This is a genomic window from Frankia sp. AgB1.9 (assembly GCF_016786355.1).
Classification (GTDB): Bacteria; Actinomycetota; Actinomycetes; order Frankiales; family Frankiaceae; genus Pseudofrankia.
The window spans coordinates 1-57,671 of the sequence record NZ_JADWYX010000049.1; the positions used below are offsets into that span (position 1 = coordinate 1).

At 72.8% G+C, this 57,671-nt stretch carries 44 protein-coding genes and 1 pseudogene (1 of these 45 running past the window's edge); 16 read left to right on the forward strand and 29 right to left on the reverse strand.

Annotated features, from left to right (window positions below; translation table 11 throughout):
* Window positions 1–56: 56 nt before the first annotated feature.
* From I6A60_RS20490 to I6A60_RS20505, 4 genes are all read right to left on the reverse strand, one after another.
* The gene (locus I6A60_RS20490) at window positions 57–821 is read right to left on the reverse strand and encodes a succinate dehydrogenase/fumarate reductase iron-sulfur subunit (protein WP_203024376.1); all 765 of its coding nucleotides are present in this window, start codon (window positions 819–821) and stop codon (window positions 57–59) included.
* Between the two features lies 1 nt (window position 822).
* Window positions 823–2,739, reverse strand: a complete 1,917-nt coding sequence (locus I6A60_RS20495) for a fumarate reductase/succinate dehydrogenase flavoprotein subunit (RefSeq protein WP_203055668.1) — start codon at window positions 2,737–2,739, stop codon at window positions 823–825.
* Window positions 2,740–2,842: 103 nt separating this feature from the next.
* Entirely contained in the window at window positions 2,843–3,742 is a 900-nt protein-coding gene (locus tag I6A60_RS20500; protein ID WP_203024377.1) for a hypothetical protein, read from the reverse strand.
* Window positions 3,743–4,473: 731 nt separating this feature from the next.
* On the reverse strand, window positions 4,474–5,523 hold the full coding sequence (locus I6A60_RS20505; protein WP_203024382.1) for an aldo/keto reductase: 1,050 nt from the start codon (window positions 5,521–5,523) through the stop codon (window positions 4,474–4,476).
* Between the two features lie 25 nt (window positions 5,524–5,548).
* On the opposite strand from I6A60_RS20505, the gene I6A60_RS20510 reads away from it, so the two are divergent.
* The 3 genes from I6A60_RS20510 (at window position 5,549) to I6A60_RS41865 (ending at window position 8,021) form a co-directional block, all read left to right on the forward strand.
* The gene (locus I6A60_RS20510; protein ID WP_203024378.1) at window positions 5,549–6,691 is read left to right on the forward strand and encodes an amidohydrolase family protein; all 1,143 of its coding nucleotides are present in this window, start codon (window positions 5,549–5,551) and stop codon (window positions 6,689–6,691) included.
* 425 nt (window positions 6,692–7,116) lie between these two features.
* Entirely contained in the window at window positions 7,117–7,233 is a 117-nt protein-coding gene (locus I6A60_RS41860; protein WP_238435852.1) for a type IV toxin-antitoxin system AbiEi family antitoxin domain-containing protein, read from the forward strand.
* A 383-nt stretch (window positions 7,234–7,616) separates the two neighbouring features.
* Window positions 7,617–8,021, forward strand: coding sequence for a DUF559 domain-containing protein (locus tag I6A60_RS41865; RefSeq protein ID WP_307873777.1), 405 nt, complete (start codon window positions 7,617–7,619; stop codon window positions 8,019–8,021).
* 179 nt (window positions 8,022–8,200) lie between these two features.
* Here I6A60_RS41865 and I6A60_RS20520 read toward each other — a convergent pair whose 3' ends face one another.
* A complete protein-coding gene (locus I6A60_RS20520) occupies window positions 8,201–9,982 on the reverse strand; it encodes an adenine deaminase (protein ID WP_203024379.1) in 1,782 nt (593 codons plus the stop codon).
* Window positions 9,983–10,365: 383 nt separating this feature from the next.
* Here I6A60_RS20520 and I6A60_RS20525 point away from each other — a divergent pair, with 383 nt between their 5' ends.
* Together I6A60_RS20525 and I6A60_RS20530 are read left to right on the forward strand one after the other, a co-directional pair.
* Complete coding sequence (locus tag I6A60_RS20525) at window positions 10,366–11,091, forward strand: NAD(P)H-dependent oxidoreductase (protein ID WP_307873778.1); 726 nt, start codon at window positions 10,366–10,368, stop codon at window positions 11,089–11,091.
* Between the two features lie 207 nt (window positions 11,092–11,298).
* Window positions 11,299–12,561, forward strand: coding sequence for an ABC transporter substrate-binding protein (locus I6A60_RS20530; protein WP_203024380.1), 1,263 nt, complete (start codon window positions 11,299–11,301; stop codon window positions 12,559–12,561).
* A gap of 83 nt (window positions 12,562–12,644) precedes the next feature.
* Here the strand turns inward: I6A60_RS20530 and I6A60_RS20535 are convergent, their stop codons facing one another.
* Window positions 12,645–13,856: a CAP domain-containing protein gene (locus I6A60_RS20535; RefSeq protein ID WP_203024381.1), complete on the reverse strand. Its 1,212-nt coding sequence runs from the start codon at window positions 13,854–13,856 to the stop codon at window positions 12,645–12,647.
* 142 nt (window positions 13,857–13,998) lie between these two features.
* On the opposite strand from I6A60_RS20535, the gene I6A60_RS20540 reads away from it, so the two are divergent.
* Window positions 13,999–18,012 carry an ATP-binding cassette domain-containing protein gene (locus I6A60_RS20540; protein ID WP_203055669.1) on the forward strand — a complete coding sequence of 1,338 codons (4,014 nt, stop codon included), beginning with the start codon at window positions 13,999–14,001 and terminating at the stop codon, window positions 18,010–18,012.
* Window positions 18,013–18,117: 105 nt separating this feature from the next.
* Here the strand turns inward: I6A60_RS20540 and I6A60_RS20545 are convergent, their stop codons facing one another.
* Window positions 18,118–19,197: a lipocalin family protein gene (locus I6A60_RS20545; RefSeq protein ID WP_307873779.1), complete on the reverse strand. Its 1,080-nt coding sequence runs from the start codon at window positions 19,195–19,197 to the stop codon at window positions 18,118–18,120.
* Window positions 19,198–19,835: 638 nt separating this feature from the next.
* On the opposite strand from I6A60_RS20545, the gene mtnB reads away from it, so the two are divergent.
* Entirely contained in the window at window positions 19,836–20,483 is a 648-nt protein-coding gene (gene mtnB, locus I6A60_RS20550; RefSeq protein ID WP_203021689.1) for a methylthioribulose 1-phosphate dehydratase, read from the forward strand.
* A 33-nt stretch (window positions 20,484–20,516) separates the two neighbouring features.
* On the opposite strand, the gene mtnA is transcribed toward mtnB, so the two are convergent.
* Entirely contained in the window at window positions 20,517–21,731 is a 1,215-nt protein-coding gene (gene mtnA / locus I6A60_RS20555; protein WP_238435853.1) for an S-methyl-5-thioribose-1-phosphate isomerase, read from the reverse strand.
* A gap of 178 nt (window positions 21,732–21,909) precedes the next feature.
* Between mtnA and I6A60_RS20560 the strand changes: the two genes are divergently transcribed.
* The 5 genes from I6A60_RS20560 to I6A60_RS20580 all read left to right on the forward strand — a co-directional run bounded on the left by I6A60_RS20560 (window position 21,910) and on the right by I6A60_RS20580 (window position 31,281).
* Window positions 21,910–22,521 (forward strand): acireductone dioxygenase, encoded by a 612-nt coding sequence (locus I6A60_RS20560; protein ID WP_203021688.1) that lies wholly within the window; start codon window positions 21,910–21,912, stop codon window positions 22,519–22,521.
* Window positions 22,518–23,327 (forward strand): acireductone synthase, encoded by an 810-nt coding sequence (mtnC, locus tag I6A60_RS20565; protein ID WP_203021687.1) that lies wholly within the window; start codon window positions 22,518–22,520, stop codon window positions 23,325–23,327. Before I6A60_RS20560 ends, mtnC begins: the two co-directional genes overlap by 4 nt.
* 383 nt (window positions 23,328–23,710) lie before the next feature.
* Window positions 23,711–25,210: an NAD(P)/FAD-dependent oxidoreductase gene (locus I6A60_RS20570; protein ID WP_238435854.1), complete on the forward strand. Its 1,500-nt coding sequence runs from the start codon at window positions 23,711–23,713 to the stop codon at window positions 25,208–25,210.
* An 816-nt stretch (window positions 25,211–26,026) separates the two neighbouring features.
* On the forward strand, window positions 26,027–30,358 hold the full coding sequence (gene hrpA, locus I6A60_RS20575) for an ATP-dependent RNA helicase HrpA (protein ID WP_255545278.1): 4,332 nt from the start codon (window positions 26,027–26,029) through the stop codon (window positions 30,356–30,358).
* Between the two features lie 101 nt (window positions 30,359–30,459).
* Window positions 30,460–31,281 (forward strand): alpha/beta fold hydrolase, encoded by an 822-nt coding sequence (locus tag I6A60_RS20580; protein ID WP_203021685.1) that lies wholly within the window; start codon window positions 30,460–30,462, stop codon window positions 31,279–31,281.
* Between the two features lie 168 nt (window positions 31,282–31,449).
* Here I6A60_RS20580 and I6A60_RS20585 read toward each other — a convergent pair whose 3' ends face one another.
* The 3 genes from I6A60_RS20585 to I6A60_RS20595 form a co-directional block, all read right to left on the reverse strand.
* A complete protein-coding gene (locus I6A60_RS20585) occupies window positions 31,450–33,072 on the reverse strand; it encodes a succinic semialdehyde dehydrogenase (protein ID WP_203019501.1) in 1,623 nt (540 codons plus the stop codon).
* Between the two features lie 193 nt (window positions 33,073–33,265).
* Entirely contained in the window at window positions 33,266–33,988 is a 723-nt protein-coding gene (locus I6A60_RS20590; RefSeq protein ID WP_203019499.1) for an SGNH/GDSL hydrolase family protein, read from the reverse strand.
* Window positions 33,985–34,305, reverse strand: a complete 321-nt coding sequence (locus I6A60_RS20595; RefSeq protein WP_238435855.1) for a hypothetical protein — start codon at window positions 34,303–34,305, stop codon at window positions 33,985–33,987. Before I6A60_RS20595 ends, I6A60_RS20590 begins: the two co-directional genes overlap by 4 nt.
* 128 nt (window positions 34,306–34,433) lie before the next feature.
* On the opposite strand from I6A60_RS20595, the gene I6A60_RS20600 reads away from it, so the two are divergent.
* Window positions 34,434–35,690, forward strand: coding sequence for an FAD-dependent oxidoreductase (locus I6A60_RS20600; RefSeq protein WP_203055670.1), 1,257 nt, complete (start codon window positions 34,434–34,436; stop codon window positions 35,688–35,690).
* A gap of 42 nt (window positions 35,691–35,732) precedes the next feature.
* Here the strand turns inward: I6A60_RS20600 and ligD are convergent, their stop codons facing one another.
* Window positions 35,733–37,412, reverse strand: coding sequence for a non-homologous end-joining DNA ligase (gene ligD / locus I6A60_RS20605; RefSeq protein WP_203019245.1), 1,680 nt, complete (start codon window positions 37,410–37,412; stop codon window positions 35,733–35,735).
* A gap of 131 nt (window positions 37,413–37,543) precedes the next feature.
* Between ligD and I6A60_RS20610 the strand changes: the two genes are divergently transcribed.
* The gene (locus I6A60_RS20610; RefSeq protein ID WP_307873780.1) at window positions 37,544–38,827 is read left to right on the forward strand and encodes a hypothetical protein; all 1,284 of its coding nucleotides are present in this window, start codon (window positions 37,544–37,546) and stop codon (window positions 38,825–38,827) included.
* A gap of 36 nt (window positions 38,828–38,863) precedes the next feature.
* Here I6A60_RS20610 and I6A60_RS20615 read toward each other — a convergent pair whose 3' ends face one another.
* From I6A60_RS20615 to I6A60_RS20695, 17 genes and pseudogenes are all read right to left on the reverse strand, one after another.
* The gene (locus I6A60_RS20615; protein ID WP_203019247.1) at window positions 38,864–39,697 is read right to left on the reverse strand and encodes a DUF429 domain-containing protein; all 834 of its coding nucleotides are present in this window, start codon (window positions 39,695–39,697) and stop codon (window positions 38,864–38,866) included.
* A gap of 168 nt (window positions 39,698–39,865) precedes the next feature.
* On the reverse strand, window positions 39,866–40,909 hold the full coding sequence (locus I6A60_RS20620) for a methyltransferase (RefSeq protein ID WP_203019249.1): 1,044 nt from the start codon (window positions 40,907–40,909) through the stop codon (window positions 39,866–39,868).
* Window positions 40,910–40,968: 59 nt separating this feature from the next.
* Window positions 40,969–42,117 (reverse strand): glycosyltransferase, encoded by a 1,149-nt coding sequence (locus I6A60_RS20625; protein ID WP_203019258.1) that lies wholly within the window; start codon window positions 42,115–42,117, stop codon window positions 40,969–40,971.
* A gap of 72 nt (window positions 42,118–42,189) precedes the next feature.
* Entirely contained in the window at window positions 42,190–42,522 is a 333-nt protein-coding gene (locus I6A60_RS20630) for an antibiotic biosynthesis monooxygenase (RefSeq protein WP_203019260.1), read from the reverse strand.
* A complete protein-coding gene (locus tag I6A60_RS20635) occupies window positions 42,519–42,962 on the reverse strand; it encodes an antibiotic biosynthesis monooxygenase family protein (protein ID WP_307873781.1) in 444 nt (147 codons plus the stop codon). The genes I6A60_RS20630 and I6A60_RS20635 overlap by 4 nt, the downstream gene beginning before the upstream one ends.
* Before the next feature lie 2 nt (window positions 42,963–42,964).
* On the reverse strand, window positions 42,965–43,702 hold the full coding sequence (locus tag I6A60_RS20640) for an SDR family NAD(P)-dependent oxidoreductase (RefSeq protein WP_203019262.1): 738 nt from the start codon (window positions 43,700–43,702) through the stop codon (window positions 42,965–42,967).
* A gap of 50 nt (window positions 43,703–43,752) precedes the next feature.
* Window positions 43,753–45,063 carry a beta-ketoacyl synthase N-terminal-like domain-containing protein gene (locus I6A60_RS20645; protein ID WP_374113443.1) on the reverse strand — a complete coding sequence of 437 codons (1,311 nt, stop codon included), beginning with the start codon at window positions 45,061–45,063 and terminating at the stop codon, window positions 43,753–43,755.
* Between the two features lie 37 nt (window positions 45,064–45,100).
* Window positions 45,101–46,408: a beta-ketoacyl synthase gene (locus tag I6A60_RS20650; protein ID WP_203019264.1), complete on the reverse strand. Its 1,308-nt coding sequence runs from the start codon at window positions 46,406–46,408 to the stop codon at window positions 45,101–45,103.
* A complete protein-coding gene (locus I6A60_RS20655) occupies window positions 46,405–46,848 on the reverse strand; it encodes a cupin domain-containing protein (RefSeq protein ID WP_203019266.1) in 444 nt (147 codons plus the stop codon). The genes I6A60_RS20650 and I6A60_RS20655 overlap by 4 nt, the downstream gene beginning before the upstream one ends.
* Window positions 46,845–47,324, reverse strand: a complete 480-nt coding sequence (locus I6A60_RS20660) for an SRPBCC family protein (protein ID WP_203019268.1) — start codon at window positions 47,322–47,324, stop codon at window positions 46,845–46,847. Before I6A60_RS20660 ends, I6A60_RS20655 begins: the two co-directional genes overlap by 4 nt.
* 179 nt (window positions 47,325–47,503) lie before the next feature.
* Window positions 47,504–47,749, reverse strand: coding sequence for an acyl carrier protein (locus I6A60_RS20665; protein WP_203019270.1), 246 nt, complete (start codon window positions 47,747–47,749; stop codon window positions 47,504–47,506).
* A 440-nt stretch (window positions 47,750–48,189) separates the two neighbouring features.
* On the reverse strand, window positions 48,190–48,525 hold the full coding sequence (locus I6A60_RS20670) for a TcmI family type II polyketide cyclase (protein WP_203019280.1): 336 nt from the start codon (window positions 48,523–48,525) through the stop codon (window positions 48,190–48,192).
* 389 nt (window positions 48,526–48,914) lie between these two features.
* Window positions 48,915–50,108, reverse strand: coding sequence for a LuxR C-terminal-related transcriptional regulator (locus tag I6A60_RS20675; RefSeq protein WP_307873782.1), 1,194 nt, complete (start codon window positions 50,106–50,108; stop codon window positions 48,915–48,917).
* Between the two features lie 303 nt (window positions 50,109–50,411).
* Window positions 50,412–51,002 (reverse strand): annotated as a pseudogene (locus I6A60_RS20680) (ATP/GTP-binding protein); the annotation flags it as partial.
* A complete protein-coding gene (locus tag I6A60_RS20685; protein WP_203019285.1) occupies window positions 50,983–51,354 on the reverse strand; it encodes a DUF742 domain-containing protein in 372 nt (123 codons plus the stop codon). The gene I6A60_RS20685 and the pseudogene I6A60_RS20680, both read right to left, overlap by 20 nt.
* Window positions 51,355–51,406: 52 nt before the next feature.
* Window positions 51,407–51,826, reverse strand: coding sequence for a roadblock/LC7 domain-containing protein (locus I6A60_RS20690; RefSeq protein ID WP_013425869.1), 420 nt, complete (start codon window positions 51,824–51,826; stop codon window positions 51,407–51,409).
* On the reverse strand, window positions 51,826–54,705 hold the full coding sequence (locus I6A60_RS20695; RefSeq protein WP_203019287.1) for a nitrate- and nitrite sensing domain-containing protein: 2,880 nt from the start codon (window positions 54,703–54,705) through the stop codon (window positions 51,826–51,828). Before I6A60_RS20695 ends, I6A60_RS20690 begins: the two co-directional genes overlap by 1 nt.
* A 906-nt stretch (window positions 54,706–55,611) precedes the next feature.
* On the opposite strand from I6A60_RS20695, the gene I6A60_RS20700 reads away from it, so the two are divergent.
* The gene (locus I6A60_RS20700) at window positions 55,612–57,240 is read left to right on the forward strand and encodes a FadD3 family acyl-CoA ligase (RefSeq protein ID WP_203019289.1); all 1,629 of its coding nucleotides are present in this window, start codon (window positions 55,612–55,614) and stop codon (window positions 57,238–57,240) included.
* A gap of 122 nt (window positions 57,241–57,362) precedes the next feature.
* On the forward strand, window positions 57,363–57,671 hold the start of the coding sequence (locus I6A60_RS20705) for a class I SAM-dependent methyltransferase (protein WP_203042561.1). The gene runs 1,260 nt beyond the window's last position; 309 of the gene's 1,569 nt are visible here — the first part of the coding sequence; its start codon is at window positions 57,363–57,365; the stop codon falls past the right edge of the window.

A 57,671-nucleotide genomic window follows, 5' to 3' on the forward strand; every position in this document is an offset into this window, starting at 1 on the left:
GAAGCCGAGCCCACCCGGGCTCGGCTTCCGCTCGGCCGGCCGCTGGAGATCCGTCGTCAGGCGCCGTCGCCCGAGCCGCGGCGCAGCCGGCGGCCGATCGCGGCGATCGGGTCGTAGGACGCGTCCACGACCCGCTCCTTGAGCGGGATGATGCCGTTGTCGGTGATCTTGATGTGTTCCGGGCAGACCTCGGTGCAGCACTTGGTGATGTTGCAGTAGCCGATGCCGGCCTCAGCCCGCAGCAGGTCGCGGCGGTCGTTGGTGTCCAGCGGGTGCATCTCCAGCTCGGCGTACCGGATCATCAGCCGCGGGCCGGCGAAGACCTGCTTGTTGTCCTCGTGGTCGCGGATGACGTGGCAGACGTTCTGGCACATGAAGCACTCGATGCACTTGCGGAACTCCTGGACGCGGTCCACGTCCGTCTGCGCCATCCGGTGGTGCCCGTCGTCGCCGGTCGGCTTGCCAGGGGCGAAGGTGGGCACCTCCTCGGCCTTCTCGTAGTTGAACGTCACGTCGGTGACCAGGTCGCGCACCACCGGGAAGGCGCGCAGCGGGGTGATCGTCACCGTCTCGCCGGGCTCGAAGGTGTTCAGCCGGGTCATGCACATCAGCCGGGGCCTGCCGTTCACCTCGGCCGAGCAGGACCCGCACTTGCCGGCCTTGCAGTTCCACCGGACGGCCAGGTCGTTCGCCTGGGACGCCTGCAGCCGGTGCACCGCGTCGAGGACGACCATGCCCTCCTCGACGTCGACGGTGAAGTCCTGCAGCCCACCGCCGTCGGCGTCACCGCGCCACACCCGCATCGCGAGCTCGTAGCCCATCTCAGCCGTTCCCTTCGTTGCTCGCCCCGGCAGCCGTCGGCGTCTCGGGTGGGGTGGTACCGGCCGCGGCCGGTGCCGGAACGGCGGCCGGTGCCGCGGGTGGGTCGAACAGCTCCGCGAGGTCCGCCGGCATCTGCGGCAGCGGCTGGGCGGTGAGCTCCAACTGGCCCGCGCGCAGCCGCAGCACGTGGTTGACCTTCGCGAACTCCGGGTCGGTGCCCGGGTAGTCGTCGCGGGTGTGCCCGCCCCGGCTCTCCTTGCGGGCCAGGGCCGCGGTCGCGACGCACTCGGCGACCAGCAGCATCGAGTTCAGGTCCAGGGCCAGGTGCCAGCCCGGGTTGTACTGCCGGTGGCCCTCGACGGCGACCTTCTCGGCCCGGGTGCGCAGCTCGCCGATCTTCTTGAGCGCCTCGGTGAGCTCGTGCTCGGTCCGGATGATCCCGACCAGCGACTGCATCACCGCCTGCAGGTCGGACTGCAGGGTGTACGGGTTCTCGGCGCCGTCGGTGCCGAGCCGCTCGAACGGCGCGAGCGCCGCGGCCGAGGTCTCGGCGAGCTGCGCCTCGTCGGCGGCCGGGCGTGCGTCCGGCGCGAGCGCCGCCGCGTACCCGGCCGCGGCGGCGCCGGCGCGCCGGCCGAACACCACCAGGTCCGACAGTGAGTTCCCGCCGAGGCGGTTCGAGCCGTGCAGCCCCGCGGCGCACTCGCCGGCGGCGAACAGGCCGGGCAGCGTCGTCGCCTGACTCTCCGGGTCGACCTTGATTCCGCCCATCACGTAGTGGCAGGTCGGGCCGACCTCCATCGCCTCCTTCGTGATGTCGACGTCCGCCAGCTCCTTGAACTGGTGGTACATCGACGGAAGCCGCCGGCGGATCGTCTCCGGGTCGCGGCGCGACGCGATGTCGAGGAAGACGCCGCCGTGCGGGGTCCCCCGCCCGGCCTTCACCTCGGAGTTGATCGCTCGGGCGACCTCGTCACGGGGGAGCAGCTCCGGAGGCCTGCGGGCCGTCTTCTTGTCCGTGTACCAGCGGTCGGCCTCCTCCTCGGTGTCGGCTGTGTCCGCGGCGAACACCTCGGGGATGTAGTCGAACATGAAGCGCCGGCCCTCGGTGTTACGCAGCACTCCACCGTCGCCGCGCACGCCCTCGGTGACGAGAATGCCCTTCACCGACGGCGGCCAGACCATGCCGGTCGGGTGGAACTGCACGAACTCCATGTCCATCAGCGCGGCCCCGGCCCGCAGCGCGAGCGACTGGCCGTCGCCGGTGTACTCCCAGGAGTTCGAGGTCACCTGCCAGGATTTCCCGATGCCGCCGGTGGCGAGCACGACCGACGGCGCGTCGAACCGGACGAACGTGCCGGTCTCGCGCCAGTAGGCGAACACGCCGGCGATCCGCTCGCCGCCGCTCTCCGGGTCCGGCGCGGTCAGCAGCCGCTGCACGGTGCATTCCATGAAGACGTCGAGCTTCTTCGCGACGACCCGGTTCTGCAGGGTGCGGATCAGTTCCAGGCCGGTGCGGTCGCCGACGTGTGCGAGGCGCGCGTACCGGTGGCCGCCGAAGTCGCGCTGCAGAATCTTGCCGTCCGGGGTGCGGTCGAAGACGGCGCCCCATTCCTCCAGCTCCCAGACCCGGTCCGGGGCCTCCTGCGCGTGGATCTGCGCCATGCGCCACTGGTTGAGCATCTTGCCGCCGCGCATGGTGTCGCGGAAATGCACCCGCCAGTTGTCCTCGGGCCACACGTTGGCCATCGCGGCGGCCATGCCGCCCTCGGCCATCACCGTGTGCGCCTTGCCAAGCAGGCTCTTACAGACGATCGCGACGCGGGCGCCCTGCTCGTGCGCCTCGATCGCGGCCCGCAGCCCGGCTCCGCCGGCGCCGACCACCACGACGTCGTAGGTGTGTGTCTCGGCTGTCACAGCAGTTTCCTTCTTTCCTTTCCGACCGTGTGAGCAAAGGACCGCTCAGGGGACCTGGCCATGGCCACGCGAAAGGACGACCTCCCGCGCGGCGCCGGTCGCCTCAGGAGATCCAGTGCGGGTCGGTGATGGTCCCGGAGGCGACCAGCCAGACGTAGAAGTCGGCCACCATGATCCAGAGCAGGCTCGCCCAGGCGAACCACATGTGATTGCGGTTGAGCACCGACAGCCGGGCCCAGACCCGCCGGCGCAACGGCGCTTTGGACAGCAGCTTCAGCCCGCCGCCGCACAGGTGCCGGCAGGAATGGCACGACAGCGTGTAGCACCAGATCAGCGCCGAGTTCACCACCAGGACCCCGGTGCCGACGCCGACGCCGAACTTCCCGCCCGGAAAGATGAACGCGAGCACCGCGTCATACGTGAGCAGCCCGGCGAAGATGAGCGCGAAGTAGAAGAAGTAGCGGTGCGCGTTCTGCAGCAGCAACGGGAACTTCTTCTCACCCGAGTAGCCGCGGCGGGCGTCCGGGACGGCACACGCCGGCGGGGCCCACCAGAACGACCGGTAGTACGCCTTCCGGTAGTAGTAGCAGGTCAGCCGGAACCCGAGCGGGAACACCAGGATGAGCAGCGCCGGCGAAACCGGGTTGATGTTGCCGAAGATGTGCGGCGTCGCGTCGTCGGCGCAGTTCGCCGTGAGGCACGGCGAGTAGAACGGCGACAGGTACGGCTTGGCGAAGTAGTTGCCGTTGCGCAGCGCGGCCCAGATGCCGTACACGGTGAACCCGGTCAGCACGACGACGGTGAACACCGGGGCGATCCACCAGTTGTCCTGGCGCAGCGTCCGCGCCTCGACGGCGGCGCGTGGCCTGGGCACCGGTCTGGGACGCGTGGGCGTGGCCGCGCCGCCGGGTGCCGCCGCCCCGTTGGGCGAGGCCGCGCTGGTCGGTGGTGCGGTGGACGGGGCCGGGTCCGCGACCGGCGCGGGTCTGGTCCGAACGGGCATGTTTGTTGTCTCCTCGGCTGTGCCATCCAGGGCCAACCGCAGGCCTGCCGTCCAAGGCCAACGGCGGGCCTGCCAGCTCTGGTCAACTGCGGGGCCTGCCATCCCTGGCCGACGGCGGGCCTGTCATCCCTGACCAACCGCGGGCCTGATGTCCACGGCCAACTGCGGGCCTGGCGCCGCGGTGGGCTGCCCGCCGCCGGCCCGCTGCCGCGGAGCCGCTCGGGAGCCCCGCGGGAAACGCGGATGCCACGCGGGCTCACCCGGGGGCGGCATCGCGTGGCCCGTGGCGCGCGGCTGCGCGGACCCTCTGGCCCCGAAGTGGGGTGCGCCCCTCTATATGACTGCTCAGGCGCAGAGGGTCCGTGTGCTGCACATCACGGCCCACGGCGCAGTCTGGCCGATCTCCGATCGGTTGACCAGAGTCTTCGAGGAACGTGTTCTCGTTTCGCAGTCCCCGGCGCCAAGCCGGCGCCGCGGCAGCGCTGGGTCAGCGCTGGGTCGAAGCCGCAGCGGCGCCGGCTTGGCGCCGGCTTGGCGCGGAGGCGGCGGCGGCTTGATCGCTGTTTCGGCCCTGGTATGGCTGTAAACCGGTCCCGATCACGACCACCAGAGGGCCAAAACGACGATCACCTGAGGTCCGCCGGCCAGCGGGCAGCGGACGACGTCGGCCAGGCGGCCGGCAACGCCGCGGACGTCGGACCAGGTGAAACGCGGGCCCGCCGCTCCAGCCCTCAGGTCGCCTGCCGGCGCTCGGCCTTCCGCCGGCGCCGGGCCGGGTTGGTCAGCGCGGGCGAGATCCAGCCGGCGTCGGCCGAGTTGATGTTCGTGCCCGGCGGGACGAGCTCGTCGATCCGGTCGAGGGTCGCGTCGTCGAGGGTCACGTCGGCCGCGGTCAGCTGGCTTTCGAGGTGCTCCATCGTGCGCGGGCCGATGATCGCGGAGGTCACCGCCGGGTGGCGGATGACGAACGCGATCGCCAGCTCGATCAGGCTGATCCCGGCCTCAGCCGCCACCTCGGCCAGCTCGATGGCCAGTTCGGCCTTGCGGCGGTTGGTCGCAATCGTCATATCAAACCGCTGCGGAATCCGCTCGGCCCGGCTGCTCGTGACGTCCAGCCCGCTGTCACGGGTGTAGCGGCCGGAAAGGTAGCCGCCAGCCAGTGGGCTCCAGGGCAGCACCCCCATGCCGTACTTCTGCGCGACCGGCAGCAGATCGGCCTCGATGCCGCGGACCAGAATCGAGTAGGGCGGCTGCTCGGTGACGAAGCGCTCCCGGCCGCGCTTCTCGGCCACCCACTGCGCCTCGACCACCTCGTGCGCCGGGAACGTGGAGCTGCCGAAATAACGGATCTTGCCGGCCCGCACCAGGTCGGTGAGCGCTCCGAGCGTCTCGTCGATCTCGGTCGTCGGGTCGGGCCGGTGCACCTGATAGAGGTCGATGTAGTCGGTGTCGAGGCGGCGCAGGCTGTTCTCGCACTCCTGGATGAGCCAGCGCCGGGACAGGCCGCCCCGGTTCGGGCCCTCGCCCATCGGCATGTACGCCTTCGTCGCGAGCACGACGTCGTCGCGGCGGCCGGCGAGCGCCTTACCGACGATCGTCTCCGACTCGCCGGCCGAGTAGACGTCGGCGGTGTCGATGAAGTTGACCCCCGCGTCCAGGGCCCGGTGAATGATCTTTATTGACTCGTCGTGGTCGGGGTTGCCCCAGGCGCCGAACATCATCGCGCCCAGGCACAGTGGGGTAACCCGCACGCCAGTGCGGCCGAGTACTCGATAGTTCATCGTCACGTGGGTTAAGCATTGTCGCGTGGCGAACACATGGCAATCAGGGGGCCGCCGGCCGGAAGTCCTCCATGTCGTCGGCCGGGTCCTGGTCGGGCCGACGGAGGTCCGCGACGAGCTGTGGGTCGTCGGTGACCGGATCACGTTCGCCGCCCCAACCGGCCCGGCCGACGTCCGCACCATCCGGGGCTGGGTGCTGCCCGGCCTCGTCGACGCCCACTGCCACGTCGGCCTCGGCAAGCAGGGCGCCGTCGACCAGGAGACCACCCTCGCCCAGGCGGTGGCCGACCGGGACGTCGGCGCCCTGCTGCTGCGCGATGCCGGCTCGCCAGCGGACACCCGCTGGATCGACGACCGCGACGACCTGCCCCGACTCGTCCGCGCCGGCCGACACATCGCCCGCAGCCGCCGCTACATCCGTAACTACGCCGAAGAGGTCGAGCCGGACGGCCTGGCCGCCGAGGTGGTCCGGCAGGCCGGGCGGGGCGACGGTTGGGTGAAGCTCGTCGGCGACTGGATCGACCGCTCCCTCGGCGACCTCGCGCCCTGCTGGCCGTCCGAAGCCGTCGCCGAGGCGATCGCGGCCGCGCACGCCGCCGGCGCCCGGGTGACCGCGCACTGCTTCGCCGAGGACTCGCTGCCCGACCTCGCCGCCGCGGGCATCGACTGCGTCGAACACGCGACCGGCCTGTCCGACGACACCATCGCCGTCTTCGCGGCCCGCGGCATCGCGATCGTCCCGACGCTGGTCAACATCGCCACGTTCCCCGAGATCGCCGCCCCAGCAGAGGACCGGTTTCCCTTGTACTACAAGCACATGCTCGCGTTGCACGCCCGTCGGTACGCGACCATCGGCGCCGCCTATGACGCGGGCATCCCCATCTACGTCGGCACCGACGCGGGCGGTTCGCTGCCGCACGGCCTCGTCGGGGCCGAGGTCGCCGAGCTGGTCAAGGCCGGCCTGCCCCCGCTCGCCGCCCTCGCGGCCGCGACGTGGTCGGCCCGAGCCTGGCTCGGCTTCCCCGGTCTGGATGAGGGTGCCCCCGCCGACCTCGTCGTCTACCCCGAGGACCCGCGAGCCGCCCCCGCGGTCCTCGCCGCCCCCGACCTCATCGTCCTGCGCGGCCAGCCGCTCACGGGAAAGGGCCTGGACCATCCCGGCGTCTGACGCCTTCGGCGTCTGTCGATCAGGTGCGTCGGCGATTCGGCCTGGCAGCGGGCCGTAGTTCAACGATCCGGAGTGTGCTCTGCCCGGTGCTCGGCCCGGCGGTCTCGTCACGAAGGCGGACGGCGGGCTCCCGGCCTCCCTGCGCTCCCTCCGCTGACCGTCGCCACGGGCAGACTCGCGCTGCCCGTCTCGCAGCCCTCGCAGCCCTCCCAGATCGACGGCCCCTCCGGGTGATCGCGGTTTGTGCCCTCCCATGGTCGTAATCGAGGCCGCCCTACAACCACGGGAGGGCCTAAACCCCGATCAAGAGAGCTCGGAGCCGTCCACAGGGCGAGCGGAGACCGCTGCCACGGGGGCTGATCGGGTGCAGAGTGCGGGGCATGAGGGTGGAGGGGAGAGCGCTTCCGGATGGGGGGTACGCGGGGATGGCCGAAACGCTTCGGATCGCCGGGCGCCAGCACGGCATGGTCACCTATTCGCAGGCACTGGGATCGGGGCTGAGCCGGGGGCAGGTCCGCCAGCTCGTCCGGACCGGTGCCTAGGTTCGTCCGTTCCCGGACGCCTACCTCGTCGCGGGCGCTGACGCCTTCCTCGGGCGAGTCCACGCGGCGGTGAGTCGACGGCCGGGGGCGGTGGTGTGTGGCCTGACGGCCGCCCGGCTGCACGGTCTACGCGCGCTCCCTGCGCCGCAGCCGGCTGAGCCGGTAAGTCTTTCCGTCGACGGGTCGACCAGCCGGTCGGCCACCCCGGGAATCGTCCTGTGCTCCGGGGACCTGCCGGACGCGCAGGTCAGGCGGCGCGACGGCCTCGCGGTCACCTGCGTGACGCGGACGCTCGCCGATCTCGTCCTCCACTGGGACGGCCGGCGGCTGTCGCTCTGTTGGACGCGGCGGCGCATGACCGCCGGTTCCGTGATCTTGCCGAGGTGGGTGCACTGCTGCTCGGCCGGCACGGCGCCCCGGTCCGGGTCCGATGGCTGGCCGACGTCGATGCCCGAGCCGAGTCTCCGCTGGAGAGCCGGTTACGACTCGCTCTGGCCGACCGTGGGCTGAGGCCGGCCGAGGTGCAGTTCGCCGTCGTAGACGAGGTCGGGCGGCCCGTCGCTCGCGCCGACCTTGCCTACCCTGAGCAGCGTCTGCTGGTCGAGGCGGACGGCGCCGTTTTCCACCGTGACCACGCTGGCGACCCGCAGCCGCTGTACCGCGATCGCGAGCGACAGAACGCCTTGGCCCGCCTGGGCTGGACGGTCCTGCGCTTTACATGGTCCGACGTCCTCACCCGGCCTGACGACGTGGCCGACGTCGTCTGCCGTGCGCTCTCCCGGCCATGATCGCCTTCTTGGACCGCTCCCGGCGGGCTGCGCCTCCGGGTGATCGCCGTTTTGGCCCTCCGGTGGTTGCAATCGAGGCCGCCCTGCAACCACGGGAGGGCGCAAACCCCGATCAAGCTCGTTCGGGCGCCGGGCGCCGGGCGCGGGGCGCCGGGCGCCGGGCGAGGCGAGGTCGGTGGTCAGGCGAGGATGGGGGAGGGGATGAGCTGGCCGGTGGTGCCGTCGATGAGGCCGAGGTCGGTGACGTGGGGGCCGGGAAGGCAGGCCAGGGCCGCGACCATGACGTGGAACAGTGGCTGGGTGAGCAGGTGCAGGTCGAGGCCGATCTCGTGGGCCGCCTCGGTCAGCGTTCGTTGGGCGGTGGCGACGTCGGGGGCGGCCAGCGGGGAGAGGATGCCGGCGATCGGCAGCGCGATCGACGCGGTGACCTTGCCGCCGGACGCGACGGCGACACCCCCACCGGTCGAGATCACCATGTTGGCGGCGGCGGCCATGTCGACCGGGTCGCGGCCGAAGACGACCAGGTTGTGGGTGTCGTGCGAGACCGACGTGGCGATCGCTCCGGTCCACTCGCCCCAGCCCGAGATCAGCGCCGCCTGTGGTCGGGCGGAGATCCGGCCGTGGCGGTGGGCCGTCAGCTGGAGCATGTGCCCCGGCGGTGGGACGACGACGCCGTCGCGGACCTCCGCTTCGACCTCGCCCCACTGGGTGAAGATCGGGCCGGCGAGCACCCGCAGCCGGGCGGTGCCGTTCTCGGTGCCGCCCGGCAGGTCGCCGACGCGCAGGACCATGTCGGCCGGCGTGACGGGGCCGATCTTCATGGTGTCCAGCGGCGGCTCGCTGGGCCCCTCTACGACGTCGACGAGCATCAGCCCGCCGGAGGCGACATGGCGCCCGGCGGTGAAGACGTCGTCGACCGTCACCGTCGCCAGGTCGGAGAGCACGATCAGGTCGGCCTGGCGGCCGGCGGCGACCAGGCCGAGGTCGGTGCGCTGCAGGCGGTAGGCCGCGTGGTAGGTCGCGATCCGCAGCGCCCGCACCGGGTCGAGGCCGAAGCCGATCAGGCGGCGCAACAGGTGGTCGACGCCGCCGTCGGTGAGCAGGGTCAGCGCGAACAGGTCGTCGGTCGCCGCGCACAGGTGGGTCGGCAGCTCCGGCAGGGCGTTCAGCTCGGCGACCAGGCCGGGCAGCAGGTGCTCGAACGCGCCGCGCAGCTCGACGGTCATCCCGCTGCGCAGCTTCTCCATCGCGTCCGGCTCGGCCACGATCTCGTGGTCCGAGGTGATCCCGGCCGACAGGTACGCCTGCAGCTCGGGGCCGCTCAGGCCGGCGGCGTGGCCGCTGACGATCTTTCCGCTGGCCAGCCCGGCGGCGACGACGTCGACCATCCGGCCGTCGCTGGTCAGCACGCCGAGCATGTCCATCACCTCGGCGAGCCCGCCGACCTCGGGCCAGGCGAGCATCTCGGCGACGTCCGGGCCGAGCAGGTCCGCGCCGGACAGCTCCAGGCCCGGCATGGGCGGCACGCAGGACGGCGCCTGCACGATGAACCGGACCGGCAGGCCCCGGCTCGCCTCGACGGCGTAACGAACTCCGGCGAGGCCGGCGACGTTCGCCAGCTCGTGCGGGTCGCCGAAGATCGTCGTCGTGCCTCGCGGGCAGACGGCCGAGGCGTAGGCGCCGGGCGTCAGCATCGAGCTCTCGAAGTGGACGTGCATGTCAACCAGGCCAGGGGCGACGAACCGGCCGGTCGCGTCGAACACGTCCAGCGCGTCCGTCCGGCTGCCGGTGGGGTGTACCGACGCGATCAGCGGCCCGACCAGCCCGACGTCGGCCGGGCGCACCTCGCAGGTGCCGACGTCCACGACGCTGCCCCCGGTGATCAGCAGATCGAACGGGCCGGCGCCCCGGGCGGCGTCGACGGCGCGCTGGCGGATGGCCGGATCGACAGCATCGTTCATGCCGAGCAACGTAAGACCGCCCTGTTACGGCCACAAGACGACCGGTTGGCCGTTCGTTACGCTCATTGCCGGCCAGAACCCGTTGCGACCGCGAACGGGCGCCGACCGAAAGAGGTTGCGCGCCTGGCCGCGTTGCGGCTTAGAACACGTGGTCCGTCTGCGTCCGACCGGGGTGCCGAACCTGTGTCGACGAGCGCTCCTTAGCGGAGCGCAGGGTCGCCGGACCAACACCAAGCGCGAACCGAGCGAGAACGGGGCATGCGACGGCCACCGGAACACCATCGGACAGACATGCCCATGACCCGCGCATTCTCCGTGCTCAGCGCGGCCATACGCTCAATCTGTCAATATCTGCCAACAGCCGGTCGTGAGGGAGCGTGCGGGTGGACGGCTTCGGGACCATTCCGGCCTCGGTACGCGACAGCGCTCCGTTGGCGGTCCGTCGCCCCAAGGGCGCGCCGACCGAGCTTGGCAGTGACCGCGGGATGGGGCCGGGGCTGGAGCGCCGCAATCCGGGCGTCGGGCCGGGCCAGTCCGGGCGGCGTCGGCCACTGATTGTCGGCCTCGGCGGCTCGCCGCGGGCAGACGCGCCGACGATGCGCGCGCTGGGCGCGGCGATCAAGATGGTGGCGCAGGCTGGTGCCGAGACGGTCATCCTGAGCCTCGCCGAACTGGAGCTGCCGCCCTACCAGCCGGACAGCGGCGAGCGCTCCGCGGGAGCCCGCCGCCTCGTCGGCGAGATCGGCCGCGCCGACGGCCTGCTCATCGCCGCCCCGGACTACCTCGGCGGCACGTCGAGCCTGGTCACGAACGCGCTCGACTACCTGTGGGACCTGCGGGACGCCCCGAGGCCGTGCCTGGAGGCGCGGCCGGTCGGGCTGCTGGCCTGCGACGAGGGCCCGGGCGCCGGCGGTGCGCTGCCCGCGCTGCGTGCCCGCGTGCACGCCCTCGGCGGCTGGCCCACCCCGCTCGGGATCAGTCTGAGCAAGCACGAGAGCGCGGCGATCGACCCGTACGGCGCGATCGCGAACCCGTCCGTCGCCGACCGGTTCGAGACGCTGACCGACCAGGTCATGGGCTTCGCCTACGCGTGGTCGCACCTGATCTGACGCGAGGCCGGTTCGGACCGACCCAGCCTGCCGCCGACGGCGACCAGGCCACTACGGCGCGGCGCGCGGAGCATGAGCGCGCGGACGATGTCGACCACCCACACCCCGGTGGCGGATCCGGCCCGGCTACGGTGTCGTTGCTCGGCCCAGCGGGCCAAGGACTCCGGCGGCCCAACGGGTTCCGCGGGAACGACGAGGAGGTCCCAGGTGGGACGACGGCACACGCTGCGCCTGGCCGCGGCGGCGCTCGGCGCCGCGCTGGCTCTGGCCGCGTGCAGCGAGTCCGGGAGCGGCGACGGCACCGGGAGCGGCGCGACCGCTGTCGCCGCGGGCGCATCGGTCAAGCTCATGGTCATCGCGCCGACCGGCACGGCCGGCTCGAACTACCCGGACATCGTCGGCGCGACCAAGGCCGCGGTGCGTGGCCTGAACACCCGCGGCGGGATCAAGGGCCACCCGGTCGAGCTCGTCTACTGCAACGAGAAGAACGACGCGGAGACGGCCAAGTCCTGCGCGAACCAGGCGGTCAGCGACCACGTCCTCGCCGTCGTCAACGAGGTCAGCGCCAGCGGCGGCATCATGCCGATCCTGGAGGCCGCGCACATCCCGTCGATCGGCTCGGCCGGCATCTCGATCGACGGCTCGGAGCTGTCCTCCTCGGTCAGCTTCATGCTCAGCCCACTGACCTACTACCCGGCGGTCTGCCCCGCGCTGCTGAAGGCGGCCGGCGCGACGAAGCTCGGCGCGGTCGGCTACAGCCTGCCGCAGGTCGACCGGCTGATGAAGATGGCCGAGCTCGGCGCCAAGCAGGCCGGCTCCCCGCTCGTCATCGAGCCGCGGGTCCCGATCGACACCAGTGACTTCACCCCGACGGCGACCCAGGTCAAGCGGGCCGGCGTCGACGGGACCGTGCTGGTCGTCGTCGACCAGGGCGCCTACGCGGAGGTCAAGGCGGGCGGCTCGACCGGCCAGAAGTACTGCCACGCGATGGGCGTCCTGTCCCGCGACTGGCTGACCCAGGAGGGCACCGCGGCCAACTCGCTGGTCTTCGCCAGCGCCTTCCCCGAGCTGAGCCAGGCCACCCAGTACCCGGAGATCGCCCGGGCGGTCAAGGAGCTCGACGCCGAGGTCACGGCCGGCGACCCGGACGCGGCGCTGCGGACCAGCTCGACGAACACGATCGGCGCCTGGCTGTCGGTGCAGATCGTCGAGAAGGTCGCCGACGCCATCCCCGGCGACTCGCTGACATCGACCGCGCTGCTCGACCAGCTGAACAAGACCTCGAACCTGGACCTCGGGGGCATCACCCCGGCCCTGGACTTCACCAAGCCGTCCCCGATCCCTGGCGCGCAGCGGCTGTTCAACACGACGATGCGCGGTGTCCGCTGGGACGCGGCGACCAAGACCTACGTCCCGCTCGGCACCCAGAGCTATGACGCGCTGAAGATCCTGCAGCAGGCCGGAGCCTGATCGGCCGGCTCTCCGAACCGCGGCGGCGGTGCATCCGCCGCCGCGGCTCGCGGCCTCACACTGGCGGCCTCACACTGGCGGCCTCACCAGGTGCGCGGCGTGCCGAACACCTGAGTCCAGTAGCAGCCGTAGACGTCGGCGCTCGGGGAGTAGCCGACGCCGATCTGGGTGATCTCGGGCAGCAGGATGTTGCGCCGGTGGCCGGGGCTGTTCATCCAGCCGGTGACCACCTCGGCCGGGGTGCGCTGGCCGGCGGCGATGTTCTCGGCGACGGTTCCGAACCGGTAGCCGAGCGCGGTGACCCGGTCGGCGACCTGCAGCCCGTCCGGGTTGCGGTGATCGAAGAACTGGCGGGCGGCCATGTCCGCGCTGTGCGCGGCGGCGGCCCTGGCCAGCAGCGGGTCCGGGGCCAGCGGCGGCAGCCCGTTCAGCTGGCGCTGCTGGTTGGTCAGCATGACCACCTCGGCGAGCGGGTCACGGCCGAGCGGCTGCGCCCACTGACCCGGCTCGGGCGACGGGCCGTAGACCCCGAACACCCTGGCGCGCCCCTGCCCCGACCAGGGCGAATGGTCGGACGGCGACGAGGGAACCGGCGGTGGCGGCGTCAGGAGCGGTGGCGGCACCGGGACGGCGGTGGGAATCGAGCCGGGGACGGACGGGTCGGGCCCAGGGCCTGACCACGGTGCTCTCACGGGTGCCGACGCGGCGGCGTCGTTCGGACGCCGACCAGCCGGGACCGGGGGGACGGCCGGTGCGGCGGGCGCGGAGCTGGGGCTCTCCTCCACGTCGACGCCGAAGTCGCGGGCGAGCCCGGCCAGGCCGTCCGCGTAGCCCTGGCCGATCGTCCGGACGCGCCAGCCGCCCGCGCGCCGGTAGATCTCGCCGACCAGCAGCGCCGTCTCCGGGCCGAGCCGCGGCGCGACGAGCCGGACCGCGGCGGCGCCCGCGCCGTCGTACACCGTCGCCGTCGGCACCGGCAGCCGGCCGAACGGGGTGCTCCCGTCAGCGGGGCTCGCGACCAGCATCACCCGCTCGGCACCGGCTCGCAGCCGGCCGGGTTCGACCGTCACCTCGTCCGCGCCGATCTGGACAGCGCGGCCGGGACCGGCGGGCCGGGCCGAGGTGAGCCGGACGCCGCGGGTCGACGGCTGGTTGTAGAAGACGAAGTCGGCGTCTCCGCCGACCCGGCCATCGGCCCCGATGACCAGCGCTGACAGGTCGAACGGCCCGGGCAGCCGCACCTGGACCATGCCGTGCGGTAACGGCCCGTTCGCTCCCGCGACCAGCTCGAGCATCCGTAACTCCCCTCCCTCGTTCAACGAACGACGCCGGCCCCGGTTCCGGGTGAGCGCTGTGCGACCATGCCCCTTGGTCAGAATGCCGCGTTTCCCCGGAAGCCGGGGGTTTCGGCTCGACGGGTGCAAGGGGTAGGCCACGGTGAACGACGTGATCGGCTACGCCCTGCTAGGTCTGGGCACGGCTGGCCTGTACGCGCTGATGTCGGCCGGCATCGTGATCGTCCAGCGCGGAGCCGGCGTGTTGAACCTGGCGCACGGCGCGTTGCTGGCCTGGGCCGCCTACTCCTTCCACGGGGCGGCGCAGGTCTGGGGGCTGCCCACCTGGTTCGCCGCGGTGCTCGCCGTCGGCTCGACCGCGCTGATCGGCCTGCTGTTCCACCTCCTGGTGATGCGCCCGATGCGCGACGGCTCGGCCCTGACCAGGGTCATGGCCACGCTCGGGCTGCTGATCATCCTCCAGGCGCTGCTCATCCTGATCTACAGCACGGCCGTGCGCTCCTCGCCGACCGTGCTGCCGACCGGCAACGTGACGCTGTTCGGGATGCCGGTCGACTGGGGCGTCTTCGTCCGGCTCGGCGTCGTCGGCGCCGTGCTGGCCGGGCTGTGGGCGCTGTTCCGGCACACGACGATCGGCCTGGCGGCGACAGCGGTCACCGAGAACCCGCGGGCGGCGGCGACGTTCGGCTGGTCGCCCGACCTGGTGGCCGCCGGCGCGTGGACGCTCGGGGCCGCGCTGGCCGGCCTCGCCGGGGTGCTGCTCGCGCCGCTCCAGCAGCCGCTGAGCGCGCCCAACCTGATGCTGCTGATCGTGCCGGCGCTGGCGATCGGCCTGGTCGCCGGGTTCCGCTCCTTCCCCGCGGTGTTCGTCGCCTCGGTGGTGCTCGCCATTGTCGAGGTCGAGACCCAGGTCCAGCTGGTCAGCAACCACCCGGCCTGGCGCGGGGTCGACCGGGCCATCCCACTGCTGGTCATCGTCTTCTACCTGGCCATCCGCGGCCGGCACATCCCCGACCGCGGCCACGTCAACGAGAAGCTGCCCGCGCTCGGCAGCGGCCGGATCCACTGGCCGGCGCTCATCGTGGCCATGACCGTGGCCATCTGCCTGATCTGGTACGCGCTGCCGGTCGACTGGGTGAACGCGCTGGACGTCAACGCCCAGTGGGCGATGCTCATCCTGTCGGTGGTGGTGCTGGTCGGCCTGACCGGTCAGCTCTCGCTGGCGCAGCTCGCGTTCTCCGGGGTGGCCGCGCTGATCGCGGGGCGGCTGGTGGCCGTGCGGGGCTGGCCGCTGGAGGCGGCGCTCGCGCTCGGTGTGCTCGGAACGGCCGCGCTCGGCGTGCTGTTTGCGCTGCCTGCGCTGCGCACCCGCGGCCTGCAGCTCGCCGTCGTCACCCTCGGTCTGGGCGCAGCGGCCGACTCCATCCTTTTCCAACGCGGCTACCACACCCCGCCGCCACCGGGATCGGCCGCTGCCGCGTTCGGCGTGCTCGGCGATCCGGAGGGCACCATCGTCGGGCACCAGACGCTGTTCGGCGTCCAGCTCGACACGGTCGCCGCGCCGCGGGCCTTCGCGACGCTGTCGTTGCTGTCCTTCGGTGTCCTCGCGGTGGCGGTCGCGAACCTGCGCCGCGGCCGGGTCGGGCGGCGGCTGATCGCCGTCCGGACCAACGAGCGGGCGGCGGCCGCGCTCGGGATCAGCGTCGTCGGCGCGAAGCTGTACGCGTTCGCGCTCTCGGCCGCGATCGCGGGCTACGGCGGCGTCCTGTTCGCCTTCTACACCTACGGCGCCCGCGGCAACATCGACTACGGCGGCGGGCTGTTCTCGCCGTTCACCTCGATCCTGCTGATCGCCTTCGCGGTGCTCGGGGGCGTCGGCTGGGTCAGCGGCGCGTTCGCCGGCGCGACCTGGGCGACCGGCGCCCTCGGCACCCGGCTGGGCGCCTGGATCGGCGACCTGCTGACCGGCGTGGCCGCGTTCGCCCGGACCGTGATCGCCCTGCTCGGAACCGTCGTCGGATTCAGCCTCGGCGCCCGCCTGGGCTCGTCGGCGGGTCGGCCGGCGGCCGGGCCGGCCTCCGGTGGCACGGTCCCGGCGCCGGGTGTCGAGGCGATGTCAGCTGACGGCGGCGCGGCGCAGACGGGCGACGCGGCGGGGGCCCAGGACGACGTGCCGGTGGCGGCGGCGCGGCGGCCGGCGTGGCGTCGGCCAGGGCCGTGGGTGGGCGCGGCGGTGCTCACAGCGGTGGCCGTCGCGGCCAGCGGCCGGGTACTCGACTGGCTGACTCAGCTCGACCGCTACGTCCCGCTGCTCGGTGGGATCGTGCTCGTCACGATCCTGGCGACGTCCGGTGGCGGCATGGCCCCGGGCAACGCGGCCGCGGCCCGTGGCATCGCGACCCAGCTGACGCCCCCGTCGCGGCGCGGCCGGTACGCGTCCCGCGAGCGGCGCCGCGCCGACCAGCTGCTCGCCGCGGGCGTCCCGGATCTGGCGGCCGGCGACCTGGACACGCCCGGTGGGGCGATCCCGCCGGGCGAGCCGGGAGCGGCCAGGCGGCTGGCCGCGCTCGGCCGCGGGGCCGGCGTGATCCGGCCGGCGACGCTGTCCGTCTGGGGGCTGACCGTCCGGTTCGGTGCCGTGACCGTCGTCGACGACGTGAACCTCCGGGTGACACCCGGCCAGATCGTCGGCCTGATCGGCCCGAACGGCGCGGGCAAGACCACCGTGGTCGACGCGATCACCGGCTACACCCCGGCCAGGTCGCGCCAGCTGACCCTCGGGGAACACCGACTCGACCGGCTGCCCGCGCACCGCCGCGCCCGCCGCGGCGTCCAGCGCTCCTTCCAGAACCTCGAGCTGTTCGAGGACCTCACCGTCCTGGAGAACATCGAGGCGGCCAGCGACCCGCGCGACCTGCGGGCCTACCTGACCAACCTGTTCTGGCCACGGACCCGGGTGCTGCCGCCGGCGGCCCGCGCCGCGATCGAGGCCTTCGGCCTGCGCGACGACCTGACCCGGGCCGTCACCGAGCTGCCGTACGGCCGACGCCGGCTGCTCGCGATCGCCCGCGCGGTCGCCGCCCGGCCGTCCGTCCTGCTGCTCGACGAGCCGTGCGCTGGCCTGGACGAGAACGAGAGCCGCGAGGTCGCCCGGCTGCTGCGCCGGCTCGCCGACGAGTGGGGGCTGGGCATCCTGCTCAACGAGCACGACATGGACGTCGTCATGTCGGTCTGCGACCGGATCGTCGTGCTGGACGCCGGCCGGATGATCGCCGAGGGTACCCCGGCGCAGGTTCGCGACGACCCGAACGTCCAGCTCGCCTACCTCGGCGAGCAGGTCAGCGGCGACGGGCGCCGACGCGCCGGTCGCTCCCGGAGCCGGCCGATGATGGCCCGGCTGCCGAGCGTCCGGCGGGGCGAGCGCGACCGGCCGGCTGGCCGGCTCCGCCGCGCCAGGCCGGCGGTGGCCGCGCCGCCCGTACTCGCCGCCCGTGGGCTGTCCGCCGGCTACGGTGGCGCGCCGGTCGTGCGCGACCTGGACCTGTCGGTGCGGGCCGGCGAGGTCGTCGTGCTGCTGGGCCCGAACGGTGCCGGCAAGACGACGACCCTGCTGACGCTGGCCGGTGCGCTCGCGCCGCACTCCGGCGAGGTGCACTGGGCCGGCGCCGCGACCACCGCGCCGCTGCACCGGCGGGCCCGGGCCGGGCTGAGCCTGGTCCCCGAGGACCGTTCGGTGATCATGAGCCTGACCGTGCGGGAGAACCTTCGCGTCGGGCGCTGCGACCCGGCCCTCGCGCTGGCGGCCTTCCCCGAGCTGGCCGAGCACCTGGACCGCAAGGCCGGGCTGCTCTCCGGCGGGCAGCAGCAGATGGTGACTCTCGCCAGGGCGCTGGCGCGCCGGCCGACCGCGCTGCTCGCGGACGAGCTGTCGCTCGGCCTCGCGCCGCAGCTGGTCACCCGGCTTCTCACGGCGGTGCGGGCCGCGGCCGATGATGGCCTTGCCGTCCTGCTCGTCGAGCAGCACGTCCGCAGCGCGCTGACGATCGCCGACCGGGTCCATGTCCTGCGGCACGGCCGGGTCGCCTGGTCCGGCACCGCCGCCGAGGCCGAGGCGAACCGTGAGGCCGTCGCCAGCGCCTACCTCCCGCTCGCCTGAGGCTCTCGCGGGTCGGGGCTTCTGGAGGGTCGGGGCTTCTGGGGGTCGGGGCTTCTGACGGCCTCACGGCCCCGGGTCGCCCCGGGGCCGTGAGCGTTCCGCTCGTCAGATTCCGAGCAGGTTCTTCACGGACGTCCAGACGTAGCCATGGCCTGGCATGTCGATGAACGGAATGACCTCGGCGTAGGCCTGCCCGGTCACGGCCTGGCCGTTGATCGTGCCAGCCACGGTCGAGGTGCCCTCCCAGTAGTTGCCCTGGGGAATGAGGCTGCTCCAGACCTCCTGGTTCGCCAGCTGTGGCGTGACGGAGAGCGTCCCGCCCGGGATGTTCACCGTGGAGGCCACCGGATAGGTGATTCCGGTGTCCGGACTTGTCCACGTGCCCGTCGTCGCGCGGCTGAGCTGGGAGGCCGGCAGGTTGGTGGTCGTGCCGTCCGCGTTGACGCGGGTGCCGATCGTCTGGACGTAGTTGCCGTTCGCGTCGCGGATGAAGTAGAGCATGTACTGGGTGTTGTTCGACAGCTGCAGGCTGTACCACTCCCAGCCGCCCTGGCCCGGCGTCCAGTTACCCCACTGGTGGTCCAGCCAGGCGGTGCCGGTCACGTTCACCGGGCTGCCGTGGTCGAACAGGGTGCCGGTGACGTGCAGGTTCGTCTCGGAGTAGTAGCCCGACGTGCCGAACGGCCCGTAGCCGATGGTGCCGGCGTTGCCGTGCAGCGCGGCCGGCTGGGTCTGGCTCGCGGTCATGGTGCCGAAGACGTAGCTCAGGTCGGAGAAACCACCCGAGAAGTGGTTGACCAGGTTCTTGCCGTCGATGTGAATGGGACCCGCGCTCACGCTGAAGCCGCCGCCGGCCGGGACGTTGTCCGGGCTGATGCTGTAAAGGCTCTTCGTCGACGAGTAGGTACCCCGGGTCAGGTCCGCGATCGCGAAGTTGCCGTTGTAGATGGTGGCGACCGGCGCGGTCGAGAGGCCGTCGACACGGTTGATCAGGGTCTCGAAGCCGTACGAGTGCGTCTTTCCGAGGAGGTCCTTACCGCTGAGATGGCCGGTGATGTACCACCATTCCATCCCGGCGCTCACGTGCGGGGACTCGTCGCCCGGCAGCGAGACGCCCGTGGCCGCGTGCGCCGGGCCGCCGGTGCCCACGAGCAACAGGCTCGTCAGGGATCCGAGTAACAGCACGGCCAGTTTCCGGAATCGCGTTCTTCGCGGGTTCGTGCGGTCGGATCTGGACATGGTTGTGCCCTCTCTCGGTGCGCGCGGTGGTGGCGCGCGGCGAATACCGCGCGCCCGTCGGCGGACCTGACGGGCCGCCGAGGCTTGATGGGGAATGTCCGCGCCCGCGCGTCGACGCGAGCGGGCAGCGGCGGGCGCCCGGGGTCGGCCGCACCACCGGGACGACGGTCAGCGCGGCTGGGCCGCCCTGACCGGTTTCGAACACGGCGGCACACCGGATGCCACCGCACGGCCGATCTAAATATTTATAGGTATCGAGCTGACGATGGGACGATAGAAGTGACCCACCGTCATGTCAACGATGGGTTTCGGTGCGGTCGGGGTAGGCCTTTGACCTGCGGCTAAGGAGATCTGCTGTCGGGTTCGCGCCGACGCCACCTGCGACAGGCGTGCCGACGAGCCCTCGGTAGGACCATATACATTTATATCTTTCACGAAATGATCGTGCGCGACACAACCCGTGGCGCCCCTGGCGCCGTATGCGTTCACATCTTTCTGCGCACCGCGCGTGCCTGCCGTGGCGCGGTAGGGCGCGGTGGCTGGCTGGCCGGTTCACCCGGCCGCCGGTGTGGGAGGGTCGGGGCGTGGCGGACGGCGACGTGGACCTCGCGGCGGCGGCGCGGGAACTGGTCGCCGAGGCGGCCCGGTTCGCCGGGTTCGGCTGGATGCGGGCGACCTCGGGGAACCTCTCGGTCGTGCTCGGGCGCCACCCGCTGCGGCTGGCCGTGACCGCCTCCGGGGGCGACAAGGGCGAGCTGGCCGCCGGGGACATCGTCCTGGTCGACTCCGCCGGCCGGCTGCTCCCGTCACCAGGCGCCGGGCCGGCGACGGCCGGCGAGAGCCCGTCCCGCCCCGCCGCGCGGCCATCCGCGGAGGCGGCGCTGCACGCGCGGCTGGTGGCGGCGACCGGGGCCGGGGCGGTCGTCCACCTGCACACCCTCGCCAGCGTCCGGGCCGCGGGCCGTCACCCGGGCGGACTGGAGCTCGCGGGTCTGGAGATGCTCAAGGCGCTGGGCCGGCCGGCCGACGGACCGGCCACCCGGCTGCCCGTCATCCAGAACAGCCAGGACATGGCCGTGCTCGGTGACGCGGCCCTCGCCACGCTGGAGCCGGCCGTGCCGGCGCTGCTCGTGGCCGGCCACGGCCTGTACGCCTGGGGCGAGGACCTGCGCTCCGCCCGCAGGCACGCGGAGGCGGTCGACTGGCTGTGCGCCCTGGTGACCGACGGCTAGCCCAGCTCGCCCCAGTGCCCGCGGGCGCCGCCGTCAGCGGGTGAAGGGCGAGGCCGGCAGTCGCGCGCCCTGTTCGGTGATCAGGGCGTCGACCAGGCCCGCCGGGGTGACGTCGAACGCCGGGTTGTGCGCGCGGGCGCCCGGTGGGGCGACGCGGCGGCCGGCGACGAGCAGGACCTCGTCCTCCGGGCGCTGCTCGATGGGCATGGCCGCGCTTCCCGCCGACTCCTCGTCGACGGTCGAGGCGCTGGCGGCGACGACGAACGGGACGCCGGCGTGCGCGCAGGCGAGCGCCACCCCGAGCGTGCCGATCTTGTTCGCGACGTCGCCGTTGGCGGCGATCCGGTCGGCCCCGACGATCGCGACGTCGACCAGCCCGCCGACGATGGCGCTGGCGGCGGCACCGTCGACCTGGACCCGGTAGTCGATGCCGGCCTGGGCCAGCTCCCAGGCGATGAGGCGGCTGCCCTGCAGCAGCGGGCGGGTCTCGTCCACGTAGACCAGCTCCAGGCGGCCGCGGGCGTGCAGCTCGCGGATGATGCCGAGGGCGGTGCCCCAGGCGGCGGTGGCCAGCGCCCCGGTGTTGCAGTGGGTCAGCACCCGCAGCGGCCGGTCGCCGAGCCGGGCGAGGATCCAGTCGGCGCCGTGCCGGCCGATCGCCCGGTTCGCCCGCTCGTCGGCGTCGGCGAGCGCGCCGCCGACGGCGACGACGGCGTCGAGCCCGTCGTCGATCGTGGCGTAGGCCGCGTCGACGCCCTGGGCGAGCGCCACGGCGGTTGGCCTGGCAGCGCGCAGCCGGCCGACCGCCGCGGTGAACGTGGAGCCGTCCCAGCCCTCCCGGGCGGCCTGCACGATCGCGAGCGCGACGCCGTACGCGCCGGCGATCCCCAGCGCCGGTGCCCCGCGCACCGCGAGCCGGCGGATCGCGGCGATCAGGTCGTCGACCCGGTGGATCTCGAGGTCGGCGAGCTGGTCCGGAAGCAGCGTCTGATCGAGCAACCGGATCGAGCCGCCGGCCCACACGACCGGCCGGAGCGCCGGGGCCGCCCGGTCAGCGGAGCGGGACCGGCGCGCGGCCGACGGGCTGCCCGGCCGGGGCACCGCGACCGGGCTGTCGGGCATGGTGTTGCGGGGCGGCTGCGCGGGCGGGGGCGGCGGTGGCCACCGGTGCGGCGGCCGGGCGCTAGGACGGGCCGCCCGAGGCGGCAGCGGACCGTCCTCCGGTTCCGGGATCGACGGCTGCGACATGGCGGCACTATGCGGACCGGGCCGTGGGCTGGTCAAGGCGCGCCGTCCGCGCCCTCCCCGCGGGTAGCGTCGGTGAGCCGTTTGGGGGTGCCTTGACGGCGGTTTCGCGCTGGCCGGACGATCGGTGCGACGGGCCGGCCCGAACGACCGGCCGGTGCCGCGGCCCGAGGAGGCACGGATGACCGCCCTGACGACCTGGTCGGCGAGCGACCCGACGACGGCCACGGGCTCGACCGTCGACCGGCCCGAGATCGAGTCGGTGTTGGGCGCGCTCGGCTTCCGGCTGGAGCGCTGGCCGGTGACGCCCGGGCTCGCGCCCGGTGCGCCGGCCGAGGACGTGCTGGCCGCGTACCGCGACCTGATCGAGGCGCTGGTCGACGCGGAGGGTTTCGCCCAGGTCGACGTCGCCGCGCTGCACCCGACCGCGCAGGCGACCTTCGCGGCGACGGCGGCCGCCGCCCGGGCGAAGTTCCTGGCCGAGCACATCCACGCCGAGGACGAGGTCCGGTTCTTCGCCGCCGGCAGGGGCGTCTTCTACCTGCACACCAGGGACGAGGCCTGCGGCGAGGAGGTGCACGCCGTGCTGTGCGAGGCCGGCGACCTGCTCTTCGTCCCCGCCGGCACCACCCACTGGTTCGACATGGGCACGCTGCCCGCCTTCACGGCGGTCCGGTTCTTCCGTGACCCCGACGGCTGGGTCGGCGAGTTCACCGGCAGCGACATCGCCACTCGTTTCCCCGACTTCGACGCGCTCGCGGCCCAGGCGGATGCCGTCGTGGCGGGGGCGTGACGGCCTCGGCTGGCCTTGAGCGTGCCGACGGCGTCACTGCGGTGGTCGTCGACATCGAGGGAACCACCAGCCCGACGGCGGCGGTGGTCGGGACGCTCTACCCGTATGCCCGGGCCCGGCTGGCCGGCTGGCTGGCCGGCCACGCGGACGACCCGCAGACGTGCCGGGCCGTCGCGCAGGTGCGTGAGCTGCTCGGTGAGCCGGCCGCGGATCTCGCCCGGGTCATCGCCACGCTCGACGACTGGCTCGCGCGTGACGTGAAGGCCGCCCCGCTGAAGACCCTCCAGGGCCAGATCTGGGCGGCGGGGTTCGCCGCCGGCGAGCTGACCGGCGTGCTGTTCGGCGACGTCGCGCCCGCGCTGCGCCGCTGGCACGCGGCCGGCATCCGACTGGCCGTCTACTCGTCCGGCTCGGCCGTCGCCCAGCAGGCCTGGTTCGGCCGCGCCGCCGCCCTCGACCCTGCTGCCCTCGACCCTGCTGCCCTCGACCCTGCCAGCCTCGACTCCGCCGGCTGGACAGGTCGAGAGCGGCCCGACGACCTGGGCCCGCTGCTGTCCGCGCACTTCGACCTGGACACCGCGGGGCCGAAGACAGCGGAGCGCTCATACGCGCGGATCGCCGCCGCACTGAACGCCCAGCCCGACCGGCTGCTGTTCCTGACCGACCGGCCGGCCGAGCTCGACGCCGCGCGCGCCGCCGGCTGGCGGGTGGTCGGGGTCGCCCGGCCCGGCGAGCCCTACGCCGCGGCGCTCGCCGGCTACCCGTGTGTCGTGTCCTTCGCGGACCTGTCACTAACCGCGGCCTGAACGGACTCCGACCGGCGGAGCGCGTCCTGCTCGAAGGCACGGTGGCCCCACGGGAATGCGCACGAACGGCGTCTCCTTAAAGGGGCGTAATGGCAACTGATTTCCTGACCGCCGATAGGACGCCTTGCCGGCTGGCCCTATGACCGGCAGCTTCGGGCCACCGAGTCGGGTGACGTTGCCTACATCGCGGCCGCGTGTGATTTCGATGACAGCGCCACCGGGCGTATGCGAGCTGTGTACGGGTCGAAACTCACGTCGGTGCTCCCACCACAGCCGGCCGTCTCTGTGGGATGGTCGATGAGAACGACGCGGAAACGAGCGCACACTCTGGCAGACGGCGGAGCGCACCTGTCCCGGCGGCCCCGCTGGAAGCCTTGGTACATATGTGGAGAGGAATTGTGACCGCGAACACTTTCGCCACCACTGACAGCCCGGCGGAGGGCGGCGTCTACCGGCACCGCGTCCTGGTCATCGGCTCCGGGTTCGGTGGGCTGTTCGCCGCGCAGGCACTGCGAAGTGCCTGGGCCGACGTCACCCTGGTCGCCAAGACCTCCCACCATCTGTTCCAGCCACTGCTTTATCAGGTGGCGACCGGCATCCTGTCAGAGGGCGAGATCGCTCCGCCGACCCGCGAGGTGCTGCGTCGTCAGCGCAATGCCCGGGTCGTGCTCGGCGAGGTCACCAACATCGACCTCGCGGAGCGGACCGTCACGTCCGAGCTGATCGGCCGCACGACGGTGCACCACTACGACAGCCTGATCGTGGCCGCCGGCGCCGGGCAGTCCTATTTCGGCAACGATCAGTTTGCTGAGCATGCGCCCGGCATGAAGAGCATCGACGACGCTCTCGAGCTGCGTGGCCGGATTCTCGGCATGTTCGAGCTGGCCGAAGCGTCGACCGACCCGGCCGATATCGAGCGGCTGCTCACCTTCGTCGTCGTCGGCGCCGGCCCCACCGGAGTGGAGATGGCCGGCCAGATCGCCGAGCTCGCTCACCGGACGCTGCGCCGGGATTTCCGGAACATTGATCCCCATAAGGCGCGCATTGTCCTGTTGGACGCCGCGCCCGCGGTGCTCCCCGCGTTCGGCGACAAGCTCGGTGACTACGCCGTGAAGCGGCTGGAGAAACTGGGCGTCGACGTACAACTCGGCGCGATGGTCACCGACGTCGACGCGACCGGCATCGAGGTCAAGGACGCGGGCGGCGGCAAGCGGCGGATCGAGTCGGTCTGCAAGGTGTGGGCCGCCGGTGTGCAGGCCAATCCGCTCGGCAGGCAACTGGCCGACCAGTCGGGCGCCGGGCTTGACCGGGCCGGTCGGATCGAGGTCGAGCCGGACCTGACGCTGCCCGGCTACCCCGAGGTGTACGTCGTCGGCGACATGATCTCGTTGAACCGGCTGCCCGGGGTCGCCCAGGTCGCCATTCAGGGTGGTCGGCATGCCGCCCGCGACATCCGGGCCCGGATCAACGGCCGGCAGACCGGGAAGAAGTTCAAGTACCACGACAAGGGCAGCATGGCGACGATCTCGCGGTTCAGCGCGGTCGCCAGCATCGGCAGGCTGAAGCTGACCGGCTTCGTCGCCTGGCTGATGTGGCTCGCGGTGCACCTCGTCTACATCATCGGGTTCAAGCACCGGGTCACGACGCTGCTGCACTGGGCGGTCAGCTTCGTCGGGCGGGGCCGTTCGGAACGGACGGTCACCCATCAGCAGATCTTCGCCCGGACGGCGATCAGCCGCCTCGGTGAGGATTTCGCGCCGACGTTGCCGCCGAGCCCCGATGGTCGTCCGTCCTGGAGCGGGAACGTCAGCGCCCTCGTTCCCGGGCCGGCAGAGCCCGCGGACGCCAAGGAGCCTGAACCGGCGGCCTCCAGCGCGGTCTGATCTTCTCCTCGACGGGTGTCCCGTGGCCCTGGTCGGTTGGATGCCGGTGATCACCGGCCATGACCGCGGGTCTGGCTTCCTCAAGTCCTAGTGCCGACACCGCCGAGGTCCGCCCGTCGCCTTGATCGCTGTTTGCACCCTCTGGTGGCTCTGAAACAGGCCCGGATACGACCGGCAGAGGGCCGAAATGGCGATCATGGGGACGCCGGGACGGGCGAACTTGCCGGAGGCGGCACTACCCCGTGGTGGTTCGCGGGCATCGTCTGATGACCATGGGCGACCTCTTCTGGGAGACGGCGGCGGCCGTCCGGCACCTGGTGCTGACGTAGTCCCGCCGGGACTGGCCCAAGATATTGCCTTGACCCATTTCGGCCAGGGCGCGACGCTCGCCGGTACGGGAATACCCGGCAGAGGCCGTTCGCTGCGCCAGAGGGCATTCCGTGCCCAGGTCGCGGTCGGCGGCCGACCGCGGATCGGTTGGTGTATGAGACCGTCTGTAGGCGGAGAGACCCGACCTCGAACCGCCTCAGCCTCGAATCGGAGAGCCTCGTCGCCGTGACATCGTCGCCAGCCGTGCAGCCGGCCGGTCCGCCGGCCGTCGGCTCCGGCCAGTCGGTCGCGTCCGGTGACGCGGTTGAAGGTGACGCGGTTGAAGCGGTGGACTCCCCGAACCGGCCGGCCTCCGGTGGCCGCAAGCCGGCCGAGGGCGCCGGGCGGCCGAACCGGAAGCGTCGGCCAGGGCGTTCCGGCGGCGAGGCCGGAGCGGGCCGCGGGCCTGCGGCGCGGCGGGAACGGGACGGTGGGCGGCCCATCGAACTGGGCGCCGCCGAACGCGCGGAGCTCGCTGGCCTGTCGGCTCGGCTGCCGGCGCTGATGCTGCGCGACGGGCACCGGCTGGCGCGCCGGTTGGACGCGATCCGCCACGATGCGGATGCCGAGGCGCGGGCGCGGGCGATCCACGCGGTCACCGACGACGTCGAAACCGCCGAGATCAGGATCGTGCTACGCCGGGACGCGGTGCCGGCGCTGAAGTACCCGGCCGAGCTGCCCGTCAGCCAGCGCAAGGACGAGATCCTCGCGGCTATCCGGGACAACCAGGTCGTCATCGTCGCCGGCGAGACCGGATCGGGAAAGACGACGCAGATCCCGAAGATCTGCCTGGAGCTCGGCCGTGGCATCACCGGCCTGATCGGGCACACTCAACCCCGGCGGCTGGCCGCCCGGACGGTTGCCGACCGCATCGCCGAGGAGACCGGCGCCGGGAGCCTGGGCGGGATCATCGGCTACCAGGTGCGGTTCACCGACCAGGTCGGCGACGACACCCTGGTCAAGCTGATGACGGACGGCATCCTGCTCGCCGAGCTCGGTACCGACCGGCTGCTGCGGCAGTACGACACTCTGATCATCGACGAGGCGCACGAGCGCAGCCTCAACATCGACTTCATTCTCGGCTACCTGCGCCGGATCCTGCCGCGCCGGCCGGACCTGAAGGTCGTCATCACGTCGGCGACGATCGAGACCGAGCGATTCTCCAAGCATTTCGGCGACGCACCGATCATCGAGGTGTCCGGGCGTACGTACCCGGTCGAGGTCCGTTACCGGCCGGTGGTTGACCCCGACGACCCGCAGGCGGACCCGGACCGGGATGTCGTCACCGCGATCTGTGACGCCGTGGACGAGCTGTCGGCCGAGGGGCTGGGCGACGTCCTGGTGTTCCTGTCCGGTGAGCGGGAGATCCGGGACACCGCGGACGCCCTCGCGCGCCGGCCCAGCAAAGAGCTCCTGCCGCGCGAGATCCTCCCGTTGTACGCGCGGCTGTCCGCGGCCGAGCAGCATCGGGTCTTCCAGCCGCATCCGGGCCGCCGCATCGTGCTCGCGACGAACGTCGCCGAGACCTCGCTGACTGTTCCCGGCATCAAGTACGTGGTCGACGCGGGCACCGCTCGGGTCTCCCGGTACAGCCACCGCCTCAAGGTTCAGCGATTGCCGATCGAGCCGGTGTCGCAGGCCTCGGCGAACCAGCGGGCCGGCCGATGCGGACGGACGTCCGACGGCATCTGCGTCCGGCTCTATGCCGAGGACGACTTCGACGCCAGGCCCGAGTACACCGACCCGGAGATCCTGCGCACGAACCTCGCGTCGGTGATCCTCTCGATGGCGTCGCTCGGGCTCGGCGAGGTGGCCGACTACCCGTTCCTCGACCCGCCCGACTCCCGCCAGGTCACCGACGGCCTGGCGCTGTTGCACGAGCTCGGCGCCTTCGAGGAGGTCCGCGCCCGTCGGACCCCGGCCGAGACCGCACCCGCCAGCCTGGCTGTACCCGCCGGCTCGGAGGCATCCTCCGGCGCGGCCGCACCTGCCAGCCCGGCTGCACCCGCAGGCTCGGCTGGGTCGGCGGACGCTGGGGCGAGGGCCGGCGAGGACCGGACACCGCGCCTGACGCCGCTCGGGCGGCGGCTCGCCCGGCTGCCGATCGACCCGCGGCTCGCCCGGATGATCCTGGCCGCCGACGAGCAGGGCGCGCTGGCCGAGATTCTGATCATTACGGCGGCGCTTGCGGTCGGCGACGTCCGGGAACGCCCCGCGGACGCCCAGCAGGCCGCGACCGAGAAACACGCGCGGTTCACCGAGCCGACCTCGGACTTCCACGGCTACCTGAACCTGTGGAACTACCTGCGGGAAAAGGCCGCCGAGCTGAGCTCGAACCAGTTCCGCCGGCTGTGCCGCGCCGAGTACCTGCATTACCTGCGCGTCCGGGAGTGGCAGGACGTCCACAGCCAGCTGCGCCAGGCGGCCCGGTCTCTCGGCCTGTCCACCAACGCGGTCCCCGCGAGTCCGCAGCAGGTGCACGCCGCGCTGCTCACCGGGCTGCTCTCGCACATCGGCCTGTTCGACCCGGAGAAGCGTGACTACGCGGGGGCCCGCGGCGCCCGGTTCGCGGTGTTCCCCGGCTCCGCGTTGTTCAAGAAGCCGCCGCGCTGGGTCGTCGCCGCCGAGCTGGTCGAGACCTCCCGGCTGTGGGGTCGCGTCGCGGCGAAGATCGAGCCTGAGTGGGTCGAGCCGCTGGCCGGGCACCTGATCCGCCGGTCGTACAGCGAGCCGCACTGGTCGCGCCGGTCCGCGGCCGTGCTCGCCACCGAGAAGGTGACGCTGTACGGCGTACCGATCGTCGCGGCCCGGTCGGTGAACTACAGCGGGATCGACCCGCCGCTGTGCCGGGAGCTGTTCATCCGTCATGCCCTCGTAGAGGGCGACTGGGAGACGAAGCACGCGTTCTTCGGCGAGAACAACCGGCTGCTTTCCGACGCGGCGGATCTGGAGCACCGCGCCCGCCGCCGCGACATCGTCGTCGACGATCAGACGATCTTCGATTTCTATGACGCGCGGATTCCGGCGGACGTCGTCTCCGGGCGGCATTTCGACGCCTGGTGGAAGAAGACTCGTCCGCACACGCCCGGCCTGCTCACGTTTGACCCGGCGATGTTGGTCTCGGAGACCGCCAAGGGAGTGCGGGCCGACGATTTTCCGGACTCCTGGCCGGCCGGCCGCGACAGCGAGCACCGTGTCTCGCTGACCTACCAGTTCGAGCCCGGCTCGGCGGCCGACGGCGTGACGGCGCACATTCCGCTCGCCATCCTCAACCAGGTCGAGCCGGACGGCTTCTCCTGGCAGGTACCCGGACTGCGCGAGGACCTCGTCACCGAGCTGATCCGGTCGCTGCCGAAGGCCCTGCGGCGCAGCTACGTGCCCGCGCCGAACTACGCCCGCGCGGTGCTGGGGCGGGTCGGCCCCGCGGACGGCCCGCTGCTGGCCGTCCTCGAGCGCGAGCTCAACCGGATCGGCGGTGGCACCACCGTGTCCCGCGCAGACCTGGACCTCGACCGGCTGCCGCCGCACCTGCGCATCACCTTCCGGGTCTACGACGGAACCGGCGGCGGACGGACCAGCGGCGGACAGACGGGCGATGAGGCCGGACAGACTGGCCGGGACGGCCGCGGCGAAGACCGTCGCCAGAAGTCGACCGAGTCGGCGCGGCGCACACTTGCCGAGGGCAAGGACCTCGACGAGCTGAAGCGCACGCTGGCGCCCAAGCTGACCGCGGCGGTGTCGGCGGCCGGCGGCAACCTGGAACGCACCGGCCTGACCGGCTGGGGCGACCTCGGCACCATCCCGCACACCGTCGAGCGCAGATCGGGCCGTCACCAGGTCCGAGGCTTCCCGGCGCTGGTGGCCGAGCCCGGCGGCGCCGCGCTGCGCGTGCTGGCGACCGAGGCGGACGCGGCCCGCGCCCACCCGCTCGGCACCCGCGCGCTGCTGCTCGCCTCCGTCGCGTCGCCGATCCGGTACATCAACACCCAGCTGTCCAACGCGACCAAGCTGGCGCTGCGTCATCACCCGCACGAGAGCGTCGGCGCGCTGCTGGACGACGCCATCGCGGCGGCGGCCGATGCGCTGATCACCGAGTCAGGCGGCCCGGTCTGGGACGAGTCCAGCTTCGAGCGCCTTCGCGACGAGGTGCGCGCCGAGCTGCCCGAGCGCTCCCTCGCCGTCGTCCGCGCCGCCGAACGGGTGTTGACGCTTGCGCACGACGTCGAGACCCGGATCGACGCCTTGACGGGTCGTCCGACTGCCGCCCGGGCGGCGGGGCGTCCGATGCAGGTGACCGACCTGCGCTCGCTGGGCTCCGCGTTCGCCGCCACTCAGGGCGGCAAGACCCAGAGCGCGAAGAGCCAGAATGGCAAGGCCCAGGGTGCCGCCAACCTGAGCCCCGCGCTCACGGCGAGCATCGAGGACCTGCGCCGCCAGCTCGCCGAGCTGGTCTACCCCGGCTTTCTCGCCGGCGCCGGTGCCGACCGCCTCGACGATCTGGCCCGCTACCTGACGGGCGCGCTGCGCCGGCTCGACCGGCTCCCGGCCGATGCCACCGCCGAACAGCCGAAGCTCGCCAAGGTCACCCGTGTTCGGACCGCGTACGACGAGCTGTCGGCCGATCTTCTCCCGCCCGGGACCGCGCCCGGTCCTGACCTGATGCGGATCCGCTGGATGATCGAGGAACTGCGGATCAGCCTCTTCGCGCAGACCCTCCGCACCCCGTACCCGGTCTCGGAGGAGCGCCTCTACCGGTCCATGGACGAGCTCGCCCCCTGATCAACCAGATCATGGCGCCGACCAGATCATGGCGCGGAACTCGTGCCGCCGGCTCTGGTGGTCGGTAGCGTGCCCGATCGGGGTCTACCCGGGAGGTACTGGTGCCGACGGCAACCGTGAACGGGATCGAGATCTACTTCGAGCGACACGGCGAGGGGCCGCGCCTGCTGTTCGTCAACGGGTCAGGGGCGACCCTGGCGCGGTTGGGGCCGTTGCTGGACATCCTGGCGGCCCAGTTCGACCTGCTGGCCCATGACCAGCGGGGCCTCGGGAAGACGGAGATTCCGTCGGGTCAGTACTCGATGGCCGACTACGCGGCCGACATCGCCGGACTGCTCGACCATGTCGGCTGGGACAGCTGTCGGGTCATGGGTGTCAGCTTCGGCGGGATGGTCGCGCAGGAGTACGCGGTGACCTGGCCGAAGCGGGTCGAGCGGCTCGCGCTGCTGTGCACGTCGCCCGGCGGGGTGGGCCGTTCGTCGTATCCGCTGCACGAGCTGGAGCGCCTCGACCCGGCGGACCGCGCCGCCCGGGCTACCCAGCTGCTCGACAGCCGGTTCACGCCCGAATGGCTAGCCGAGCATCCTGGCGACCGGATGATGGTCGAGGGCTTCGCCGGCGGCGGGATGACGGCCGGACTGACCGAGGAACAGCGTCGGGGCGCGGCCGCGCAGCTCGACGCCCGCCGCTTTCACGACGTCTTCGACCGGCTCGACCGGATCACGTGCCCCACCCTGGTCGCGGCCGGCCGTTACGACGGCATCGCGCCCGTCTCCAACAGCGAGGCGATCGTCGCCGCCATCCCGGGCGCCGAGCTGCGCGTCTACGACGGCGGCCACGCCTTCTTCGCGCAGGACCCGGCGGCCCTCCCGGAGGTGCTCGCGTTCCTGAGCGGCACCCAAGCCGCCAGCGCAGCAGGATGATCGCCGCTTCAGCGAGCCGCTCCACCCGTCATGATCGCGGTTTTGGCCCTGGTGTGGTTGTAAAAACGTCCTGATCGCAACCATTCGAGGGCTGAAACAGCGATCATGACGGGCTGGCCCGGCCCGGCCGGGCCGGGCCAGCCGGCCGACCCGGGGAGGTCTCGGCGATCAGCGCACGTGCAGCCGCTTCAGGACGCCCAGGGTGTGCGTGAGCACCGTGGCATAGCGTTCCTGGCTCAGGAAGCTCGGCGGGTCGAAACCGAGCAGACGCTGGGTGGCGACGGTCTGCGGCTCGGTGAGCTTGAGCAGGCCGTCCGCGCCGTGCCGGCGGCCGAGCCCGGACGACTTCATCCCGCCCATCGGCGCGCCCTGCGAGCCGTAGGTCGCCGCGTAGCCCTCGTTGACGTTGACGGAGCCCGCCTCGATCCGGGCCGCGGCCGCGCGGGCCCGGCCGAGGTCGCGGCTCCAGACGCTGGCGTTCAGGCCGTACTCGGTGTCGTTGGCCGCGGCGACGGCCGCGTCGTCACCATCGACCGGGTAGACCGCGACGACGGGCCCGAACGTCTCGTCGCGGTAGAGGGCCATGTCCGGGGTCACGTCGGTGAGCACGGTGGGCTCGTGGAACAGCGGGCCGAGGTCCGGCCGGGCCTTCCCGCCGACGAGGACGGTCGCGCCCTTGCCGACGGCGTCGTCCAGGTGCGCGCGGACGGCGTCGAGCTGGCGCTGGTAGGTCAGCGAGCCGACGTCCGCGGTGTAGTCGAGCGCGGCGCCGAGCCGCAGGCCCTCGATCTCGGTGACGAAGACCCTGACGAACGCGTCGTGGACCGACCGGTCGACGTAGATCCGTTCGATCGAGATGCACAGCTGACCGGCGTTGCTGAAGCAGGCCCGAATCGCGCCCTTCGCAGCCTTCGTCACGTCCGCGTCGGCGAGCACGACCATCGGGTTCTTCCCGCCGAGCTCCAACGAGCAGCCGATCAGCCGGGCCCCGGCCCGCGCGGCGATCGCCCGGCCGGCGGCGGTGGAGCCCGTGAAGGCGACGAAGTCCGCGCAGTCGATGAGCGGGTCGCCGACGACGTCGCGGCTGCCCACCACGATCTGCCAGACGCTCGGCGGCAGGCCGGCCTCGATCGCGAGCGAGCGCAGCCACAGCGCCGAGAGCGCCGTCTGCGTGTCCGGCTTCTGGACGACCGCGTTGCCGGCCACCAGGGCGGGCAGCACGTCGTCGGACAGCGCGAGCGGGTAGTTCCACGGCGTGATCACGCAGACGACGCCCTTGGGACGCCTTGCCTCGATGGCGCGGGTAAGTACCGGGAACGCGCCGGCTCGACGCTTCGGCGCGAGCAGCCGCGGCGCGCGCCGGCCGAAGTACAGGGCACAGACCGCGGTCTCGAGCACCTCCTCGAACGCGTGCGCACGGGCCTTGCCGGTCTCCCACTGCAGGATGTCGAGCGCCTCGTCCTGCCGGCTCAGCACCAGGTCGTGCAGCCGGATCAGCACGGCGGCCCGCTCCCGGACCGGAGTCGCGGCCCAGGCCGGCTGCGCGGTCCGCGCCGCGGCATAGGCCGCCGCCACGTCGCCGGTGCTCGCCTGGGGCAGCGAGACCAGGGGCTCGCCGGTGAACGGGGCCGGCACGTCGACCGCCTCGCCGGTCGCGGTGACGCCGTCGACCAGCTGCTTGAGCAGTACCGGGTCCAGCCGGCGTGCCGGGCCGGTGACCCGTCCCGCGGCGGCGAACGTCCCCGTGTCGCCCTGCGCCGAGGTGGTGCTCGCTGGCGTCGTGGCGGTCATTGCTCCTCCAGACAAGCCGGCCCGGGTGGGGCGACGGGTGCGCCTCCAGGCAGAAGCGACGGGCGCGCCGGCCGCGTCGAGCGGCTCTACCGGACGGTAACCACATCTCGCGACCAACGCCACGCCCGCCGGCGCGCCCTGCCGTTCATACCGCTTCCGCGACCCCCGGCCCGACCGTCAGCTCGTCCTTCCCCTACCCGTCCGGGGTGCCGCGGCGCCCCGGATCCTCAGTCCCGGCGTCCAGACTCGGATGGCTCGCGAGCCGGCGCACGATCGCGGCCGAGGCGATCGCGTGACCAGCGGCGTTCGCGTGTATCCGGTCACTGGCGAAGATCTCCGGATCCGACGCCCGAGGATGGTGGTGGGTGTCGACATGCAGCCCGCCGACCTGGGCCGCGACGGCCGCGGTGATCCGGTCGAGCTCGTCGAACCGGTCGGTCATCGTCGCTGCGAAACGCGGCGACGCGGCCCCGGAACGGGCCAGGTCGAACATGCCGATGGTCACCACCAGGACCCCGTGGTCCGCGAGCGGCCCGGCGATCTCCAGCAGTCCCTGCCAGGCCCGGTCGGGTGTGTAGTCGGGTTGCAGCGCGTCGTTGCCGCCGGCGACCACCAGCGCGAGGTCGGGCCGGAAGCTCAGCGCCGCCGGCAGCTGGCCGTCGCGCACGTCCCGCAGGCTGGCCCAGGCGGCGCCCAGGTTGCGGTACCGGAAGCCGGGCCGCTCCAGCGCGGCGGCCACGCGGTCGGCGAAGCACTGGTCCCGGTAACCGGGCCGCGGCTCGCGCACACCCGCGGCGACGCTGTCGCCCAGCACCGCCAGCCGCCGCCACGGCGCGCCGCGCAGCAGCCACGCCTCGGCCGCTGGGGCGAGGCAATCGGGGTCCGCGCGTTCCAGAGTGTCGTCGAGGACGGTCATACAGCGGCCCCAGGGGTGGCCGGGGCGGCGGCGGTCTCATCGACGGCCGCGCGCGGCGCGGGTGGGACCTGGCCGGGGCTGGCCGGACCGGGCCGGGGGCGGCGCAGCCGCAGGCCCACGACGGCGACGGCGGCACACAGCGCGGCCATCAACCAGTAGACGTCACGGAACGGGGCGAGCCCGCCCGCCGGCCGGTCCAGCAGCAGCGCCGTCGCCGCGACGCCGAGCGAGCCGCCGACCTGGCGGGCGGCGACGTTCAGGCCGACCGCCGCGGCGAACCGGCGAGGCTCGACGGCCAGCGCGGCCGCGCTGGACACCCCGACGCTGGCCGCGCCGCTCCCGGCGCCGCGGCCGCCCCCGGCCGGCGGCCGGGGGGGCGCGGGGGGGGCCCCCCCCCGCCGCCCCCCCGCCCCCCCCCCCCCCGGGCCCGGGCACCGACGTCTGCGTGGTCGGCGCCGGCCCGGCGGGGCTGCTGCTCGGGCTCCTGCTCGCCCGCTCGGGGGTACGGGTGACGGTGCTGGAGAAGCACCCCGACTTCCTGCGCGACTTCCGCGGCGACACGGTCCACCCGTCGACGCTCGACGTGCTCGACGAGCTCGGCCTCGCCGACCGGGTCGCCGAGCTGCCGGGCCGGCGGGTCCGCGAGCTGACCGCGTCCTACGCCGACGGCACCTTCCGGGTCGCCGACTTCACCCGGCTGCGGGTGGCCCACCCGTACGTGCTCTTCCTGCCGCAGTGGGACCTGTTGGAGATGCTCGCGGCCGCCGCCGCCGAGTACCCCGGCTTCACGCTGCTGCGCTCCCACGAGGTCACCGACCTGCTGTTCGACGCCGCGGACGGGCCGGCCCGCGGCGTCGTCGCGCGGTCCGCGGCCGGCCGGCGGGTCGAGGTGCGGGCCCGGTTGGTGGTCGCCGCCGACGGCCGTCGCTCGGCGGTCCGCGCGGCGCTCGTCCGGGCCGGCCGCGGCCTGCCGCTGCGCGAGTTCGGGGCGCCGATGGACGTGCTGTGGTTCCGGGTGCCGCGCTGGCCGGAGGACCCGGAGGGCCTCGCGGCCCGGATCGGCGCCGGCCGGCTGCTCATCATGATCGACCGGGGCCACTACTGGCAGACGGCGTACGTGATCCCGAAGGACGGCCGGGAGGCGGTCCTCGCCGCCGGGCTCGACGCTCTGCGGGCCACGGTCATAGAGCTGGCACCGTGGCTGCGCGGCCGGGTCGGCGCCGTCGCCGACTGGGACGACGTCAGCTTCCTGGAGGTGCGGGTGGACCGGCTGCGACGCTGGCACTCCCCCGGCGTGCTGCTGATCGGCGACGCGGCGCACGCGATGTCACCAGTCGGCGGCGTCGGCATCAACCTCGCGGTCCAGGACGCCGTCGCCGCGGCCCGGATGCTCGCCGAACCGCTGCGTGCCGGCGCGGGCGCGGCTGAGCTGACACCCGTGCTCGCCCGGCTCCAGCGCCGGCGGATGGTCCCGACCATGGGCACGCAGTTGCTGCAGCGGTGGGCCGCCCGCGGCGTGATCGGCCCGACGCTGCGCGCGGACGTCCCCGTCCGGGCGCCGTCCGCCGTCCGTCTGATGGACCGCCTGCCGTTCCTGCGCGGCCTGCCGGCCCGGCTCGTCGGCGTCGGCCTGCTGCCGGAACGGGTGCCGCCGGCCGCCCGGCCCAGGACGGCGCCCCAGCAGGTGCCCACGGCTCCGTAGCGGCCGAGGCGGAGCGAACCCCCGTCGGCGGCGGGGATCGCGTCAGGTTGGTTCGCTGTCGCCGTCGACGACCGTCTCCGCGGGGGTGAGGTCGTCGCGCAGCCCCTTGAAGGACGGGTGGCGCAGCCGGTTGTCCGCGGTCCAGTGGGCGTAGGCGACCTCGGCGACCAGCTCGGGGCTGACCCAGACGGCGGCGCGGACGTGCGCGTCCGGCACGTCGACGAAGGGCGGCTCGTCGCGCCGCAGCGGCGCCAGCAGCCGGCCGAGCAGGTCGAGGGTGGCGTCCGAGAAGCCGGTGCCCACGTGCCCGGCGTACCGGAACGTGGGCGGCCCGGGGTTCGTCTCGTCCGGGTCGGGTCGCTCCGCGACGCCGACGAGCAGGGAGCCGACCCGGTCCGCGCGTTTCCCGGCGCCGGGCTCCCAGCCGCCGATGACGACGGACTGCGTGCGGGTGTTCTTCACCTTCACCCAGTCGGAGCCGCGCCGGCCCGGCAGGTAGGCCGCCGAACGCCGCTTCGCGATGACGCCCTCGAGACCGGCCTCGGCGCTCGCCCGCAGCACGTCGGGGCCGTCACCCGCCAGGGCCTCGGACAGCGTCAGCCCCGGCAGCCCGGCCAGCAGGGCCCGCCGCTCGTCGTAGGACCGGGCGGTCGTCGGGTGCCCGTCGAGGAACAGCAGGTCGAAGACGAGGTAGCTGACCGGGATCCGGCCGGCGAGCCGGCGGGCCGCTGCCGCGTCGGCGACGTGCATCCGATGGGCCAGCCGGCCGAAGTCGGGCGTGCCGTCCGGGCCGAAGGCGACGATCTCGCCGTCGAGCACGGCCTGGGTCGACGCGAGCGCCAGGCCGACGGCGCGCAGCTCGGGGAACGCCGCCGTGACGTCGCGGCCGGTGCGGCTACGGGCCCGGACCCGCCCGCCGTCGACGAACGCCAGGACCCGCATGCCGTCCCACTTGACCTCGTAGGCCCAGTCGGGCCCGGCCGGCAGCTCGCGGCTCGCGACGGCCCGCATCGGCGCGAGCGTAGTCGGCATCGGCTCCCGGGTCGGGTCGTCGGGCGGGTCGAGCCGGCGCACCATCCAGTCGTCCGGTCCGTAGGCACGGGCGCCGGCCCGCCGGGCGGTGGTCTGGTGGGCGGTCGTCCGGTGGGCGGTCGTCCGGCCGGCGCCGGCCCGGAACAGCACGTAGCGGCCCTGGACCCGGCTGCCGCGCAGCGTGACCTTGATCTTGTCGGAGGTCCAGCTCTCCAGCTCGTAGCCGCCCCGGTCCCAGATCGTCACCGTGCCGCCGCCGTACTCGCCCTTCGGGATCTCGCCGGCGAACTCGGCGTACTCGAGCGGGTGGTCCTCCGTCTGCCTGGCCAGGTGGTTCGCGGTCCGGTCGACCGGCAGGCCCTTGGGGACGGCCCACGAGACGAGCACGCCGTCCCGCTCCAGCCGGAAGTCCCAGTGCAGCGCGCGGGCGTGGTGCTCCTGGATGACGAACGTGTCGCCGCGCCCGGACTGGTCATCGCCCGTGTGGTCGACCGGCCCGGCGGCCTGGGGGTCGGCGGCCTCCGGATCGGAGGCAGCACTGGGATCGGAGGCGGCGGCGGGATCAGGGGCGGCGCCGGGATCGGGCCGCGGGTGCCGGGCCTGGTCGGTCTCGGGGACCGGCTCCGGGGTTCGGGCCGCGTCCCGCTTGCCGCGGTAGGCGTCAAGCCCGCGCGGGGCGTCCCCGCTCACAGGGTTCTCCGGATCATGGTCTCCCGACTCATGCCACATCCCTACCCGATGCGCCGGGCGCGGCCACGCAGGCGACCCAGATCGGCTCGCCCCGTGCTGATCCGGTAGAAAGGCGCAGATCGTCACCGTTGGTGGCCGAGGTGAACGAGGTGGTCATGCCGGACTCCGCCGTCCTGCAGGTGCTTATCGGGCTCGCCCTGGTGTTCGCGGTCTTCAGTGTCGCGGTCTCCAGGGTGAACGAGACGGTTCTGGGGTTCCTCAACTACCGCGGCCGCCAGCTGGAGGCCGAGCTGCGCCGGCTCACCTCCGAGACCGTCGGGCGGGGCCCGGGGACGGTCAGGGATCTCACCGCCGAGATGCTCGACGGGCCGCTGCGTGGCCTGCGGACCGGTGGGCGCCCGTCCGTCCCGACCGTCGGGGCGTCGGCGCTCGCTACCGGCTGGTGGCAGCGCGTCCGGCGGGCGCAGCGGCTGCGGCTGCCGGCCTACCTGCCGTCGACGGAGTTCGCCCGCGCGGTGCTGGACCTGGTGGAACCGGCGCCCCGGGCGCTGCTGGCCCGGGTCAGCCCGCAGGAGATGGCCAACGTCTTCGACGCGACGGTGACCGATGAGCAACGCGCCGCCTACGCGGACGCCTACCGCGCCGCCTACGCGGGCCTCACCCGGGACACGGCCCGCGCGCTGCAGGCCACCATGCCCGCCGGATACGAGAGCGGCCTCGCCGTCACCACGGCGATGATCGCGTTGCTGCCGATGGCCGGCCCGGCGGACGAGCCGGCCGACGCGACGGCGCCGGCCGGCGGCTCGGCGCCGGCTCCGATGCTCCCGCTGAGCGCGGAGATCGCGCTGCTGCCCGAGTCGTCGCTGAAGACCGCGCTGATCGGGATCGCCGCCCGCGCCGGCGCCGACCGCGACAAGCTGCTCGCCGAGCTGGCGCAGTGGTACGACTCCTCGATGGACCGGCTGTCCGGCTGGTACAAGCGACGGGTCAGCCGGTTCCTGCTGGTCTACTCGCTGGTCCTGACGGTCGTGTTCAACCTGGACACGATCAGCCTGACCCGCGCGCTCTGGCAGGACAGCGCCGTGCGCACCGCAGCCGTCGCCACGGCCGAGTCCCGGGCGCTGTCACCGACCGACCCGGTACCGAACGACCCGTCCTCCGCGAGCGGCGAGGGGGCCGTCGAGGCCGTCCGTGACATCGGGGCGCTGCAGATCCCGTTCGGCTGGACCCGGTCGCACGCGGCGTCCGACCCGCGGACGCTGCCGAACGACGCCGGCGGCTGGGCGCTGAAGGTCCTCGGCTGGCTGATCGCCGTCGCCGCGCTCGCCGCCGGCGCCCCGTTCTGGTTCGACCTGCTCGGCCGGTTGGTCAACATGCGCTCCACCGGGCCGAAGCCGAAACCGGCCGACGGCTGAAGTCCGGCGGCTGACGGTCGCCGGTTCGCCGGACCGTCAGTACCAGATACCGATCGGCTCGCCCCGGTCGTCGAGCTGGGTCCCGGTGCCGTCCGGCAGGCAGCGCCCCTGGCCGGTGGCGACGCGGTGCGCGGTCCAGGCGACCGCCGCGGCGTCGAGGACGTCGACCGGCGGGACGACGCCGGCCGGGCCGAGGTCGTCGGGCAGCAGGATCCCTGCGGCCCGCAGCAGCGCGCGGCGGCGGGCGGCGCCGGCCCAGGTCGTCTTGGCGTGGGTGAGCGGCAGATGCGCCGGTGCGGGCGCGACTACCTGTCCACCGCCACCGCGCGCGCCGGCCGCCAGCACGTCGCCGGGCCCGACCTCGGCGGTCTCGCCGGCCGCGACGACCATCGCCAGCCACTCGTCGGCCGGGTCGGTGCGCGGGCGGGCCGCCATCGCGGCGAACGCGACCTCCGGGTGGACCTCGTAGAGGCGTCCCGGCATCCGCTCGCGCAGCACGTCGGCCTCCAGCAGCTTGGGCCGCAGGCCCCAGGTCTGCTGGGTGAGGCCATTGCCGGTCAGCGCCCGGCAGCGCGCGTTCGCCGCCGCGAAGTCGGGCAGCGCCCAGACCGCGCGCGGCGGGACGAGAAAGACGCTGGCCCGCCGCGGGCCGAGCACCGCGCGGGCCGCGTGGTCGGCGGCCCGCCAGCCCTCGGAGCGCAGGCCGAGCGGCATGTCGACGCCGATCACCCCGACCGTCGAGGTGTCCACCAGCGTCCGCAGCTCGGCGGCGAAGCTCGCCCGGGAGAACTCCCCGTCCGCCAGCTCGATCGCCACCCACCCACCGGGGCACGCGTCGACGCCGAGCACTCTGACCACGCCGTCCGCCATTCCCAGCCCCAGACCGTCGACACCGGCACGCCGCACATCCTGCCGGCCGGAGTCGGGCGCCGCGGGCCGCGAGCGGCGGCGCGGGAACCTCGACCGTTCATGCGTCGTGGTCGCCGATTCTGCTCGGTCGGCGACCACGACGCAGGAGAAATCCCGTCGCCGAAGGGATCAGGGGACGAGGGCCTCCGCGAGGTGCTGGGTCGGGAAGGTCCCGGGGACCGGCTTGATCCCGAGGAACTTCAGGCCGGCCTTCTCGAAGAGGATCTCGAACTCCTTGGTGTTGTGGCGGGCGCCGCCGACGTTCAGCAGCAGGAACAGGTCGACCAGTGTGGTCACCCGCAGCTCCTCGACGCTGGCGTCCATCAGCGCGTCGATGATGACGACCTTGGCGCCCGGCTTGGCGCTCTCCTTGATGTTGAGCAGCGCGCGGTCGGACTGCTGGTTCGGCGCGTCGAGGATGTTCTTGAGGATGTAGAGATCCACATCGACGGGCACCTTGTCGTACAGGTCGCCGTGCACGATGGTCGTCCGGTCGGCCAGCGCACCGCCGGGCAGCAGCTTCGGGTCGGCGTTCGCGACGACGGTCTCCAGGTCGAACAGCGTGCCGGAGACGTGCGGGAAGCGCTCCATCAGCTCGACCAGCAGCCGGCCCTGGCCGCCGGCGATGTCCGCGACCGAGCCGACGCCGGTCAGGTCGAAGCCGTCCACGATCGGTGCCGCGGACAGCGCGGTGATCGCCGTCATCGCCTTCATGAAGTCGCCCATGCCGGCGGCGCCCTCGGCGCCGAGGTAGCTGTAGAAGTCCTTGCCGTAGATGTCCGGGATGACGGCCTTCCCGGACTTGATCGCGTCGGTCAGCCGGGGCCAGGCCTCCCAGGTCCAGGCCGCGCCCATCCACAGCACCAGGTACTTGATCGGGATCGGCGCGTCCTCGCGCAGGTAGCGGGACATGTCGTTGTGGGTGTAGCGGCCGGGCTCGACCTCGTCGAAGACGCCGTGGACGGTGAGCGCGCGCATCAGCCGGCCGAGCGTGCCCGGCTCCGCCTGGGCGCTCTTGGCCAGCTCGTCGACGGTGACGCTGCCGTCGTCGAACGCGTCCGGTATCCCTAGTTTGATGGCGGTCTGCACGATGGCCGCGAGGCCGGCGCCGACGGCCAGCTGCTCGATGCGGCGGATGACGTCGATCTTCTCTGCGGGCACGATGGAGGCCACGAGGTAGCCCTCTCTGTGGGTCGGAACGGTTGTCGTGTCAGCGAGCGACTGAGGGGCCGTCAGCCCGCCGCGAGCTCGACGAGGGTGGTGACGAGCTGGGCGGGCGCCGGCATCGCGGCGACCTCGGCGGCGACGGCCCTGGCCTTCTCGCCGTAGCCCGGGGAGGCGAGCAGCTCGCCGACCTCCTTGAGCACCACGTCCACGTCGAGCTGCTCGGGCATGAGCAGCTTCCCGGCGCCGACGCCCATGACGGTGAAGGCATTGGGGAACTGGTCGCCGATCTGCGGGCACACCAGCTGCGGGGTGCCGAAGGCCAGCGAGGTGAGGGTGCAGCCCGCGCCGCCGTGATGGATGATCACGTCGGTGGCGGCGAGCGAGAGGTTCAGCGGCTGCCAGCCGACGGAGAGCACCCCGTCGCCCAGGTCGCCGAGCTTCGTGGCGATCTCCGGGTCGCAGCCGATGACGACCTCGGCGCCGAGCTTCGGCACCCCGGTCGCGATGTCGCGCAGCACCCCGACGAAGTCCCGGAACCCGATGTGCGGCACCAGGCTGCCGAAGGTGAGCAGCACCCGCGGCCTGGTCCGGGGCGCGAGCGCCCAGGACGGCAGCACGCCCGGCCCGTTGTAGGGGACGTACCGCGAGGGCAGCGCGGTGGCGTCCTCGGCGCTGGCGACGCTCGGCGGGCAGACGTTGATGACCGCGTCGGGCTCGGGCAGCCCGTCGAGGCCGAGCTGGGCCAGCTCGGCGGCGACCTCCTCGGCGGTGAACGGCAGGGTCTGCGGCAGCCAGGTGATCCCGTAGTTGTGCCGCACCCACGGGATGCCGAGCGCGGCCGCGTGCATCGGGGCGCTGAACTCGCTCGGCTCGGAGATGACGAGGTCCGGGCGCCAGGCGTCCAGCAGGGCCCGGGTGCCGGCGAAGGAGTTACCGGCCAGCGTGCCCCAGGCGCGGCCGGCGGCGGCGAGCCGCTCCTCCAGCGTCGTCGGCACGACCGCAGCCTCGCCGGAGCTGCGGCTGATGATGACGTCCTTGAGCTCCATCGGCGGGCCGGTGACGGCGGCCGGCAGGCCGGCTCCGGTGACCGCGTCGACGAGGTTCTCCGGCACGCCGACGAGCACCTCGTGCCCGGCCGCGCGGAACGCGTGCGCGAGCGTGACCAGCGGGAAGAAATGGCCGTGCATCGGCACGGCGGAGAAGAGCACCTTCATCGGAGGTTTTCCCATCGGCGATTGGGCGGAGGGACTGGCGGGCGGGAGGGAGGGGCTGGTGGGCGGGACGGGCTAGTGGGCGGCGTCGGCCAGCACGCCGGACTCGTCGTAGGCCGCGACCTCCTCGTAGATCACCGGCCGGCGGTCCGGGTCCTGCAGCGGCCGCAGCGGTGACGTGGTCGGCTTGTGGCTGGAGCCCTGCTCCCAGGCAGCGAACTCGGCCATCGAGGTCCACTCGGAGACGACGACGAACCGCCCCGGGTCGTGGGCCGCGCGCATCAGCTGGTTGCCGAGCAGACCGGGCGTGCCGACGAGCTGGGCGCTGATCTCGTGGTAGGCGGCCTCGACGGCCGCCGGGCCACCGGCCGGCGCGACGGCCCAGATCATCACGCGGACCCGGCTCATGCCGTGACACTCGCGGCAGAACCGGCCGCGACCGCCGCCGGCTCGGCCGTGGCTCCCGGCGCGGTCACGCTGGCCGCGCCCGGCAGGAACGCCAGCCGGGCGCCGGTGACCATCGAGCCGCTGGCCCGCAGCGGGTGCAGGATCTTGCGGTGCTCCAGGTGACCGGGGGTCTGCTCGAACGCGCGGAACAGCCGCTCGTTCACCCAGTCGCTCATGATGTAGTAGGTGCTCGGCTCGTCCGCGGACCGGACCAGCCACTGGCCGAGGTTCGCCGGGTGGCTGGTGATCTGGTCGCCGATCTCCAGCCAGGTCCGCTCGAAGTCGGCCTCCAGGCCCGGGTGGACGTGCATCGTGAGCATCACCCGGAACGGCAGGTCGGCGGCGGGCCGCCCGGCGCCGGTGCCCTCGGTCATCTCGACGTCGTACTCGGTGCGGGCCACGCTCAGATCCCTCCGTCGGCCGCGAAGTTGGCGCCGTTGACGTAGCTGGAGACGTCGCTGGCGAGGAAGAGCACCACGTTCGCGATCTCCTCGGCGTTGCCGAGCCGGCCGAGCGGGATGCGGTTGGTGTACATGGCGCGGACGTTGGCCGGCATGCCGGCCGCGTGGTCGGTCTCGGTGACGCCCGGGCTCACCAGGTTGACCCGGATGCCCTTGGCGCCGAGCTCCTTGCACAGCGACCGGGTCAGGCCGATCAGGCCGGTCTTGGCCGCCGTGTAGTGCGCGCGGTTCGGCACGCCGACGACGCCCGCGCCGGAGCCGACGTTGATGACCGAGCCGGAGTCGCCCAGCAGCGGCAGCGCGCCCTGGGTGACGAGGTGGGTGGCGGTCAGGTTCGTCATGAGGACCGAGCTCCAGTCCTCGAACGAGAGCTGGTCGTAGGGGACGTGGTTGATCGTGCCGACGTTGTTCACGACGATGTCGAGGCCGCCGAGGTGGGTCCCGGTGGCCTCGAGCAGCGCCGCGAGGGCCGCCCGGTCGTTGGCGTCGGCGATCATCACCAGGTGGTTGCCGCCGGTCTCCTTCAGCTCGCGGCGCAGGCTGTCCGCCGCCTCGCTCTCCTGGGAGTGGCTGACGACGACATGGGCGCCGGCGCGGGCCAGACCGAGGGCGACCGCGCGGCCGATCCCGCGGGTGCCACCGGTCACGAGCGCACGCTTGCCGGCCAGGTCAGCGAACATCGGGCTCCTCATTTCGGGCGAACGGATCGGAAGGCCGGTTACCGCGCCGCTCACGCGGGCCGGCGCAGGACGAGCACGCTGTTGAAGCCGCCGAAGCCACGCGCGACGACCATCGCCACCCGGGCGGCGCACGGCCGAGGCTCACGGACCAGGTCCAGGCCGTAGGCCGGGTCCGGCTCGTCGAGGTTGCCGACCGCGGGCAGCACCCCGTCGCGCAGCGCGAGCAGCGCCGTGGCGGTCGAGAGCGCGGACCCGCCGGCGCACAGCCGGCCGATCAGGCCCTGGGGGGCCGTCACCGGGACCGCGGCGGCGCCGAACACGTCGCGCAGTGCCGCGGCCTCCAGCGCGTCGAGGTCCCGCGAGCCGGCGCCGTCGGCGAAGACGACGTCCACCTCACCCGCCTCGACGCCGGCGTCGGCGAGGGCCCGGCGCATCGCGACGGCCAGCCACAGCGGGCTCGGCGCGGCCTGGCTGTGGTGGTAGGCGTCGTGGGTGGCGGCGTAGCCGGCGATCTCGCCGTAGATCTTGGCCGCGCCGCGCTCGGCCGCCGCCGCCGGATGCTCGACGAGCAGCGTCGCGCCGCCCTCGCCGGGCAGGTAGCCGTTCGCCCGGACGTCGAACGGCTTGTAGGCGGCCTGGGCCCGGGTGGCCGTGCTGACCCGCCCGCTGGACAGGTGGCAGGTCAGCGCGTACGGGGTGAGGCCGGACTCGGCGGCGCCGGCGAGCACGCTGGCGGTGCCGCGCCGGATCGTGCGCCGCGCCGCCGCGAGGCTGTCGACCCCGCCCGTGCCGTCCGCGACGACGACTCCCGACGGGCCTTTGAGCCCGTGGCGGATCGAGGTCTGGCCGGTGGTCGCCGCGTAGAACCAGGCGATCGACTGGTAGACGCTGACCGCGCCGCGGCCTCGGGTGTGCAGCCGGGACAGCTCCCGCTGGCCGAAGTCGTTCCCGCCCGACCCGGCGCCGAAGACGACCGACGTGTCGTAGGCGTCCCGGCTGGACGGGTCGTAGCCGGCGTCGTCGAGGGCCAGCCTGCTCGCCGCCATGCCGAACCAGGTCCAGCGGTCCGTCTGCACGATGAAGCGGTTGTCGAGGTAGCGGTTCGGGTCGAAGTCGGGGACCTGCCCGGCGATCCGGGCGGCGTACCCGGACGCGTCGAACCGGCTGATCGGCGTGATCGCGAGGTCGCCGCGCAGCGTCGCCGCCCAGTGCTCCTCGACGCCGATCCCGCTCGGCGCGACCACCCCGAGGCCGGTGACGACCGGCCTGGTCAGCGGCGAGTGCCGCTCCGTCAGGTCGGGCGCCGGTCTGGTCGCTGTGGTCACTGTGGTCGCCGCGGTCACGGTGGTCGCCGGGGTCACTGAGGCTCCGTGGGTGTCATGGGGTCTGGCGTGGGTGTCATGCCGCTTTCCGCGGGGCCGTCAGCACGATGGCCGACTGGAAACCGCCGAAGCCGCTGCCGACCGACAACGCGACGTCGACCTTGTGGTCCCGGGCGACGTTCGGCACGTAGTCGAGGTCGCACTCGGGGTCGGGCTTCGAGTAGTTCGCCGTCGGCGGGACGACGTCGTGCTCGATGGTCAGCGCGCAGGCGGCGACCTCGATGGAGCCGATCGCGCCGAGCGAGTGCCCGACCATGGACTTCAGCGAGCTGACCGGCACCTGGTAGGCGTGCGCGCCGAGCGAGCGCTTGAAGGCGGCCGTCTCGTGTCGGTCGTTCTGCTTGGTGCCGGAGCCGTGCGCGTTGACGTAGTCGACGGCCGACGGGTCGACCCTGGCCTCGTCGAGGGCGAGCCGGATCGCCTCGGCCATCTCCAGCCCGTCGGGGCGCAGGCCCGTCATGTGGAAGGCGTTGGAGCGCGACGCGTAGCCGCCGACCTCGGCGTAGATGTGCGCGCCACGGGCGACGGCCCGCTCGTACTCCTCCAGGACGAGGACCGCGGAGCCCTCGCCCATGACGAAGCCGTCGCGGGTCGCGTCGAACGGCCTCGACGCGTGTTCCGGGTCGTCGTTGCGGGCGGAGGTCGCCCGGATCGCGTCGAAGCAGGCGATCGAGATCGGGGACAGCGGCGCGTCGGAGGCGCCGGCGATCATGATGTCGGCCTCGCCGTCGACGATGAGCTGGTGGGCGTACCCGAGCGCGTCGATGCCCGAGGTGCAGCCGGTCGAGACGACGAACGCCGGGCCGTGGGCGCCGAACCGGGTCGCCACCTCCGTGGCCAGGCAGCTCGGGACCAGCGCGTGGTACAGGAACTGGCTGGCGTAGCGGGGGTCGACCTCCCAGTGTCTGCCACCGTCGGAGACCGCGACGTACTCGTTCTCCAGCCGGGTGGTGGCACCGACGGCGCTGCCGAGGCTGACCCCGACCACCGGGCCGCCCGGGTCCTGGACCGCCCCGCTGGCCGAGCCGGTGCCGGCCGGCCCGCCCAGCTCCAGGCCCGCGTCGGCGACCGCCTCCGCGGCCGCGACGAGGGCGAACTGGACGAACCGGTCGTTGCGGGCGATCTCCCGGGGGGTCAGGCCGGCGGCCAGCGGGTCGAAGTCGCATTCGGCCGCGACCTGGGAGCGAAACGGGGTCGGGTCGAAGAAGGACAGCCGGCGGGTCGCGGTCCGCCCCTCGGTGATCAACGACCAGAACTCCTTGCGGCTGGTGCCGCCGGGAGCGACCACGCCGACGCCGGTGACGGCCGTACGCCTGCGGCTCATGTCGTACCGACCGGTGTATGAGGTGCCGCCGCCTGGGCCGGGGAGAGTTCCTCGGTGTCCACGTGGCCCAGGTCGGGCCGGGGCGCGAGCGGGCCGGAGCAGAAGACGAAGAAGGCGGTCTCGCTGCCGGTGTTGACGAGCCGGTGGCGGGTTCCGACGGGGATCAGCACACCGCTCTCAGCGGGCAGCGTGTACTCCTCGCCGTTGAACCGGGCGGTGACCTCGCCGCGCACGCAGAAGAGGAACTCCTCCGAGTACGGGTGCCAGTGCTCGGTGACGATCTCGCCGGGGGCGAGCGTCAGCGTGCCCATGAAGCCGGCCTTCGAACCGACGGTCAGCGGCGAGAGGATCGTGCGGATGTCGCCGCCACGGCGCCGGTTGGCCGTGACGTCGTGGATGGAGACGACCTTCGGCGCCGCGGGCGCGGTCCCGGCGGTCATCGGGCGGTCCCGGCGGCGAGCGCGGCCGCGGCGGCCAGCTTCTCGACCTTTTCCTTGATGGATGCCTGTTCGCGCGGGGTGTTCGTGTTGATGCGCACCACCATGCCCGCGGTGTCGACCGGCGCGGTTGGCTTCATACGGAAGTCCTGGACCCAGCGCATACGGGTGCCGGCTCCCTCCGCCAGGTAGGTCCACTCGATGTGCATGAACTCGAAGGGACCGGTCTCGACGCGGTAGGCGCGGACCCGGTGGTTCACCGGGTCGACGGTGCGCTCGGAGACCCAGCTCCACACCTGGCCGTTCTCGTCGGGATGCATCGTCAGGCGGAACTTGAAGGTGTTGTCGCGGGCCTCGAGAATCTCCACCGAGGCGTACTCGGTGAACAGCTGTGGCCAGGTCGTGAGGTCGTTGGTGAGCCTGAAGACGGATTCGAGGTCGGCGTCGACGTAGATCGAGTTGTCGGTGTGGCCGTTCACGGGGGGTCTCCTCGGGGGGTTTCGGCGTCTCGGGCGGCGGTGTGGCAGGTGGGTGCGGGCCCGCCCATTCACCCGGTGGGCTCGGCGTTCTCGAGGTGCGTGTTGGCGCGACGTCACGAGGCTCTCGCCCGTCGGCTGGCCGGCTCGCGGGCGGCCAGCTGGAACGGAGAAAACCCAGGTCAGGCGGCCAGTTCTGGATTCACGGCGGCGAGGATGTCGGCAAGGGTGTAACCGGGCGGCGGGTCGGCCGGCAGTTCCACACCGACCGACTCGGCGACCTCCGACTGCAGTTGAAGGTAGGCCAGCGAGTCCAGTCCGATGTCCTCGAACGTGACGTCGAGCGTGGCCGGCAGGTCGTCCTCGGGAAGTCCGGCCCGCGTGACGAGGAATTCAAAGAGGGCGGCGGAGTCCCACTGCTGGGGCATGTTTTTACCTCCGGAGGGTGCGCTTGTCATAGAACTACCACTAACGCGCGGCTTGATGGGCCGGAACTCGCCCCGGATGTCACCGCCGTCACCTTCCTGCCAACCACTCTGACTGCGATCGGGAAATCCGTCGCGGCGGATCGGCGGAAACTCTCGTCGAAACCTCGATGAAAATGGGGTGGCGACGCGGGGTGGCGGCAATTACAGGATGCCGGACGCCGACCCGACAAATGCCCGTCAACGTCCGGTAAACCGTTACCTCAATGCCACGCGATAGCCCGGGAGGCGGGCACGCGAGGAGAGGCCTTTCTCGGGCGATGGGTGCCCGAGCCCAGGCCAACGGTCAGCCGCGGGCCGAAAGGCCGCGTGCCGCGTGAGTGGTGCGCTGGACCGGGCCCGGATGCCGGCCCCGGTCACACGGAGGCCCCGCCCGGCCCGCCTCAGCCGGCCGGCGGCGCCGTCCAGGTGTAGAAGCTACGGGCCATCGCGTCTCGCGGGCCCTGCCAGGTCGCGGGGTCGTAGGCGGTGATGTAGCTCTCGAGCTTGGTGTTGACGTCGACGAACAGCGGGTGTTCGCGAACATTCGCCAGCGGCGCATTGATGCTGTTCTCCGCCTCGATGAGGTGGAAGTACAGACCGTGGAAGGCGAACAGCTCCCGGCGCGACACCCCGACGAGGTGCGGCAGTTCACCGGCGTCGGACTCGCCGAAAATCTGGGCGACTGTTTCCTCGTCCGACGGGTTCATCCGGGCCACGATCAGCGTCCGGTGGCTCACCGCGTACCTCCCGTCGGCGCCTCGCGCCGCACGGACGTGCGCGGTTGGGTTCTCGGCACTGTGTCTCTCCTCACAGCTTTCATCGGTCGATCCGGCCGAGCCGTGAGAACCGTCCGGCCCCACTCCGGCGTCGGTGCCGGCGGCCGCGTTGACGCGACGGCGCGTCGGCGGCAATGGATGCGACGGTGGCGGGCGGCGGGTTCCCGGCCGCACCCGTCGGGCGACCGGCACGCCCGGACCACTGTTTCGCACCCACTGGCGGTGCGGTGTCTCGGGAGGAAGTGTGCGGCAAAACGCCAACGCTCGTGCGCCATTCCAGTCCAACCACCATGGCAACTAGTTGCGGTGGCATCGTCCTGCCACAATCAACAATTCGAAACACAACGGTGCTACAACCAACCCTTCCGCTGGGCCAGCAGAGCCGCCTGGAACCGGCTGCGCGCGTCGAGCCGGTGCATCAGCTCCGCGACCATCCGGCGGACCGTACGCACGGAGACCCCCAGCGCCCTGGCCACCGCCTCGTCCTTGAGCCCGTCGGCGAGTAAGGCCAGCAGCAGCAGCTCCGCGGCCGAGAGCGCCTGCTCCGTCGTCTCCTCGGCGGCCGGCTGGTCTGCGCCGGCGGCCCCGACGCAGGGCTCGACGGCTCCGGGATCCTCCGCGGCCGCCTGGGCCGACCCGTTGGCCGCGGCGGTCCGCCCGTTGGCGGACCGCTCGGTGAGCCCCGCGGCCGGCAGGCTCGCGGCCAGCCAGTTGTCGGCCCGGTCGTCGTCCGCCACCGGCTCGACCTGCCGCGCCTCGGCCCGTCCGAGGGGGTCGGCGTTCCCCCACATCTGGTCGAACATCGCGCCGGCGAGGAGGGCGACGTCCGGGGTGCGGATCACCAGCGCGCCGCCGCCCGGCAGCGACGCGAACCGGACGACGCCGACCCGGCGGTCGACCACCGTGATGTCGAGCGACGGGTCGTCCGCGAGCCGGATCTCGGCGCCGGCCGCGACGATGTCGGCCAGGTGCTCGAGCCGGGGCAGCACCCAGGCGAGCCCGGCCCGCGGCCGGGCCACGACGGTCCGCACCGCGACCCCCCGGCGCAGCGCCTCCAGCTCCAGCGGGAGCAGCTCCGCGGCGATCGCGGACAGCGTCGTGCGGGTGCGGACCGAGAGCACCTCGTGCCGGGCGCCGGCGATCATCGCGGAGAGCTCGACGCGCAGGCCCTCCGTCGTGGTTGGCCGCAACAGGTCAGTCTCACCGCTCGCGAGCATCGAGCGGCTGGCCATGAACTCGGTGACCAGGGTGCCCACCTGGGCATGCGCCCGGACCAGGTGCTCGTGCTGGCGGATCAGCTGCTCGTGCCGGTCCTGGATGAGCTGCGCCAGCGGCGCCTCGGGGTGGACCGCGAGCAGGTGACCGGGCCGGTTGACGTCCGGCACGAGCAGCGACAGCGTGATCAGCCGGTCGCGAGCGGCCGCGACCAGCGCCGTCGGCTGGCCGAGGCTGTCGCTGACTGCCTGGATGTCGAGGTCCTCGTCGCGCAGCCACAGCCGATAGGCGGCTTGGGTCACGTCGTCCAGGCCCAGCAGATCTAGCACGTGCTCCTCCGACCGGTCACCGACCGCTGGCAAGGCCGACCGGCTCGCCCGGCGGCCCCCACCGGCCCTGACGCCGCCCCCTCCGGCGTCCAAGCCCTGCGCTCGTGGAACAGCTGCGCCTGGCGCGCACCGGTCTGCTCACCGGGCCGCGCACGGCCGAGGGCGAGCAGGTCGGCGTTCCAGGCGGCTGGCCGGTGCCCCGCGGTGCCGCGGCCGAGGCTCCCACCTCGACCACGCCACCGCGACGGCGCCGGACCGTGCCTCGCTCAGGTGCCGGCGAGGTCGTGCTCCCGGTTCTCCTGTCGCGACCACGTCCAGCGCGTGCCGCACGAGGGCGACCAGCGTCTGACGGACGGACTCGCGCCGCCGGGCGTCGCACATGACGACCGGACGGTTCGGCTCAAGGTCGAGCGCCTTGCGCACGTCGGCGACCTCGTACCGCTTGGCGCCGTCGAACTGGTTCAGCGCGATCAGGAACGGGATGTCCCGCTCCTCGAAGTAGTCGATCGCGGGGAAGGAGTCCGCCAGCCTGCGGGTGTCGACCAGCACCACGGCGCCGATCGCGCCGAGCACCAGCTCGTCCCACATGAACCAGAAGCGGTCCTGCCCCGGCGTGCCGAACAGGTAGAGGATGACGCTGTCGAGCAGGCTGATCCGGCCGAAGTCCATGGCCACGGTGGTGGTCGTCTTGCCACCCACGGCCGACGTGTCGTCGATGCCGATGCTGGCGGACGTCATCGCCGCCTCCGTCGTCAGCGGGGTGATCTCGCTGACGGAGCCCACGAAGGTTGTCTTGCCCACCCCGAACCCACCGGCAATGATGATCTTTACCGGACTCGGGGATGGGGCGCCGTCATTCCTCGGCGCCCGCGCGTCAGAGGGCCTGTAGTCCATCGAGCACCTTCTCGATCAGTGCCTGGTCGGGCCGGTTCGTAGGTCGTGCTGGCCGGTGCACCGTGACGAGTCCCGCGTCGAGCATGTCGCCGACGAGGACCCTGACCACACCGACCGGAATGTTCAGCCGGGCGGAAATCTCCACAATGGACTGCAGCCGCAGGCAGAGCGCCGCGATGGCGCGCTGCTCGGGGTCGAGCGAACTGGCCGTGGCCCGCCCCTGCGACGTCGTCGTAACCAGGGCGACCAGCTCGAGCGAGCCCTTGTTGGGCCTGGTGCGTCCCCCGGTGACCGCATAGGGACGCACGACGGGCCCGGCCTCGTCGTCGAACCACTCCTCGTCTCGCGACACTCCGACTCTCCTGCCTGACAATTCCCGGTTCCTGCCTCGGATGCCTCAGCACTCAGATGGGCAGAGCGGCCTGCATCTCGGCACGCAGCTCCGGCGTGAGGAACTCGCCCACCCTGGTGACCAGGAGCGCCATCTCGTAGGCGATCAGACCGATATCCGCGCCAGGGCTCGACAGGATCGCCATGCAGGCCCCGTCGCCGACGGCCGTGACGAACAGGAAACCCTGCTCCATCTCGACGATGGTCTGCCTGACGCTCCCCCCACCGAAGAAACGCCCCGCGCCGCGGGCCAGGCTGTTGAAGCCCGACGCGACGGCGGCCAGCTGGTCCGCCGTTGCCCGGTCCATTCCCGCCGACGTGGCGAGAAGCAGACCGTCCGAGGAAAGCGCGATCGCGTAGGTGACCTCAGGCACCTTCTTCACGAGGTTGTTGAGCAGCCAGCTCATGTTCTCGGACGGCCCAACCGGGCTCATCAGGTCACCTTCCTCTGATCGTCACCGTCACTGGAACCCTGTCCGTCCGCCAGACCCCGACCGAAGTTGGACTGGAAGGACGACATCATCGACCGGATCTCCTCCGGAGAACGCGGCCCGGCCACGACCGACGGCGGCCGGACCGGCTGCGGGCCGTCCCGGCGCAGCTCGGGCGCGAGGTTGGCCCGCCGCATCCGGCGCGGCAGCCCGACATCGGTCGTCGGCGCGGCCTGGGCCGGCCGCGGCCGGGCCGGGCCGCCGGGCGCGTAGCCGGCCGCCGGGGTGACCGGCCCGAACGGTTCCGGCCGCGCCGGCGGGGCGCCGGCGCCCGGCTGCTGGTGACGCGGCGAGGTCCGGCTGGGCAGGTCCACGCCGAACCGCGACTCGGGCGAACCGTTCAGGGGGTTCTGCGGCGGGGTCACGGGCGCGCTGTAGGCGGTGCTCGGAGAGGAGTAAGACGGCGAGGTAGCCGGGCCAGGGGCCGAGGGGCCGAGCAACTGGTCGTTACCGGCGGCCGGCCCGGCGATCTGCCGGCGCGGCCGATCGGCGATGAACCAGCTCGACCGGACGGTGGCGAACACCGGCAGGTCGTCGAGCAGCGGCTCGTCGTCACCCGGGCGGGACGGCGTCACCCCGAACATGGCCCGGGGCCCGGTGTCCTCCAGGCCCATCGGCGGGATCGGCGGGGCCGGGTCGGTCATCCGCGGCGGCGCCGGCAGGTCGTCCGGCGACAGGGTGCCCGCCGCGGCCGGCAGCGCGAGCGTTCCCGACGGCGGGCCGGAGCGGGTCCCGAAGCCGGTGGTCGGCGGGTCGATCTCGTCGGCCAGACCGCCCAGCGGGGAGCCCGGCGGCAGGGCCAGCATCGGCGCGCCGAAGTCCAGCGGCTCGGTGTCGGAGGCGACCGGTCGGCCGACCGCGGCGAACTCGCGGGCGTCGTCGTGACCGGCCGGCGTGCCCGGCACCGCGTCGATCGGAGTGTCGTCGTCGGCCACCCGCAGCAGCGGGCCGGGGATCAGGACGATCGCCATCGTGCCGCCGTACGGCGAGGTCCGCAGCCGGACCTTGATGCTGTGCCGCTCGGCCAGCCGGCCGACGACGAACAGGCCGAGCCGCTCGGAGGTGGTCAGGTCGAACGGCGGCGGGTTCTCCAGCCGGTCGTTGATGGCCTTGAACTCGGACGAGTTCATGCCCAGGCCGCGGTCCTCGATCTCGATCGCGAAGCCGTTCGAGACCTCGTGGCCGGTCACGTGCACCGGGGTGTGCGGCGGGGAGAAGGAGGTGGCGTTCTCGATCAGCTCGGCGAGCATGTGGATCACGTCACCGACAGCGTGGCCGCTGATCGCGCCGCCGCCGACCGGCAGCACCTTGACCCGGGTGTAGTCCTCGACCTCCGCGACGGCACCGCGGATGACGTCCTTGATCGGGACGGGCCGGCGCCAGCCACGGGCTGGCTTGGAGCCCGACAGCACGATGAGGTCCTCGGCGTGCCGGCGCATACGGGTCGCCAGGTGGTCGAGGCGGAAGAGCTCCTCCAGCTCGTCCGGGTCGGTCTCCTTGCGCTCCAGCGCGTCGATGACCTTCAGCTGGCGGTGGATCAGCGCCTGGCTGCGGCGGGCGAGGTTCAGGAACGTGTCCCCGATGCTCTTGCGCATCGCGGCCTGCTCGACCGCGGTGCGCACGGCGACCTCGTGCACCGTGCCGAACGCCTCGGCGAGCTGGCCGATCTCGTCGCGGGTGGTCGCGGGGACCGGGAAGTGCTCGGCGTCGAGGTCGACGGGCTCGCCCTTGTGCAGCCGCTCGACGACCTCGGGCAGCCGGTGGTTGGCGACCTCCAGCGCGCCTTCGCGCAGCCGGCGCAGCTGGCGGATCATGGGGCTGGCCACCAGCAGCGAGATCAGGACCGACAGCAGCAGGATGAGCGCGACCGCGAGGCTGGAGACCAACGAGTCCTTGACGGCCTTGGTGGAGATCTGGCTCGCCGTGTCGATCAGGTCCTCGGAGACCTTGGTCTCGACGTCGTGCATCTTGGAGATCATCAGCTGGGACGCGGTCGTCCAGTCGCCGAGATTGACGTTCGGCGCCTGACCGGTCGCCTTCGCCGAAAGCATGTCGTCCCGCATCGAGCTGACCCGCTCGATCAGGGAGTTCGGGTTCGAGTCGGCGCCGACTGACTGGGTCAGGTACTGCTTCTGGCTCGGCGTCGCCGTGGCCTGGTACTGGTCCAGCCAGGCCCGCTCCTGGCCGATCTCCTGGCGGGTCTGGTCGAGCGCGCTGCTGTCATTGAGGAACAGGACCCGGTTGATGCCACCGGTCTGCTGGGACAGCGCCTCCTTGGCCTGGCTGATCGCGACCAGCGCGCTCGCGCCGTAGACGACGGAGGTGTCCTTGCTACCGGAGGCGACCGCGCCGTCCAGGCCGAGCAGGCTGGTGACCAGCGGGTCCCAGTAGGCGATGTCGCCGCTGAGGTCCATCTGCTGGCGGTCGATGGCGTCGCGGTGCGCCTTGAGCTTGCCGATCATGGTGTCGACTGTCGTCAGCAGGCCACCGAGAGCGTCCCGCGCGCCGCCCGGCAGCTTCGCCTCGCTGGCGCGGAAGCTCCTCAGCGCCGCGTCGACCTGGGGCCGCGCCGCCTTCAACGCGACGGGCGGCTGGTGGTACTGAGAAGCCGTGACGGTGTGCGAGCCGAGACGCTCCAACTGCACGTCGTTGATCAACGAGTTGGCCTCGACGGAGAACTCGGCCAGCGCCTTCGTCCGCTGCGCTTCCTGCACTCGGTTGACGTTCCCCCGCACCTGTATCGCACTGAGCACGGCAAGGGCGACCAAGGGGACGATGAGAATTACCACCAGCTTCGTTCGGATGGGCCAGTTCTGGAGCATCCGGTCCTCTCGTCCGACGCCCGCGGTCAGGGCGCCTTGGCTACGGGGGTGGCCTGTAGGGCGAGTAGGCGGGTAAAACGGCGGGCCGCACCGTCCGTATATCCGCGCTCTGGCCCCACCGAGCAGCGTGAGCCGCCGAGGGGACCACGGTTTCCCCTCGGTCCCCCGTCCGCCCCTTTGCCCGGAAGGTAGAGCAACTGTACTGACCCCCCGCATCCATGGGATGACGGGGGATCGGCAAGTGGCCACGGGGCGCACGGCAGTTGTCTCAATCGCATCGGCGAGACAACACCGTAGACCGGCCGTTTTGCCACCGATGACCTGTCGTCACACCGCGTAGCGCCGCCACACCGACCGACCATCCGCCAGCGAGACGGCGCCGAGACACGGCTTCGGCCACCACCAGAACGAAACAGACCCGCAGGTCGAACAACGCGCCGGAATGGCGAGTGCGCAGCTCTTCACCCCGGCATCCCGTTGGGCGATCGCCAAACCCGTCGGGCACAACAGATTCGTATACGGAGTAATCTGCGTCACGTCGCAACGCCGATTGAGAGGCCCGAGGCGCGTCGCGGTAGTGCTTTTTGGCATACGGCGGTAACCATCGGGAAACAGCGCCGCGGCACCCCGGCGAGATGGCCGCACGCGGTCGCCGACCCATCCCGAACTCTCCTCGGGGCGTTTACCGCCGGCCCGGATCCCGGTGCCTTTCCGCCGGCCACGCACCCATCCGCCCCGGTCCTGACGCCGCCGGGCGGTCGCCACCGGCCGTGGCCCAGCGGCCACCGGGCGCAGGCAGCCCGCGCCGCCCGGAAGCCGCTCCGCCGAAGACATTGGCCCCGGATTGCATAACGTATATTCTTTTGCCGCCCACGATCGAGCCATCGCGACGAAGCGGAGCGCAGCATGACGACCACCGATCGCACTGGCCTCGACGGTTCGACCACGAACGAGGCGCCACCGCCGACCATCCCAGCCGTCCTGGACCGAGCAGCCCGCCGCTGGCCGGCCGACGAGGCCCTGGTCGACGGCGCCATCCGGCTTACCTTCGCCCAGCTCGCCGAGGCCGCCGACGAGACGGCCCGCGCCCTCGTCGCCAGCGGCGTCGAGCCCGGCGACCGGGTCTCGATCTGGGCGCCGAACGGCCACCGCTGGATGGTGGCCGCGCTCGGCATCTACCGCGCCGGCGCGACCCTCGTGCCGGTGAACAGCCGGTTCAAGGCCGGCGAGGCCGCGGGCCTGCTGCGCGCCACCGGCGCGAAGATCCTGTTCACCGTGACCGACTTCCTCGCGACGGACTACGCCGCGGCGATCCGCGCCGAGCCGGACCTGCCGGCCCTCGGCGAGGTCGTCGTGCTCGACGGCCCGGTCAGCCCCGCCACCACCGCGTGGTCGGACTTCGTCGCCCGCGCCGCCACCGTGCCGGCCGAGGTGACCGCGGCCCGCGCGGCGGCGCTGACCGGCGACGACGTCAGCGACATCATCTTCACCTCCGGCACCACCGGGAAGCCGAAGGGGGCGATGCTCGCCCACGGCCCCTCGACCCGGCTCTACACGTCCTGGGCCGACGTCATCGGCCTCGGCCACGGGGATCGTTACCTGCTCGTCTACCCGTTCTTCCACACCGCCGGGCTGAAGGCGGGCCTGCTCGCGAGCCTGCTGGTCGGCGCGACGCTGGTCCCCTACCCGGTCTTCGACGTGCCGGCCGTGATGCGCCTGGTCGAGGACGAGAAGATCACCATGCTGCCCGGACCGCCGGCGGTCTACCAGACGATCCTCAACAGCGACCTGACCGGCTACGACCTGTCGAGCTGGCGGCTCGCCGTCACCGGCTCAGCGGCGGTACCGGTCGAGCTCGTCCGGCGGCTGCGGGCGGACCTGGGCCTGCGGACCGTCGTCACCGGCTACGGGCTGACGGAGACCACCGGGACCGTCGCCATGTGCCGGCACACCGACGACCCCGAGCTGGTCTCCCGCACCTCCGGCCGGGCGCTGGACGGGATCGAGGTCCGGGTCGTCGACGACGCCGGCACCGAGGTACCCCGCGGCGAGCCCGGCGAGATCATCGTGCGCGGCTTCAACATCATGACCGGCTACCTGGACAACCCGGCCGCGACCGCCGAGACCATCGACGCCGACGGCTGGCTGAAGACCGGCGACATCGGCGTCATGGACGACGGCGGGAACATCGCGATCACCGACCGCAAGAAGGACATGTTCATCGTCGGCGGCTTCAACGCCTACCCGGCAGAGATCGAGAGCATGCTGGCCGAGCACCCGGCCATCGCCCAGGTCGCCGTCGTCGGCGTCCCCGACGACCGGCTCGGCGAGGTCGGCATGGCCTACGTCATCCCACGTACCGGCCAGCCGCGGCCGACTCCCGCCGAGATCATCGCGTGGTCGCGCGACCGGATGGCCAACTACAAGGCGCCCCGCTACGTCGAGGTCGTCGACGCGCTGCCTCTGAACGCCACCGGCAAGGTCGTCCGCTACGAGCTGCGCGACCGCGCCGCCGCCACCCGCCGACCGGCCTGACCCGCCGGCCAGCGTGACCCGCCCGGCGGCCTGACCCACCGGGCGGGCGTCGCCGCGTCCCAGGTGGCGGGACCGCCGCGCCCAGGCAGACGATGGGGTCTGCCGTGCACGGGGGGGACGAAATGGCGGACCAGACCGGCAGGGATGCGACACACGCCCGCGCGACCAGGCCCCGCACGTGGCCGGCCACCGGCCCGGGGCCCTACGGCGTCGACCGGACGGACCTCAGCGACCGCGACCCGTACCAGCGGTCCGACGGCCACCTCACGGGCGCCGGGCCCGAGGCCGACGCCACGTGGCCGGATCCGTACCCGGGAGAGCACCCCTACCCGGACGAGCACTCCTACCCGGACGAGCACTCCGGCCGTCGGGACCACCCGCACCGCGCCGAGCACCCGCATCTGGCCGACCACCCGCATCTCGCGGAGCTG

Bases quoted from the DNA above. Each gene is read 5' to 3' on its own strand.
- I6A60_RS20585 (WP_203019501.1), bottom strand. From the start codon at position 33,072: ATGACCGCCACGACGCCAGCGAGCACCACCTCGGCGCAGGGCGACACG.
- I6A60_RS20690 (WP_013425869.1), bottom strand. From the start codon at position 51,826: ATGAGCCCGGTTGGGCCGTCCGAGAACATGAGCTGGCTGCTCAACAAC.
- I6A60_RS20500 (WP_203024377.1), bottom strand. From the start codon at position 3,742: ATGCCCGTTCGGACCAGACCCGCGCCGGTCGCGGACCCGGCCCCGTCC.
- I6A60_RS20625 (WP_203019258.1), bottom strand. From the start codon at position 42,117: ATGAAGGTGCTCTTCTCCGCCGTGCCGATGCACGGCCATTTCTTCCCG.
- I6A60_RS20560 (WP_203021688.1), top strand. From the start codon at position 21,910: ATGACCGCCCTGACGACCTGGTCGGCGAGCGACCCGACGACGGCCACG.
- I6A60_RS20700 (WP_203019289.1), top strand. From the start codon at position 55,612: ATGACGACCACCGATCGCACTGGCCTCGACGGTTCGACCACGAACGAG.
- I6A60_RS20520 (WP_203024379.1), bottom strand. From the start codon at position 9,982: ATGAACGATGCTGTCGATCCGGCCATCCGCCAGCGCGCCGTCGACGCC.
- I6A60_RS20505 (WP_203024382.1), bottom strand. From the start codon at position 5,523: ATGAACTATCGAGTACTCGGCCGCACTGGCGTGCGGGTTACCCCACTG.
- I6A60_RS20640 (WP_203019262.1), bottom strand. From the start codon at position 43,702: ATGTTCGCTGACCTGGCCGGCAAGCGTGCGCTCGTGACCGGTGGCACC.
- I6A60_RS20535 (WP_203024381.1), bottom strand. From the start codon at position 13,856: ATGCTCGAGCTGGTCGCGGGAGCGAACGGGCCGTTACCGCACGGCATG.
- I6A60_RS20650 (WP_203019264.1), bottom strand. From the start codon at position 46,408: ATGAGCCGCAGGCGTACGGCCGTCACCGGCGTCGGCGTGGTCGCTCCC.
- I6A60_RS20665 (WP_203019270.1), bottom strand. From the start codon at position 47,749: ATGCCCCAGCAGTGGGACTCCGCCGCCCTCTTTGAATTCCTCGTCACG.
- I6A60_RS20590 (WP_203019499.1), bottom strand. From the start codon at position 33,988: ATGACCGTCCTCGACGACACTCTGGAACGCGCGGACCCCGATTGCCTC.
- I6A60_RS20630 (WP_203019260.1), bottom strand. From the start codon at position 42,522: ATGAGCCGGGTCCGCGTGATGATCTGGGCCGTCGCGCCGGCCGGTGGC.
- mtnA (WP_238435853.1), bottom strand. From the start codon at position 21,731: ATGTCGCAGCCGTCGATCCCGGAACCGGAGGACGGTCCGCTGCCGCCT.
- I6A60_RS20655 (WP_203019266.1), bottom strand. From the start codon at position 46,848: ATGACCGCCGGGACCGCGCCCGCGGCGCCGAAGGTCGTCTCCATCCAC.
- I6A60_RS20490 (WP_203024376.1), bottom strand. From the start codon at position 821: ATGGGCTACGAGCTCGCGATGCGGGTGTGGCGCGGTGACGCCGACGGC.
- I6A60_RS41860 (WP_238435852.1), top strand. From the start codon at position 7,117: ATGGCCGAAACGCTTCGGATCGCCGGGCGCCAGCACGGCATGGTCACC.
- I6A60_RS20695 (WP_203019287.1), bottom strand. From the start codon at position 54,705: ATGCTCCAGAACTGGCCCATCCGAACGAAGCTGGTGGTAATTCTCATC.
- I6A60_RS20615 (WP_203019247.1), bottom strand. From the start codon at position 39,697: ATGGCGGACGGCGTGGTCAGAGTGCTCGGCGTCGACGCGTGCCCCGGT.
- I6A60_RS20570 (WP_238435854.1), top strand. From the start codon at position 23,711: ATGTGGAGAGGAATTGTGACCGCGAACACTTTCGCCACCACTGACAGC.